The organism is Pseudomonas sp. GW821-FHT09E12 (assembly GCF_059416085.1).
Map to the genome: position 1 here is coordinate 170,422 of NZ_JBWKOM010000012.1, position 54,800 is coordinate 225,221.

Consider the following 54,800-nt stretch of genomic DNA (forward strand, 5'->3'; position numbering starts at 1 on the left):
ACCAACAGCAGACCCAGCTGTCCAACGGCATCGCCATGCTGGTCGGGCTGTTCGAGCCGGCGATGCTGGTGTTCATGGGCGCCAGCGTGCTGGTGATCGTCCTGGCGATCCTGATGCCCATTCTCAACCTCAACCAACTCATCACCTGAAGAGCACACAACATGCGCAATCCTTCCCGCCAACGCGGCTTCACCCTGATCGAGATCATGGTGGTCGTGGTGATTCTCGGTGTCCTGGCCGCCCTGGTGGTCCCGCAGATCATGAGCCGCCCGGACCAGGCCAAGGTCACCGCCGCCCGCAGCGACATCAAGGCCGTGGCCACCGCCCTGGAAATCTACAAGCTCGACAACCACCACTACCCGTCGACCCAGCAGGGCCTGGAAGCCCTGGTGAAGAAACCGGCGGGCATGCCGGCGGCCCTCAACTGGAACCCCGACGGCTACCTCAAGCGCCTGCCCAAGGACCCCTGGGGCAACCCTTACCAGTTCCTCGCCCCGGGTCGCGAAGGCTCGGCCTACGACCTGTATTCCTTCGGTGCCGACGGCCGCAACGGCGGCGACGGGACCAATGCCGACATCGGCAACTGGGAGCCTTGAAGTGCGCAAGCCAATGGCGGGTTTCACCCTGCTGGAGCTGCTGGTGGTCATGGTGATCATCGGCTTGCTGGCCGGCATGGTCGGGCTGGTCCAGAGCGGCTCGGGCGGGCAGAAGGCCCGGCGCGAGGCCGAGCGCCTGCAGAACCTCATTGGCTTGCTGCGCGAAGACGCGGTCTTGAACAACCTCAATCACGGCCTGCGCCTGGCGCCCGACCACTACACAGTGCTGAGCCTCGACCGCAGCGGACAGTGGCAGGCCGACAAACGCTTCAAGGAGCACCGGCTGCCCGGCGAGCTGCGCCTGAACCTGCAGGAGCCACCAGGCCCAAATAAAGGCCTGGGCCAGGGCAAGGAGCCGCAACTCTGGGTGCTGGCCAACGACCAGATCTCGCCCTTCAGCCTGCAGCTGGAGTACCGCCAGCAACCGCTGCTGTCGCTGTCCAGCGACGGTGTCGAGGAGGTGCGTCTTGCCCCGATGCAATAAACAGGCGGGCTTCACCCTGCTGGAAGTGATGGTCGCCCTGGCCATCTTCGCCGTGCTGTCGCTGTCGCTCTACAGCGCCACCGAACACCTGATCGGCAACAACGGCGGCCTCAGCGAACGGACCCTGGCGCAATGGCTGGCGGACAACCGCCTGAACGAACTGCGCGCCGGCATGCGCCAGCCCCAGAGCCAGCGCCAGGAACCGGTCCGCTTCGCCGGGCGCGACTGGCTGCTGACCAGCGAAACCGCCGCGGCGCCCGACCCGCGTCTGCTGAAGATCGTGCTCGAAGTCTCCACCGACGCCCCCATGCCCCGGCAGCGCGCGCGCCTGGCCGGTTACCTGGAGGCCCGCCCATGAAACGCCGGCAACAGGGTTTCACCCTGCTCGAAGTGCTGATCGCCATGGCCCTGTTCAGCCTGCTCGGCCTGGCCTGCTATCAGTTGCTCGAACGCATGATGCACACCGACCAGCGGATTCATCAGCACGAACTGCAACTGCGGCGCCTGCAACGCGCGGTGGGTATCTTCGAACGTGACCTGACCCAGGCCATCGCCTATCCGGTCAATGGCAGTTCGGCGCGCCAGGCCCTGATCGGCGAACCGGGGCGGATCCAGCTGGTGCGGGGCGGCTGGAGCAATCCCTTGCAGCAGGCACGCAACGACCTACTGCTGGTCACCTATCGCTGGAGCGACAGCCAATGGCTGCGCGAGTACCGCAGCCCGGTGGACGGTCCCGACCTGTCCGGCACTGCCGCGCAACAACTGCTGCTCGATGGCGTCCGCCTCGAACGCCTGCGCTACATCGACGACCAGGGTCAGGCCCATTCCAACTGGCCCGTCGGCCAGGCGCCATTGAGCCTGCCCCAGGCGATTGAACTGGAACTCGACGCTCCGGGTTATCCCGGCCTGCGGCGGGTGATCCTGCTGCCGGGCTTCAAGGGGCTGGACCATGGTTAAGGCCTGTAGACAACGGGGCATCGCGCTGATCAGTGTGCTGTTGATCACCTCCCTGGCGACCCTGATCGTCAGTGACATGCTGGCCCGCCAGCGCCTGAGCCTGATCGGCAGTTCCAACCAGCTGTTGCAGCAACAACTGTGGCAACTGGCGCTCAGTGGCGAAGCCTGGGCCCGCGGCCAACTGCGCGATGACTGGCGCGACGAGCCGGAGCCCAAGCGCGTGCACCTGGGCCAGCGCTGGGCCCACAGCACGCCGACCTTCGACATCGACGGCGGGCGTATCCGCATCCAGCTGCAAGACCTCGGCGCGCGCTTCAACCTCGGCACCTTGCGCACGCCCAACGACCGCATCAGTCGTGTGCGCTACCAGCGTTTGCTCAAGGAACTCGATCTGCCGCCCCACGACCCCAGGCGCCTGCCGCCGGTCCGTGGTTTCGACGGCAAGCCGCTGGCCTGGAACGACAGCAGCGAATTGATGCGCCTGGAAGGCGTCGACACAGCGGTCATGGAACGCCTGCGGCCCTGGGTCAGGACCACGCCGGGAGCCCTGAACCTCAACACCGCCCCGGCCGAACAACTGGCCAGCCTGGGCCAGCTCGACCTGGCCCAGGCCACCGCCCTGGTGCAGGCGCGTCCCGCCGATGGCTACAAGACGGTGCAGGAGTTTCTCGACGCCCCCGTGCTGAAACAGCACGAGATCAACAGCCAGGGGCTCGATGTCAGCAGCCGCTATTTCCAGGCGGTGCTGAATGTCGAACTGGGCGACCGCCAATTGCGCCTGATCAGCCGCCTGCGCATCGAGCAGGACGGTCAGGTCAGCGTACTGCAGCGCACCCTCGCCGCCCCTTCCCGTTTTCCGGAGTAAACCCCATGCAAGCCTGGCTTTACCTCACCACCGTGACCCTGGACGACGACTCGCCCGTCACCTGGTGGCAAACCGACGGCGAGCCGGTGCACGGCACGCTGCAACAGGCGGCGGTGCTGGCCGGCCAGCGCCTGACCCTGCTGCTGCCGGCGGAAATCGCCAGCCATCACCGCTTCGACGTACCACCGCGCAGCGGCCGCTGGTTGCAGCAAGCCATCCATTCGGTGCTGGAAGAACGGCTGCTGGACGACCCCGAGCAATTGCACCTGGCCCGTGGGCCGTTGCAGGCGCGGCGGCACTGTCGCCTGTTCGCCCTGCAACGGCAGTGGCTGGAGCAACTGCTGGAACGCCTGGCCAGTCATGGCCTGACGGCCGAGCGCATTCATGTCGATGCCGACTGCCTGCCGGACAGCCAGGCCCTGGCCCTGCGTTGCCACGACCGCTGGCTGATCGGCGGGGCCTGCCAGCAACGCCTGGCGCTCGACGACCGGGCCCTCGAAGAGCTGGCCCCGCTGCTACCCGACAACCTGCAACGCAGCGAGGAAGCGCCCTGGCCGCTGTTGGCCCGGGGTAGCGCGCAGGCCATCGATCTGCGCCAGGGCGCCTTCGCCCCGCGCAGCCCGTCGCGCACACCATGGCGGGCGCTGCTGGCAATCCTGGTCATCGCCTGCGGCGCTCAAGTGGCCCAGGACGTGGGTCATCGCTGGTTGCTGCAACACAAGGCCGCCGAGGTGACCGAGGCCAGCCTGGAACTCTGGCGCCAGCGCTTCCCCGACGAGCCCCGGGTGATCGACCTTGCCCGCCAGGTCCAGGCCCGTGCCCAGCAGGCCGGCCAGCCCCAGCAAAGCCTGGCGCGCCGGCTCGACAGCCTGGCCAGCCAATGGACCGGCAGCGATGGCGGCGATACGCGGGTTCGCCGGCTGGACTACCAACAGGCGCAAGGCTGGACCCTGCAAGTCAACGCGCCGGATTTCTCCACCCTCGAACATCTGCGCGAAGCCCTCGCGCAGCAGGGCGCGAATGTGCAGGCCGACTCGGCCGTGCTCGCTCCCGACGGGGTCAGCGCCCGCCTGAAAATCACGGACTAACCCATGACCACCCTTTTCAATCGTTACTCGAACCGCTGGCAGCAGCTACCGCCTCGCGACCGCCTGGCCCTGAAGCTGCTCAGCCTGTTTCTGGCCGTGACGCTGTTCTGGACCCTGCTCTGGAGTCCTCAGCGCCAGGCCCTGCGCCAGGCTGAACAGCAGTTCCAGGAGGCCCTGCAGTTGCAAACCGATCTGCTCAAACTGCCCTCGTCCACCCAGGCCCGCGGCCCGCAGGCCAACGGTCGGACCCTGGCCGGCCTGATCACCGCCAGCACGGCCGCGGCCAACCTGAGCATCGAACGCATGGACAGCGAAGAATCCGGACGCCTCAATCTCAACCTCGGCGGCGCGCTGCAAGACCTGCTGACCTGGCTGGACGACGTGGAAAACCAGGGCGTCAACCTGGTGTCGCTGCAGTTGGAGGTCGACCCTCAGGCCCTGGTCCAGGCGCGCCTGACCCTGGAGGCGAACTGATCGCGCCCGCCGCTTAGCGAACGGGCTCCTCATCGGCAGGCACAGTGCCCTGCAGGCGCGGGGCCCAATCCTCGACCGCCGCCTGCTCGACCCGACGCTCCAGGGTGCGTCGCCAGGAGGGCACCAGCGGCAGCTCCAGGCACAGACGAATCTCCTCCACTGCCACCTCGCGGGAAAACAGCACCGCGCTCAAGCGCGACAGCGGCCACTGCTCGAACGGGCGCTCGACCTGCTGCAACACGTCCCCGGCGCTCAGGCTGCCCGCCTCCAGCACCCGGTAATACCAGCCGGTGCGCCCACTCTGCTGGACCCGCAGCGACATGTCTTTCACGGCAAAGCGGTCATTGAGTTTCCAGCACGGCATGCGTCCCTGGGACACCTCCAGCAACACGCTGCCGACCCGGACCCGGTCGCCCAGGCAGACGTTCTGCTCGGTCCAGCCGTGGCTGCTGAAGTTCTCGCCAAAGGCGCCCGGCTGCTCCAGCAACGCGTGTGGCCCCAGCTCGGCGGCCCAGGCGGCGTAATGCTCGCGGGGATAGTGATGAATGGCTTTCTCGGTGCCGCCATGCACCCGCAAGTCACCCTGCTCGTCGTCCAGCAGGCCCAGGGGACCGACCTGCAGGCTGCCGGTGCGCGGGGTCTTGGCGATCGCGCTCATCGACCCCGGGCGGCTGTAGGCCACCGCACGGCCGGTCAACAAGGCATCGAGGGTTATACGCTCAGGGGTCATGACCTTACTCCATGGTTTCAGCGGCGAACGGATGTTCCCGGCAGATCAACTCACTGTCGGCAGCTGCCAGCGGCTCTTCGGCCAGGCCCAAGCTCGGCACGTCCCGAGCCCTTTTGTTCACGGCCTGCACTCAGGCTTTTCGGGTCCGCGGCAGGAAGATCGCCAGCAGGCCGAACAGCGGCAGGAACGAGCACAGGAAGTACACGTACTCGATGCCGTGGATGTCCGCCAGATGGCCCAGCAATGCCGCGCCGATCCCGCCGAACCCGAACATCAGGCCGAAGAACACCCCGGCGATCATGCCGACGTTGCCCGGCACCAACTCCTGGGCGTAAACCACGATGGCAGAGAACGCCGACGCCAGGATGAAGCCGATCACCACGCTGAGCACGCTGGTCCAGAACAGGTCGACATGGGGCAGCAGCAAGGTGAACGGCGCCACGCCGAGGATCGAGAACCAGATCACCGCCTTGCGCCCGATCTTGTCGCCGATCGGCCCGCCGAAGAAGGTCCCGGCCGCCACCGCGCCGAGGAACAGGAACAGGTGCAGTTGCGAGCTGGCCACCGACAGGTCGAACTTCTCGATCAGGTAGAAGGTGAAGTAGCTGGTCAGGCTGGCCATGTAGAAATACTTGGAGAACACCAGCAGCCCCAGCACCACCAGGGCGCTGAGCACCCGCCCCCTGGACAGGCCGTGGGTCGCCGCCTGGCCCTGCTTGAGCTTGAACAGCTTGAGGTGGTTGGCGTACCAGCGGCTGATGGCGTAGAGCAGCGCCACGGCGAACACCGCCAACAGGCCGAACCAGGCCACATTGCCCTGGCCGAAGGGAATGATGATGGCCGCCGCCAGCAGCGGGCCGAAGGCCGTGCCGGCATTGCCGCCGACCTGGAAGGTCGATTGCGCCAGGCCATAACGCCCGCCGGAGGCCAGCCGCGCCACCCGCGAGGCTTCCGGGTGGAAGGTCGAGGAGCCGACGCCGATCAGCCCCGCCGCCAGCAGGATCAAGGCAAAGCTGCCGACCTGGGACATCATCAGAATGCCGATCAGGGTGCAGACCATGCCCACCGGCAACAGGTACGGCTTGGGGTGGCGGTCGGTGTAATAACCGACCCACGGCTGCAACAGCGAGGCCGTGAGCTGGAAGGTCAGGGTAATCAGGCCGACCTGAGTGAAGGTCAGGCCGTAGCTGGCCTTGAGCATCGGGTAGATCGCCGGCAGCACCGCCTGGATCAAGTCGTTGATCAAATGCGCCAGCGCCACCGCGCCAATGATACGCAGCACCAGGGGGCTGCTGTGTGAAGGCGCGGAAGTCGCCACGGAGGCGGACTGAACATTGCTGATAGCCATGAGAGTTTCCGTACAGCAGATGGATGCGCAGTTGCAGGGGTGGCCAATGTGCCATTTTTCGGTGCGCCGCGGCTATCCCCTTAGCTTGCTAACGACTTGAATATTTTGCTTGATGCGCAGCACGACAAAACATCGAAGCCTGCGTTCAGCGGCACGGCCGACGCAAACCGGCCAATACGATGTAGCGACTAAAACGCGGGCCAAGGTTCACGGCGCGTTGCGCGTGCAATCGCAGGATGCGCTGACGGCTACAGGAGGGAATTGGATAAACGGTTGATAGCGTAGATAATTTTTTTATAAAAAGCGCTTGACGCATTACCGTTCTACGCGAATAATGCGCGCCACTTGGCTACATAGCTCAGTTGGTTAGAGCATAGCATTCATAATGCTGGGGTCCGGGGTTCAAGTCCCTGTGTAGCCACCAAGTACCTCAACAAAGCCCGCCTTGTGCGGGCTTTGTTGTTTCTGGCTATCTCTCCACCTTCCCTCCATGTATCTCCTATCCTCGCCAAATAATTGAACTGAGGGGACGCAAGCCCAAAACGCCGCACCCCCTGCCCCATGAGCGCACCAGCCATTCTCTACGACTACCTGGACCAGACTGCCGCCTTCAATGCCGACAGCCGGATCAACGCCACTGTCGCCGCCGCTCGCTTCGGCACAGTCCCCAGCGAATGGCTTCACCTCGATGCCACCGATGCCCCTACCAGATCTTGCAGGTGCCAAGCCGGTACAAGTCCTCTATAAAACTGCACTCCCTTCATCCCTAAGGAAAACTTCAGTAATGCACATGGAAGAGCACACACTGAACGAAATGAGCGACGAGCTGAAACTCATGCTCGGCCGCTTTCGGCACGAACAATTCGTCGAGAAACTCGGATGGCGGCTGCCGGCCCATCCGAGCCAGGCAGGTTGCGAATGGGATCAATACGACACCGAGCACGCCCGCTACCTCCTGGCGTTCAATGAAGACCGCGCCATCGTTGGCTGCGCCCGCCTGATTCCCACCACGTTCCCCAACCTGCTTGAAGGAGTGTTCGGCCATACCTGCGCCGGGGCGCCGCCCAAGCATCCAGCCATCTGGGAAATGACTCGCTTCACCACCCGCGAACCGCAACTGGCGATGCCGTTGTTCTGGAGAAGCCTCAAGACGGCCAGCCTGGCGGGCGCAGATGCCATCGTCGGGATCGTCAACAGCACCATGGAGCGCTATTACAAAATCAACGGCGTCCACTACGAACGACTGGGCCCGGTCACGGTGCATCAGAATGAAAAAATCCTCGCCATCAAACTCTCGGCCCACCGCGAGCATCACCGCAGCGCAGTCGCACCGTCAGCCTTCATGTCCGACACATTATTGAGAGAGACCGCTTGATACAGGCCGAGTCGTCCTTCTTGAAGACCCTCAGATATAGCCCATCGCGACGGCGTAAGAGACTGCCTGCACGCGGTTACTGGCGCCGATTTTGCGCTGGATGTTGCGGTGGTGGTAATTCACCGTATCGGTGCACACCCCCATGATCACACCGATTTCCTCCGAGGTCTTGCCGTCGGCCGTCCAGCGCAGCACATCACATTCCCGCCCACTGAACTCCACATCCGTATTGAAGACACGCACGTCGCTCTCCAGCTCGGAAATCTTGTCGTGGACCGCTGCTGCAAACGCTTTGATCACCAGCTTCAACGCTTCGAACTCCTGAAGACTGATGGGATTATCTTTGCGCGCCAGGCTTAACATTCCAACCCTCCCCTGGGTGTTGAACGAGGGTTGTGCCAGGCCGTAGCGTAAATTCGAGTCGTTGGCTTCGGACCACAGATCCGGGCACCCCCGGAACAACTCATTGCTCCACAAAATGGGGGACGACGAGACTTTGCTGTGCTTCACAGTGGGATCGATCACCGCGTAGTTAGCCGCCTGATATCGCTGCACCCAGTCCTCGGGATAATTGCCATACATATAAGTCCTGGGCCGCATGAACGGAGTCACGCTGCACATGCCGTAGGCAAAAAAATCAAACCGTAGTTCGCGCAAGGCCCTCAACGCGACAGCTGTAAACTCCTGCATGTCCATGGTTCGCGCAAAGATACTATAAAAGTACGTATCCCATCCCAACTGCTGCCCTAATTCCATTCTGAGCACCACCAAAGTTGAAAACAGGCCGTTAGCCTAGACCAACCTGACCCTCTGTCAACAAGCAAAACCACACAGTCATAGGCTGCTTCGCACTAGCACTAGATTTATTGCATCTAATACAACTAACCAAATAGAACATTGCATCCTGACGATGCTAGTAAGCCATTACCGCCTCTCAGCCGACGAATGAACCTGCCTCTTCATAATAATGCAACAGTTCATCCGGCGGACTGCAGCCTGCCCGTTCACGTCCTACATCACTACAAGATCTGGTAGTTCCACCCCCAAGAAATGCAGGTGTATAAACAACACCCGTTCGGCACGGCCACGAAGGAACAATAGTTAAAAACTGTAAACATTCACTCGCGCCAATTAACTAAATATTTACTTTCAAAAACACAACCCCAACTAAGGAGGATGCTGCCCATGCCTGCTTCGCTTTCCCCTAGCGGCTTTAATGATCACCTTGAACTTCGCCAAAAAAATCGCGCCACGATCGAACAGTACATGCGCACTAACGGCAAAGATCGCCTGCGTCGTCATGAACTGTTCACTCAGGACGGCAGTGGCGGTTCCTGGAACACCGAAACCGGTGAACCCCTTGTGTTTAAAGGCCACACGAAGCTGGCTGCCCTCGGCGTATGGCTGGAGAAGTGCTTTCCGGACTGGCAATGGCATAACGTCCGGGTGTTTGAAACCGATAACCCCAACCACTTCTGGGTGGAAAGCGACGGTCGCGGCAAGACCCTGGTTCCCGGTTACCCCGAAGGTTATTGCGAAAATCATTACATCCATTCTTTCGAACTGGATAACGGCAAGATCACGCAGAACCGTGAATTCATGAACCCCTTCCAACAACTTCGCGCCTTGGGCATCCCCGTTCCAAAAATCAAGCGTGAAGGTATCCCCGCTTCATAACCCCCCCTTATTCATTGGAGACTGAGCATGCCCAATAGCGCAGCGCAACAACTAACCGCTAGCGACATCACTGAACTTCGCCGCAAGAACCGCGCCACGGTCGAGCAATATATGCGCACCAAAGGCCAAGACCGCCTGCGCCGCCATGAACTATTTACCGAAGATGGTTCAGGCGGCTTATGGACCACCGATACCGGCGCGCCGATTGTAATCAGTGGCAAGGCCAAGTTGGCCGAACATGCTGTTTGGTCACTCAAGTGCTTCCCGGACTGGGAGTGGTACAACGTCAAAGTATTTGAAACCGATGACCCTAACCATATCTGGGTCGAGTGTGATGGCCACGGCAAGATCCTCTTTCCCGGTTATCCGGAAGGCTATTACGAGAACCACTTCCTGCACTCCTTCGAGCTGGAAGACGGCAAAGTAAAACGCAATCGCGAATTCATGAACGTCTTTCAACAACTGCGCGCCCTGGGTATTCCAGTGCCGCAAATCAAACGTGAAGGCATTCCAACTTAATCCTCGTGAGAGTGATCGCATCATGGAAGACTTACTGAAACGGGTTCTAAGTTGTGAAGCGTTCCAGCAGCCTCAATGGAGCGAACCATCACAATTGCATGACGCGCAGGCCTACCTCAGGGACAGCGCCTCATTGATTCGAGTGGAAGACATCCTGGTGCTGCGCGCCACCCTGGCGCGTGTAGCGGCCGGCGAAGCGATGGTCATCCAGTCCGGTGACTGCGCCGAGGACATGGATGAAAGCACTCCCGATCATGTGGCCCGCAAAGCAGCGGTGCTGGACATCCTGGCCGGAGCGTTCCGGCTCGTGACCCAGCAACCGGTGGTACGGGTGGGACGGATTGCCGGGCAGTTTGCCAAGCCCCGTTCCAATAACAACGAACGCATTGGCGATCTCGAGTTGCCGGTGTATCGCGGCGACATGGTCAACGGCCGCGAGGCCGTCTGCGGCCATCGCCAGCACGATGCGCAACGCCTGGTTCGAGGCTATGGCGCCGCACGGGACATCATGCAGCACCTGGGCTGGAAAGCGTCGGCAGGCCAGGAGCAACTCATAGGTTCACCGGCCTGGACCAGCCACGAAATGCTGGTACTCGACTACGAACTGCCACAACTGCGCCAGGACGAACAGGGCCGGGTATTTCTCGGTTCTACCCACTGGCCATGGATCGGCGAGCGTACCCGTCAGTTAACGGGCGCTCACGTGGCGCTGCTCAGCGAAGTGCTCAACCCAGTGGCGTGCAAGGTCGGCCCGGACATTACCCGGGACCAGCTGCTGAGCCTGTGTGAGCGCCTGGACGCCAAGCGCGAACCCGGCCGGCTGACCCTGATTGCCCGCATGGGCGCCCAGAAGGTCGCCGAGCGCCTGCCTCCACTGGTCGAAGCGGTGTGCCAGGCCGGCCACAAGATCATCTGGCTGAGCGACCCGATGCACGGCAACACCATCGTCGCGCCCTGCGGCAACAAGACCCGCATGGTGCAGGCCATCACCGAGGAAATCGCCGCCTTCAAGCATGCCGTGACCTCTGCCGGTGGCGTGGCCGCCGGCCTGCACCTGGAAACCACCCCTGACGATGTCAGCGAGTGCGCTTCCGATGCCGCCGGCCTGCATCAGGTCGCCAGCCGCTACAAAAGCCTGTGCGACCCGCGCCTGAACCCCTGGCAAGCCATTACTGCGGTGATGGCCTGGAAAAACCAGCCCTCCTCAACCCTTGCCTCCTTTTGACTGGAGTTTGTCGTCATGACCGGCATTCCATCGATCGTCCCTTACGCCTTGCCTACTAACCGCGACCTGCCCGTCAACCTCGCACAATGGAGCATCGACCCCGAGCGTGCCGTGCTGTTGGTGCATGACATGCAGCGCTACTTCCTGCGCCCCTTGCCCGATGCCCTGCGTGACGAAGTCGTGAGCAATGCCGCGCGCATTCGCCAGTGGGCTGCCGACAACGGCGTTCCGGTGGCCTACACCGCCCAGCCCGGCAGCATGAGCGAGGAGCAACGCGGGCTGCTCAAGGACTTCTGGGGCCCGGGCATGAAGGCCAGCCCCGCCGACCGCGAGGTGGTCGGCGCCCTGGCGCCCAAGCCCGGCGACTGGCTGCTGACCAAGTGGCGCTACAGTGCGTTCTTCAACTCCGACCTGCTGGAACGCATGCGCGCCAACGAGCGCGATCAGTTGATCCTGTGCGGGGTGTACGCCCATGTCGGGGTACTGATTTCCACCGTGGATGCCTACTCCAACGATATCCAGCCGTTCCTCGTTGCCGACGCGATCGCCGACTTCAGCAAGGAGCACCACTGGATGGCCATCGAATACGCCGCCAGCCGTTGCGCCATGGTCATCACCACCGACGAGGTAGTGCTATGAGCCAGACCGCAGCCCACCTCATGGAACGCATCCTGCAACCGGCTCCCGAGCCGTTTGCCCTGTTGTACCGCCCGGAATCCAGCGGCCCCGGCCTGCTGGACGTGCTGATCGGCGAAATGTCCGAACCGCAGGTCCTGGCCGATATCGACTTGCCTGCCACCTCGATCGGCGCGCCTCGCCTGGATGTACTGGCGCTGATCCCCTACCGGCAGATCGCCGAGCGCGGTTTCGAGGCGGTGGACGATCAGTCGCCGCTGCTGGCGATGAACATCACCGAGCAGCAATCCATCAGCATCGAACGCTTGCTGGGGTTGCTGCCCAACGTGCCGATCCAGTTGAACAGCGAACGCTTCGACCTCAGCGACGCGAGCTACGCCGAGATCGTCAGCCAGGTGATCGCCAACGAAATCGGCTCCGGGGAAGGCGCCAACTTCGTCATCAAGCGCACCTTCCTGGCCGAGATCAGCGAGTACGGCCCGGCCAGTGCGCTGTCGTTCTTTCGCCATCTGCTGGAACGGGAGAAAGGTGCCTACTGGACGTTCATCATCCACACCGGCAGCCGTACCTTCGTGGGTGCGTCCCCCGAGCGCCACATCAGCATCAAGGATGGGCTCGCGGTGATGAACCCCATCAGCGGCACTTACCGCTATCCGCCCGCCGGCCCCAACCTGACGGAAGTCATGGACTTCCTGGCGGATCGCAAGGAGGCCGACGAGCTCTACATGGTGGTGGATGAAGAGCTGAAAATGATGGCGCGCATCTGTGACGACGGCGGCCACGTCCTCGGTCCTTACCTCAAGGAAATGGCGCACCTGGCCCACACCGAGTACTTCATCGAAGGCAAGACCCATCGCGATGTACGGGAAATCCTGCGCGAAACCCTGTTTGCCCCGACCGTCACCGGCAGCCCGCTGGAAAGCGCCTGCCGGGTCATCCAGCGCTATGAGCCGCAAGGCCGCGCGTACTACAGCGGCATGGCTGCGCTGATCGGCAGCGATGGCAAGGGCGGGCGTTCCCTGGACTCGGCGATCCTGATTCGCACCGCCGACATCGATAACAGCGGCGAGGTGCGGATCAGCGTGGGCTCGACCATCGTGCGCCATTCCGACCCGATGACCGAGGCTGCCGAAAGCCGGGCCAAGGCCACCGGCCTGATCAGCGCACTGAAAAACCAGGCGCCCTCGCGCTTCGGCAATCATCTGCAAGTGCGCGCCGCATTGGCCAGCCGCAATGCCTACGTCTCGGACTTCTGGCTGATGGACAGCCAGCAGCGGGAGCAGCTCCAGGCCGACTTCAGTGGGCGCCAGGTGCTGATCGTCGACGCCGAAGACACCTTCACCTCGATGATCGCCAAGCAACTGCGGGCCCTGGGCCTGGTGGTGACGGTGTGCAGCTTCAGCGACGAATACAGCTTTGACGGCTACGACCTGGTCATCATGGGCCCCGGCCCCGGTAACCCGAGCGAAGTCCAACAGCCGAAAATCAACCACCTGCACGTGGCCATCCGCTCCTTGCTCAGCCAGCAGCGGCCGTTCCTTGCGGTGTGCCTGAGCCATCAGGTGCTGAGCTTGTGCCTGGGCCTGGAACTGCAGCGCAAAGCCATTCCCAACCAGGGTGTGCAAAAACAGATCGACCTGTTTGGCAACGCCGAACGGGTGGGTTTCTACAACACCTTCGCCGCCCAGAGTTCGAGTGACCGCCTGGACATCGACGGCATCGGCACCGTCGAAATCAGCCGCGACAGCGAGACCGGCGAGGTGCATGCCCTGCGTGGGCCGTCGTTCGCCTCCATGCAGTTTCATGCCGAGTCGCTGCTGACCCAGGAAGGCCCGCGCATCATCGCCGACCTGCTGCGGCACGCCCTCATCCACACACCTGTCGAGAGCAACGCTTCGGCCGCCGGGAGATAATCATGCACCATTACGTCATCATCGACGCCTTTGCCAGCGCCCCGCTGGAAGGCAATCCGGTCGCGGTGTTCTTTGACGCCGATGACTTGTCGGCCGAGCAAATGCAACGCATCGCCCGGGAGATGAATCTGTCGGAAACCACCTTCGTGCTCAAGCCACGCAACTGTGGCGATGCGCTGATCCGGATCTTCACCCCGGTCAACGAACTGCCCTTCGCCGGGCACCCGTTGCTGGGCACGGCCATTGCCCTGGGTGCGCACACCGACAATCACCGGCTGTTCCTGGAAACCCAGATGGGCACCATCGCCTTTGACCTGGAGCGCCAGAACGGCAACGTCGTCGCCGCCAGCATGGACCAGCCGATACCAACCTGGACGGCCCTGGGGCGCGACGCCGAATTGCTCAAGGCCCTGGGCATCAGCGACTCGACCTTTCCCATCGAGATCTATCATAACGGCCCGCGTCATGTGTTCGTCGGCCTGCCGAGCATCGCCGCGTTGTCCGCCCTGCACCCCGACCACCGTGCCCTGTCCAGCTTCCACGACATGGCCATCAATTGTTTTGCCGGCGCGGGACGGCGTTGGCGCAGCCGGATGTTCTCACCGGCCTATGGGGTGGTCGAGGATGCGGCCACAGGCTCCGCTGCCGGGCCCTTGGCGATTCATCTGGCACGTCATGGCCAGATCGAGTTCGGCCAGCAGATCGAGATTCTTCAGGGCGTGGAAATCGGCCGCCCTTCACTGATGTTCGCCAGGACCGAGGGCCGCGCCGATCAACTGACGCGGGTCGAAGTATCAGGCAATGGCGTCACCTTCGGACGGGGGACCATCGTTCTATGAACAGTTCAGTACTAGGCCAGCCGCTGCTGGGTAAAGGCATGTCGGAATCCCTGACCGGCACACTGGATGCGCCGTTTCCCGAGTACCAGACGCTGCCTGCCAATCCCATGAGCGTTCTGCACAACTGGCTCGAACGCGCACGCCGCGTGGGCATCCGCGAACCCCGTGCGCTGGCGCTGGCCACGGCTGACAGCCAGGGCCGGCCTTCGACGCGCATCGTGGTGATCAGTGAGATCAATGACACCGGGGTGCTGTTCAGCACCCATGCCGGAAGCCAGAAAGGCCGCGAACTGACAGAGAACCCCTGGGCCTCGGGTGTGCTGTATTGGCGCGAAACCAGCCAGCAGATCATCCTCAATGGCCAGGCCGTGCGCTTGCCGGATGCCAAGGCTGACGAGGCGTGGCTGAAGCGCCCTTATGCCACGCATCCGATGTCATCGGTGTCTCGCCAGAGTGAAGAACTCAAGGATGTTCAAGCCATGCGCAGCGCCGCCAGGGAACTGGCCGACGTGCAAGGTCCGCTGCCGCGTCCCGAGGGTTACTGCGTGTTTGAGTTGCGGCTTGAGTCGTTGGAGTTCTGGGGTAACGGCCAGGAGCGCCTGCATGAGCGCCTGCGCTATGACCGCAGCGATACGGGCTGGAAGGTGCGGCGTTTGCAACCCTGAATAACGTAGGTATTTGCACGAGACCCGCCTCGTTGACGAGTCAGCCAAGGTGGCATGACTCGCTCAATACAGAGCTGGCGCGGTTCAATGATTAATGACAGGAGTTACTAAATGTGTGGTCTCACAGGATGGGTAGACTATACGCGCAGGCTCGAAGGGGAAGACCCTGCGATTCGCGCCATGACCAATACGCTCGCACTGCGCGGGCCTGATGCGCAAGGCATATGGAAACATCGACATGCTCTGCTGGGGCATCGGCGGCTGGCGGTCATCGACCTGAGCGGCGGTACCCAGCCGATGGTCTATCGCTTTGCGGACGGCCAGGAGGTCTCGCTGGTCTACACAGGGGAGGTCTACAACCACGATGCGTTGCGCGACCAGCTACGACAGGCGGGGCATGAATTTCAGACCCGCAGCGATACCGAGGTCGTGCTGCATGCCTACCTGGAATGGGGCGAGCGTTGCTGCGATCACCTGACAGGCATGTTCGCCTTCGCCCTGTTCGACGGACGCGACGGCCACCTGCTGTTGGTACGCGATCGCCTGGGGATCAAGCCGCTGTTCTATGCCCGGCATCGCGAAGGGCTGCTCTTCGGCTCGGAGATCAAGGCCATCCTGGCTCACCCGGAGTTCACCACGGGGCTGGAGGTGACGGGGTTGGTCGACGTGCTCACGCTGTCGAAGGGAACCGCCCAGACGCCTTTCAGGAACCTGATGGAGCTGCTTCCCGGCCACTTCCTGTCCTGGCGCCCCAATGGGCAGATGAAGATCCAGTGCTACTGGAAGGTACGCCGCCAGGAGCACCAGGACGACCTGCAGACGACTGTGCAACAGACCCGCGAGTTGGTCACCCACGCGCTGGGTTCGCAGTTGTATGCCGACGTTCCCGTGTGCTCGCTGCTGTCCGGCGGGCTCGACTCCACCACCCTCACGGCCATCGCGCAACGTATCGTCAAGGCGAAGACCGGCGGGGATATCAATTCCTTTTCGGTGGACTTCACTGGCCAGTCCGCGCAGTTCAAGAGCGACGACCTGCGTCCCGACCAGGACCAGCCCTTTGCCCTGTTGGCCGCGGAGTTCATCGGTAGCCGGCACCAGACCGTCCTCATCGACAATGAGGAACTGATCTCCGACCTGGCGCGCGAGGAGGTGTTCCGCGCCAAGGACGTACCGTTCACCTTCGGTGACATGGATACCTCGTTGAACCTGTTGTTCAGGGAAATTCGCAAGCACTCCACGGTGGCCATCTCCGGGGAGGGTGCCGATGAGGTCTTCGGTGGCTATGGCTGGTTCCGTGATCCTCAGGTCATCGCCTCCGCGTCCTTTCCATGGGCGTCGCGAGTGAAGTTGCCGGCCGCGTTTATCAATGCCGACTTCAACCGCCAATGCGATCTCGCCCAGTACCAACAGGCGAGCTACGACGATGCGCTGCGCCAGGTCGAACACCTGGCGCAAGACAGCCCGCACGAGCGCCGGATGCGCGAGCTTTGCCACATGCACCTGAAACGCTGGATGGTGATGCTGCTGGATCGCAAGGACCGCCTGAGCATGTGCAACAGCCTCGAGGTACGTGTGCCGTTCACCGATCACCAATTGGTCGAGTACATCTATAACGTGCCTTGGTCGATCAAGAGCAAGGATGGCGAGGAGAAGTGGCTGCTCAAGCAGGCCTGTGCCGACTTCGTACCGGAGGCGGTGCTCAAACGCCGCAAGAGCCCTTATCCGACCTCAGCCGACCTGGGCTACGAACGCTTCCTGCGCCAGAGTGCCCGGCAGCTTCTGCAGGACACGGGGAACCCGGTGTTCGGCATCGTATCCCACGCCTATATGTCCGAGGAACTGCGCCAGCCCGAGGGCCACTTCAATACGCAAATTAGCCGGCACAGCCTGGAAACAGCGCTGGCGCTGGATGCCTGGCTACGTTTGCACGGGATCTCGGTCTGATACGAGCCTGAGGCAGCCACAGGCAGGCCCGCCGGCCTGTGGCTGCCATTGCCGGCATGATGTTTCTACCTTGATTCAAGGCGCCCCGCGCCCCGCGCCTTCAATGCCAAAGCCCAAGCCCCCAGAAATCCCAGCAGCGCCACCGGCCACCTCCAGGCCAGTGTCCGGCATCGGGCCTTGCCCGCAAGCACCGGCAATCCCGACACCGTAGCGCCCAGCGAAAGGGTCAGCATGGGCCCGCTCACTGTTGTACATTCCTCCCCACGGACGACACATCATTTACCCAGTGAACGGAGTTCAACGCGTGTTCTCGACCCTCAATCCGCGTCACCGCCGGCTTGCCAGTTTCTCGCTGCTCGCCGTCGCCTTAAGCCTCGCCGCCTGCAACGCTAGCGCCCCTTCCCACACCGCCCTGCCCCCCGCCCCGGAAATCGCTTCGGGTTATCGCACCGACCTGCAAGTGCAGCACGCCGACCGGCATATGGCGGCCGCGGCCAACCCGTTGGCGGCCGAAGCCGGGCGCGAAATGTTGCGCAAGGGTGGTTCGGCCATCGATGCGGCGATTGCCATGCAAGCGGTATTGACCCTGGTGGAGCCGCAGTCGTCGGGTATCGGCGGCGGGGCCTTGATCGTGCTCTGGGACGGCAAGGCGGTGCGCACGTACGACGGTCGCGAAACCGCGCCGGCCGGAGCCACCGAGAAACTGTTCCTGCAAGCTGACGGCAAGCCCATGCCGTTCCCGCAGGCACAGATCGGCGGACGTTCGGTGGGTACGCCCGGCGTGCTGCGCGCCCTGGAACTGGCCCATGAAAAACACGGCCGCCTGCCGTGGGCGCAGCTGTTCGAACCGGCGATTCGCCTGGCGGACCAGGGCTTCCCGATCTCTCCGCGCCTGCACAGCATGATCGTCGCCGATCCGTACCTGGCGAAATCGCCGGACATGGCCGCCTACTTCCTGCAGGCTGATGGCACGCCAAAAGCCGTCGGCACCCTGCTGAAAAACCCGCAGTTGGCCGCCGTGCTCGAACGCATCGCCAAGGAAGGCCCGAACGCCTTGTACCAAGGGCCGGTCGCCCGGGAAATCGTCGCCAAGGTGCAGGGCCACGCCAACCCGGGCAGCCTGTCGCTCAACGACCTGCAAGGCTACCGCGCCAAGGAGCGCGAACCGCTGTGCACCGACTACAAGCGCTGGCAGGTCTGCGGCATGCCGCCGCCTTCGTCGGGCGGTATCGCCCTGGCGCAGATCCTCGGCACCCTGCAGGCGCTGGAAGCCCGCGACCCGCGTTATGCGCTGCCACCGTTGAAGCCGGCCAAGACCCATCTGCCGGCCGGCCTCGAACCGGCGCCTGAAGCGGTGCACCTGATCGCCGAAGCCGAACGCCTGGCCTACGCCGACCGCGCTTTGTACGTGGCGGATTCGGACTTCGCCCCGGTGCCGATCGCCGGCCTGGTCGCCCCGCGATACCTGGCGCAGCGTGCCGCCTTGATCGGCGAGCGCAGCATGGCCAAGGCCGAGCCCGGCAAGCCCCAGGGCATCCAGGTGGCCTACGCCCCGGATCGCTCGCCGATGCGCATCTCCACCTCGCAAGTGGTGGCGGTGGATGACCAGGGCGGCGCGGTGTCCATGACCACCACCGTGGAGGCGGCCTTCGGCTCGCACCTGATGGTCCAGGGCTTCATGCTCAACAACCAGATGACCGACTTCTCCTTCATCCCCGAAGAGAACGGCCAGCCGGTGGCCAACCGCGTGCAGCCGGGCAAGCGCCCACGCTCGTCCATGGCGCCGACCCTGGTCTTCGACCGCGACAGCGGTGAACTGCTGGCCACCGTCGGCTCGCCGGGCGGCTCGCAGATCATCGAGTACGTGGCCAAGTCGGTGATTGGCATGCTCGACTGGAACCTCGACCCGCAAGCCGCCATCAGCCTGCCCAACTTCGGCAGCCGCAACGGCCCGACCGAACTGGAACAAGGCCAGTTCACCCCTGGGTTGAAAGCGGCGCTGAAAGCCAAGGGGCATGAGGTGACCGACATCGACATGACCAGCGGCACCCAGGCGATCGTGCGGGTACGCGATGCCCAGGGTAAAACCTCATGGGCCGGTGGCGCCGATCCACGGCGTGAAGGGGCAGCGTTGGGGGATTGAGGCCAACGCAGGAGAACCCAAGGGGCTTGCCGCGAGGTGGGCCCTTTTTATTTTTCACGCCGCGCAAGCGCGGGCATGGGTGATGAATGCTGTATGCCGATTTTTCCTGCGTTCTGTGTCTGACGCCGTCTTTCGATCGCTCCTAGCATCAGGTTTTTTGGCCGAGGTGCAGGCGATGAACCCGATTCCCGGCGGTATCGATTTTTCCGGCTTAACGGTGCGCCGACTGGTGGCCGACGACCTCGAACTGGTCTGCCGGCACCGCGAGGCGATGTTCCTCGAAGCGGGAGGTGAACCCGCGGCCCTGCAAGTGATGAGCGACCACTTCCGCCCCTGGCTGCGCGAGCGCTTGCCCGATGGCCGCTACTACGGTTTTGCCCTGCTGGACGGCCAGCAACCGGTGGCGGCCATTGGCTTGATGAGCATCGACTGGCCGCCCCACCCGGCCCATCCGACCCAGGACCAGCGCGGTTATGTGCTCAACCTGTACGTCGAACCCGCGTACCGGCGCCGAGGGCTGGCCTCGGCGCTGATGAAGCTGGCGGAAGCCGAATTCATCCAGCGCGGGCTGAGCTTCGCTGTGCTGCATGCGACCGAGGTGGGCAAGCCGGTGTATGCCGGATTGGGCTGGGCGGCCACCGCGGAAATGGCCAAGGTGCTGAACACAGGCCTGTAGCCGCTGCCGAGCCCGCGAGGCTGCGAACGACCCCGCCGGGGGCGCAGGGATCTTGCGACCGCTGGAGGACCTTCGGTCCTATCGCAGCCTTCGGCAGCGGCTACAGAATCCTTTAGGGCATTCAAGAAATGCGCACATCCCACAGTCACAGAATGTCGCAGTAACAGCGTTGCGACTCCATCTCTTCCCCCCTATGGTTCGACCATCGCTGCAAAACCAGCGAACAGGCTTGGCGGCCTGATAGAATCGAGGCGCACAAGCGCCCCCACCTTTGCAGGCGCTTTTTTTGCGCCCGCATACCTGCGTTATGACGGGTTGCGTGGGAGAACCTTCGGGTTCGCCGGTTGCCTTGATTCCCGGTCCGCCAATCCCGCGTAACCCGTCACCCTGATCTGTTTGGCGGCAGACGGTGATGATTCTTCGAATCAAGGAGGTTCACCATGAAACACACCCTCAATCCGTCCCCTTCCTCCCTGCACACCCTCGGCGAAATAACCTTTGCCAATTGTGGCGAAGGCCAACGTCCGCTGCTGCGGGTCAACGCCGACGTGCCCCTGGCCGATGCCTTGGAACACGCCTCGTTGCTGCTACATCTGGCAAAACAGTTGACCCTGGACGCGGCCATGGAACCGCAGGCGGACCGCTATGCTTGGGCGGCACATTACCTGGGTGAGATGGGTAAAGCGGTGATGGATGATGTGCACACCGCGATGACAGCAGGCGCTGATCGACACTGAGCCACACCTGCGGGACGGGTAGCCTCAATGGCTGTCCGTCCATCGCCTTCCTCTCTCACTCCCTTGCTTAAGTCCCAGGGCGGGACTAGGATTTCGAGCCATGAGGATTATCGCCGTCAGTCATTTGAAGACGTTCTGGGAACAGCACCCGGATGTCGAACAACCGCTTCTGGCCTGGATCGATGAAGCGCGCAATGCCAACTGGTCCAGCCCGGCGCAGATCAAGGACCAGTTTTGCAGCGCCAGCATTCTTAAAAGCCGTCGCGTGGTGTTCAACATCAAAGGCAATGACTACCGCTTGGTAGTGGCCGTGGCTTACCGCTTTGGCGCCCTCTACATCAAGTTCGTTGGCACTCACCAGCAGTACGATGCCATCGACGCCGACCGCGTTGAAATGGAGTAACGAACATGCAGATTCGCCCCATCCACACCGACCAGGATTACCGCGCGGCGCTCAAGCAAGTGTCGGTGCTGTTCGATAACGAGCCCGAACCCGGCACCGCAGAAGGCGACTACTTCGACGTGATGATCACCCTGATCGAAGCCTATGAAGCCAAGCACTTCCCGGTCGACCTGCCCAACCCGATCGACGCCATCAAGTTCCGCATGGAGCAATCGGGCCTGTCGGCCGCCGACCTGGCTCCCGCCATCGGCCGAACCAACCGGGTCTACGAAGTACTCAACGGCAAACGCGCCCTGACCCTGCCAATGATCTGGAAACTGCACCAACTGTTCGGCATCCCCGCCGAGAGCCTGATCAAGCCGGTGAAACCGGTCTGAGCCGCTCCATCCGCTGCATACATCCACCATCACCGCCCTATGCCCTATGCCCTCGTTGTCCACGAGGGCATTTTCATGTGAACTCCATCGCTGTGGGCCCCGAACCCATGACAGGTCCGAACATCCCCCCGTGATAACCAGAAAAAAGAGAAGACGGCCTTGAGCTTGCCCTTGGGTAAACCCCTAAAGTGCCGCTCGACCCTCACCACAAAAAAGGACGTTTGCATGCTCACCATCGGTCAAATGGCCCGCTGCCATGACCTCACCACCAAGACCTTGCGCCACTACGACAGCATCGGTCTGTTCACCCCGGCGCTGACCGGGCAGGACAACGGTTATCGCTATTACAAGCCGGAGCAGATCGGCATCCTCGGGCGCATTGTCTGGTTGCGGCAGCTGGGCATGGGGCTGGAGGAGATTCGTGGGCTGGCGGACAGCGGCGCGCTGCACAGTGTGTTGAGTCTGCGCCAGGCGTTGCAGGCCCATGCCGGTGAGCTGGAAACCCAGATCGCCCGCAGCCAGAACGTGCTCGGCCAGTTGCAGCGTTATCTGGCGCAGCCCGAGCGCAGCCTGCCGGCGCCGCAGACGCCGGTGCGGGTGACGCTGGCGGCGCAGCGCATCATCGGCATGGCCTGGCAGCAGGATGACCAGGGCTCGATTGCCGAGCTGTGGCAGCGCTTCGAGCCACGGGAGCAGGAGATCCAGCGCCTGGCCGAACCGGTCGGCACTTATGGTATTTGCCAGCCCTTGGGCGACGGCCAATGGCGCTACGTCGCCGGGCTGCCGGTCAGCGCCGAGGCGCCCTTGGTGGACGGCATGGTGGAACTGGAAATCCCCGCCCGCCAGTACGCCCGGGTCGAGCATCGGGGCACGGTGCAGACCCTGCCGGAGACCTTCCGCGCCGCCTACAGCGAATGGCTGCCGGCCGCCGGGATGCGGGCCGATGAAGGGGTGGAGTTCGAGTACACCGGGGAGCGCTTTTTCGGGCCGATGCACCCGGACAGCGTGGTCGAACTCTATATCCCGCTGAAAAACTGATGCCGCGATCGGACGAGCTGCCGACCAGTTGACAGGCCTCTGTCAGCAAAAGGACTCATGATCCCGCTATGCTCTGTAGCAGTCCAAGGCAACAGAGCGAAGGTCCGATGAGTTTCCAGGCGCCAGTGTTGAAGCAGATACCGGGCATCCGTCACGAGTTTTCGCGTATCGGGGCAACAAAGCCCGCCAACCTGTTCTTCTGCTCCCAGGCCCACACCGGCGAGGTGGTGGAGGCCAGCACCACCCTGCCAAGCGGCATCATCCGCGGCGACGCGGTGTTCACCCGCACCGGTCGCCCCATTGCGGTGATCACCGCCGACTGCCTGCCGCTGCTGATCAGCAGTGAAGACGCCTCGTGGGTCGCCGCGGTCCATGCCGGCTGGAAAGGCTTGCACGGCGGCATCATCGACAATGTGCTGCAGCACTTCGCCGCCAAGGGCATCGCCGCCCATCAGTTGCGCGTGGCGTTCGGCCCGTCGATCAAGCCTTGCTGCTACGAAGTCAGCCCGGACTTCATTAACACCCTGTCGGCCACCCAAGGCCACCTGTGGTCGCCGGAGCAGACACCCTGGAGCCAGGAGCGCCCCGCGCCACGGCTGCACCCGGAGATTGCCCCGCCAGCGCCGACCCGGCCGGACTCGCTGTGGTTCGACCTGAGCCTCTATGCCCTGAACTTGTTGCGCGCGGCGGGCATCGATGAGGAACAGATCGAGCACTGCGAGCACTGTACCTACTGTTCCAGCGCGACCCTGGCCAGCTATCGCCGCCGGGGCCACCGGGGCGAGGAGAAGTCCTTCCAGTATTCCTGGATCGGGCGGGCCTGAAACCGCATCTTCAGATTTATCGCGATAGGTCCTTGGCACCGCACCGGGTTAATCTTGCACGCCCTGTAGACCCACAAAGGAATGATCGTGTCTGACAAGCTCTATGCCCCGCCTCAAGCCCAGCTGGCCACTGCCAGCGACGTGCAGCGCCCTTTCTACGTAGTGTCCAAGACCAAGTTCATGACCCTGTTCATGCTGACCTTCGGCCTCTACCTGCTGTACTGGGCCTACAAGAACTGGCAGCAGTTCAAGCAGGCCAGCGGACAACCCATGTGGCCCATTGCCCGGGCGATATTCATGCTGTTCTACACTCACGCGCTGTACCGGGCAGCCGATGTCCAGATCAAGAAAAGCGGTCGCCGTTATGACTGGCTACCGTGGAATCTGGCCACCCAGTTCGTGGTGATGTTACTTATCAGCAAAGGCCTCGACGGCATGGTCAAAAGGAATACCGGTTATCCCCTAACAGACATAGCCAGTCTGGCCCTGTTGCCGATCCAGGCGCTGGTGACCTTCAAGGGCCAGCGCGGCCTCAACGAAGCCGCTGGCGACCCACTGGGTGCAAGCAACGACCGGCTCACCCCGCTCAACTATGTGGTTATGGTGCCAGGCGTACTAGTCTGGGCCCTGATGCTGTATGGGCTGTTACTGCTCGTGAAGTAAACCTGGCGCCTCAAACGCTCACATACACCCACGCCTCGATCCCGGACTGCAGCACCACACTCACGCGCTTGTAGTCCGCCACCTCGTAGCTGTCCGCCGCGGCCAGCTCCTGGGCAGTAATGCGAAATACCGTGCCCGGGATCGGCGCGCTGGCCGCGCTGCCCGGGCGCAGGATCGGGTGATGGGTCTTGCCGCTGGTGGCCAGCACCTGGGGGTCGGTGATCTGCACCCAGGCCTGTTCATACCCCGGCAGCGCGTCCGTGCTGCCCTCCAGCTCGCGACCGAAGTTGGCCAGTTGCACGGCCTTGTCCTGCAAGGTGCCGTAGGAAAACAGGTACTGCGACGCTTCAGTGGCAACGCTCATTGTTCACTCCAAAATTCAGCGGCTGATTTTCGATGCCTGGCGCGCCGCATGGCGCTCCAGCGCCAACTCGATCAGGCGGCTGACCAGTTCGCTATAGGTCATGCCCGCGGCCTGCCACAGCTTCGGATACATGCTGATGCGGGTGAAACCGGGCAGCGAATTGATCTCGTTGATCAGCACTTCGCCGCCCTGGGTCAGGAACACATCGACCCGCGCCAGCCCCGAACAGCCCAGCACCTGGAACGCCTCGACCGCCAGGGTGCGAATGCGCTCGCTGACCTCTTCGTTGAGGTCCGCCGGCACCACCACCTGGGCCGCCTGGTCGTCGATGTATTTGCTGTCGTAGGAATAAAAACCGCTGCCGACCACGATTTCCCCACAACCACTGGCGATCGGCTGATCGTTGCCCAGCACCGCGCATTCGATCTCGCGACCACTGACCGCCGACTCCACCAAGACCTTTTCATCGAAGCCCAGTGCCAGCTCGATCGCCGCGTGGTATTCCGCCGCGCTGGTGACCTTGCTCACGCCCACGGACGAGCCCTGGTTCGCCGGCTTGACGAACATCGGCAGGCCCAGTTTGCTTTGCGCCAGGGCAAAGTCGGTGCGCGCCGCGGTGGCCCGGTTCAGGGTGATAAAAGGCGTCACCGCCAGGCCGGCATCGCGCAGCAGGCGCTTGCTGATGTCCTTGTCCATGCACACCGCCGAACCCAGCACATCGGAACCCACGAACGGCAGGTCGGCCATGCGCAGCAGGCCCTGCAGGCAGCCGTCTTCGCCGAGGGTGCCGTGGACGATGGGGAAAATCACATCGACATGGCCCAGCAGTTCCTGGCTGGAGGTTTCCAGCAGTTGCTGGCTGGCCTTGCCCGGCACCACCGCCAGTTCGCGGTTGGACCGGTTGAGGGCGATCAGCGCCGGGTTTTCCTGGTTGATCAGGAAGTTCGAGGTGTCGTTAAGGTGCCAGTGACCGTTCTTGTCGATGCCGATCAGCACCGGTTCGAAACGTTCGCGATCCAGCGCGTCGACGATGTTGCGCGCCGATTGCAGCGACACTTCGTGTTCGGCCGAACGGCCACCAAAAATAATCCCGACCCGCAGCTTGCTCATGGTTTGTTCCTGTTAAAAAAGTGGTTCAGCGCTTGTATCGGACCGCTCAAGCCGGCTGATGTCGCAGGTGAATCAGCGCCACCCGCTCATTTTGTTTGTTCCGGCGCTCTTCGATGGCGAACGGTACGAAACCGAGCTTGGGATACAGCAGCAGGCCCGCCACGTTGTCATTGAAGCAGGACAGGGTCACCTGCGCGGCCTGGTGCTTGTCCCGGGCGATGCGCAGCATCTCGCCGATCAGTTGCCCGGCGACGCCAGCGCCGCGGGCCTCGGGATCGACGATGACATTGCCGATGGTGCAGGTGCCGTGGGTGCCCCATTGATAGAAGTTGGCGAAACCCAGCACCTGGCCGTCCCGCTCGATCACTGTCGAATCAGAGCGCTGGGCAATGGAGTCGCGCAGTTGCTCGTGGGTCAGCGGCCAGGTGGCCGCCGGAAAAAAGAAAAACAACTCGCCGGGATCCCGGGCAAAACCGCAGATCCGTGGAATATCCCGATCCTGCACGGGGCGAAAAGCAAAGCTCATGTCCTGTCTCCTGACCCTGAAAATCCATGGAATGCGCCCAGCCCCGGCTTCAGCGATTGGCCACCAGATGGGCGCCGAACAGCAGGTAGCAACTGCCGGCAAAGCGGTCCAGCCATCTGCGTGAACGACTATAGACGGCAGCCATGAGGGGGGACGCTGACGCTACTCCACCTCGGGCTCATGGATCAACAGGTCGCCCGGCTGACACTCCAGGTATTGGCAGATCGCGTCCAGGGTCGCGAGCCGCAGGCCCTTGACCTTGCGTCGGGCCCGTATCCCGCCCGGCAGAACGACAATGGACATAGCACTCCCGTCCTACCCCCGGGGCTATGCTGAAAGTAATGGAGGCCATTGGAGAACGCTCATGAACGGTTTCCTGGTGATTTTCTTCACCCAGCAAAACCGCCGCTACCACGGCAAAATGCTGGGGGACTGGCTCGTCGACCTGGCCAATGAACTGGGCCTGCGCGGCGCGACCATGAGCACCGCCATCGAAGGCTTCGGCCACACCGGCCGGCTGCACTCCGCCCACTTTTTCGAACTGGCCGACCAGCCCATCGAGGTCCGCTTGGCACTCACCGAAGAGGAGTCGGCCCGGCTGTTCGAACGCCTGGAGGACGAGGACATTGCGCTGTTCTACATCAAGACGCCGATCGAGTTCGGCACCCTCGGCAAAGAGGCCAAGGAAGCCGACGCGGGCAGATGACGCGCTGAAGACAGGTGCGCCTTCCTGGGTTACCGTACTGGCCTGACGTTGTGTCGAGGACAGTTTCATGGGCAAGCCCGCCCCCCGCAAAGACTGGGTCCACCGCGCGCCTCCCGCCCGGGGGCTGGAGCGTATCGAGGCGTTTTTCGCCGGGCATGGCTACGACCTGCATCGTCACGACACCTACGCCATCGGCCGCACGCTGTCCGGCGTGCAGAGCTTCCAGTACCGCGGCGGCTGGCGCCATAACCTGCCGGGCGGGACCATGGTGCTGCATCCGGATGAAGTCCACGACGGCGAAGCCGGCACCCAGGACGGTTTCCATTACCGCATGTTGTATATCGAGCCGGCGCTGATCCAGCAGATCCTCGGCGGCCAGCCGCTGCCCTTCATCAAGAACGGCCTGTCCACCGACCCACGCTTGTTCGCCGCCACCGACACCTTGCTGCGCAGCATGGACGGCCCGCTGGATCCGCTGGAACAGGAAGACGCGCTGTTCGATCTGGCCCATGCGCTGAATGCCGTGTCAGGCGTTTCCCGGCCGGCGCAGCGCTTCGACTATCAGGCCACGGAGCGGGCGCGGGAATACATGCACAGCGCCCTGGACCAGAGCATCACCCTCGACGAACTGGCCACCCACAGCGGTCGCGACCGCTGGAGCCTGTCGCGGGACTTCCGCCTGCTGTTCGGCACCAGCCCTTACCGCTATCTGACCATGCGCCGCCTGGACCTGGTCCGGGCACTGTTGCTGCAAGGCCAGTCGCTGGTCAGCGCGGCGCTGCTGGCCGGCTTTACCGACCAGAGCCACATGACCCGGCAATTCAGCAAGACCTACGGCCTGCCGCCGGCGCGCTGGCTGAAAATGCACGGCCGCTGAACGCCGCCCGGCACGCACAATCGTACAAGAACCGCAGCACCGCGCTGATTACCGTAGAGGCCCGATCCCCTCTTTACGGAGCCGCAGCATGAACCCAGCCAGCACCACGCCCATCACTTACCAGAGCCTGAATTTCGCCTACAAACTCAGCCTGTTCGACGACCACTGGCAAGCCCGCGTCATCGCCGAAATGAACGACTACCAGTTCAAACTGGTGAAGCTGCAAGGGGACTTCATCTGGCACGACCACCCGCACACCGACGAGACCTTTATCGTCCTCGAAGGCCAACTGCGCATCGACTTCGCCGACGGCCAGGTGACCATCAACCAGGGCGAGATGTTTGTCGTGCCCAAGGGCATGAAGCACAAGCCGTACGCCGAACAGGAGGTCAAGTTGCTGCTGATCGAACCCAAGGGCGTGCGCAACACCGGTGAAGAAGGCGGCGAACGCACGGCCGCCAATGATGTGTGGATCTGAGTTCGCAACAGACTCACGTTGCCCTGTAGCCGCTGCCGAACCCGCGAGGCTGCGTTCGAGGACGCAGTCCTCGCCATACCTGCGCATGTGGTTTACCTGGATGAATGCGGCGCCTGGTTTTGCGACCGCTTCGCGGTCGATGGCAGCCTCGCGGGCTCGGCAGCGGCTACAGGGTTGGGGTTCAAAGGGGGGGACTCACCCCTCGGCGCACTGCGCCAGCAGCCAGTCGCGAAACAGCAGCGCGCTGGCCGACAAGCGCCGCTGGCGCACATGCACCAGGTAATCGGCCTGGCCGGTGTGGAAGGCCAGGTCGCTGACGCGCTGCAACTCGCCCTTGTCGATCAGCTCGCGAGCCATGAAGTCCCAGCCCAGCCCGACCCCCATGCCCTGGATCACCGCGTTGAACAGCAAGGTCAACTGGTTGAACACCAGGGCATTGGCCGGCGGGTTGTAGTCCAGGCCGAAGTGGCGGAACCAGTCGCTCCAGTCAATGCAGTTCCACTCCGAGGCATCGAGCTGGATCAGCGTCAGCCCGGGCAATTGCGCCAGACCAATACCGGGCTCGAAGCGCAGCTGCCGGCTGGCGATCGGGTAGACGATCTCGGCGAACAGCGGCGCTGCACTCAACGACGACCACTGCCCCGCGCCATAGAGAATGCCGAAGTCATGCTCGGCCACGCTGGACTCGTCCATGCCGTTGTTGGCATGGATGCTCACGGTGATGTTCGGGTGTTCCTTGTTGAACGCCAGCAAGCGCGGAAACAACCAGTACTGGGCCACCGCATGGGTGCATTGCACTGTGACGGTGTTGCCGTCGCGCCCGGCGCGCAGGCGGGTGACGCTGCGCAACAGCGACTCCAGCTGGGTGCTGACCTCGGCGAACAGGCTGGCGCCGCTGGTGGTCAGCTTCACCCCTCGGGCCTGACGCTCGAACAGCTCGGTTTTCAGCGACAGCTCCAGGGCGCGGATCTGTTTGCTCACCGCGCTCTGGGTCAGGCACAACTCAGTGGCGGCGCGGGTAAAGCTGGCGTTGCGTGCCACTGCCTCGAAGGTCACCAGGGTTTCCAGTGGCGGCAGGTTTCTCGCAAAACGGCTCATAAGACATTCCACAGTGGAATAGGTGGGTGCCTATATATCCTTTGTCCGGCCAGCCGGCAATCGTTAGCCTGCGGGTTCTTATTGATGAATTCCGGAGTCGTCGGTGAAACGCGGAATAGCTTGTGCCGTCATGGCAGGTGCGGTGTGGGGTCTGGTGGTGCTGATCCCCAGCCTGCTGCCGGAGTTCAGCCCGTTGCTGATCAGTTGTGCGCGCTTCGTGCTCTATGGTGCATTCTCCCTGCTCCTGGCTCTGCCCAAGGCCCGCAGCCTGTGGCGACGCCTGAGCTGGGCCGACGGCCTGCTCCTGCTCAAGCTGGCGCTGACCGGCAACCTGATCTATTTCATGCTCCTGGCCAGCGCCATCCAGCAGGCCGGCGTGGCCACCACTGCGCTGATCATCGGTGTGCTGCCGGTGACCATCACCCTGGCCGGGCGTGGCGATCAGGACGCCCTGCCGCTGGCCCGCCTGCGCTGGCCGCTGCTGCTGATCGGCGTCGGTATCGCCTGTATCAACCTGCACACATTGCTGCTCGACGGCGCTGGCGGGCAGGTCCCGAGTCAGCGGCTACTGGGCATCGTCTGCGCCTTTGGCGCGCTGGTGTGCTGGACCTGGTTCGCCACCGACAATGCCCGCTACCTGAAGACCAGCCGCTTCGACAGCGGCGAATGGTCGAGCCTGTGGGGCATCGTCACCGGCGTCTTGGGCGCGCTGATCTGGCTCGGGGCCGACGCCTTGCAGTTGCCAGCGATGCAGATCGAAGTCAGCGAACAACGCTGGCAACAGTTCTGGCTCGCCAGCCTGGCCTGCGCGGTACTCGGTTCGTGGTTCGGCAACCGCATGTGGAATGCCTCGTCACGCCGCCTGCCACTGACCCTGAGCGGTCAATTGATCGTGTTCGAGACGGTGTTTTCCCTGCTCTACGGCTTCCTCTACCTGCAACGCCTGCCCGGTCTGCTGGAAAGCGTCGCCAGCGGCTTGCTGCTGCTCGGGGTGATCTGGGCGGTGCGCCGCCATCTGCCGCAAAGCGTCCACTGAGTTCAACCGCGCTCGGGTGCCGCCGTCAAGCCTTGGGCCGGCGGCACCCGCAAACGCAGGGCCAACAGCGCCCCCAGCAGGGCGAGCAAGGCGCTGGCGCCTACCGCCTGCTCGATGCCGACCGCCTGTGAGCCGCCCAGCCCGGCATTGGCCAGGGACACCAGCAGCGCCAGCCCCAGCGCGCCGCCGATCTGCTGGCTGGTGGAAGCAATGCCCGCCGCCACGCCCTGCTCGCCCGGCGCGATGCCCTGCCCGGCCGAAACCCACATGGCGGTCCAGGTCATGCCCTGGCCGATGCTCAGCACCACGATGCCCGGCATCAGTCTCCAGAACCCTGCCCCGTCGGGCAGCGCCACATACACCCCGCCAATGCCCAGTGCACCCAGGAGCAAGCCGCTGACCAGGGTCGCCCGCAGCCCGAAGCGCAGCAACGAACGTTCGGCCAGCCAGATGCCCACGGTGCACAGCAGCGTCGCCGGCAAAAACGCCACGCCGCTTTGCAGCACGCTGTAGCCATAGACCTGCTGGAAATACAGGGCGAGGAAGTAGTACTGCACGCCGAAGCTGCTCATGAACAAGGCCGTAAGGAACATCGCCAGGCGCAGCTCGCGATGGGCCAGCAGGCGCAGCGGCATCAGCGGGTCGTGGCCACGCTGCTCGATCCACACGAACACCCCGAGCAGCAACAGCGCCAGCGCCCCGCAGCCCAGGGTCGCCGGTGCGCTCCAGCCCCATTCCGGGCCCTGGACGATGGCGAACACCAACAGCGTGCCGCCCACCGTCACGGTCAAGGCGCCGCTGAGGTCGAAACGCCGGCCACGCTCGCGCTGGCCATCGGCCGGAATCCAGCGCCGGGCCAGCAAGGCACAAGCGCCAGCCAGCGGAACGTTGACCAGAAACACCGCCTCCCAGCCCCACCATTGGGTCAGCACGCCACCGAGCAACGCGCCCAGGGCCAGGCCCGCCGCCGAGGCCGCGCTCCACACTGCGAACGCCCGGTTGCGCGCCGGCCCTTCGGGGTAATGGCTGTTGATCAGCGCCAGCGTCGCCGGGAACAGCATGGCCCCGCCGACACCCTGCACCGCCCGCGCCAGCACCAGCAGCAGTGCGCTGCCGCCCAGGCCGCCAGCCAGCGAAGCCAGGGCGTACAGACTTTGCCCGACGATATAGAAACGCCGCTTGCCCAGCAGGTCGGCCGCCCGACCGCCCAGCAGCAGGAAGCCACCGAAGGCCACGCTGTAGGCACTGACCACCCATTGCAGCTGTTGCGCGGAAAACCCCAGATGGCTGCCGATCTCCGGCAAGGCGACGAAGACGATGGTCGCGTCCAGGGCGATGATCAGCTGCGCACTGGCCAGCAGGAGCAGCATCCAGCCTGACGGCCTGGCTGAAGAGGTGGCGGGCATCACGTCGAGTCCTTGTGTGGAAAATAAAGGGGGATGAATCAAGGACCCTCAGTTTCTTTGATGCCGATTAGATGATAAATACCGTCATTGCTCTTTCAGTGATGACTTTAATCATGGATCTGAACGCCGTTCGTTTGCTGGTCCGGGTCGCCGAGACCCGCAGCTTTACCCGCGCCGCCGGCGATCTGCGGCTGACCCAGTCCGGCCTGTCACGGGCCATTTCGCGCCTGGAGCAGCAACTGGGCGTACGCCTGCTGCAACGCAACACCCGCAGCGTCAGCCTGACCCCGGACGGCCAGCTGCTGGTGGAGCGCGCCACGCCGCTGCTGGCCGAACTGGCGCAGACCGAAAGCCTGCTGCTGGACCGCCGCGACTCGCCCACCGGGCTGCTGAAAATCAGCACGCCGTCGCTGTTCGGACGCAAGGTGGTGATGCCGTTGATCGGTCGCCTGACCGAGCAATACCCGGACCTGAGCATCGAGGCGGTGATGACCGATCGCCTGGTGGACATCGTCGACGAAGGCTTCGACGCCATCCTGCGCACCGGCGAGATCCAGGACCAGCGCCTGATCGCCCGGCCGCTGGCGCCGCTGCGTTGGGTCACGGTGGCATCCCCGGCCTACCTGGCGCACCATGGCACGCCGCAGACGGTGGAAGAGCTGCAACAGCACAACTGCCTGACCGTGCGCAATTTGCGCAGCGGGCGCCTGGTGGACTGGCAGTTCATGCGCGACGGCAAGGTGCGCGATGTCAGCGTGCCCAGCCGGCTGATCTTCGATATCGGCGACGCGCTGGTGGACGGTGTGCTGGGGGGCTTCGGCATCGCCCAGTTGATGAACTTCGCCGTCGAGGACGCCCTCGCCGACGGCCGCCTGGTGCCGATCCTGCAGACCTTCTCCGGACGCAGCCGGGCGCTGTCGCTGGTCTACCCGCCGTCGCGCCAGTACTCGCCGAAACTCAAGGTCTTCGCCGACGCCCTGAACACCGTCAGCTGGTGACCGTAGCCGCTGCCGAGCCCGCGAGGCTGCGATCGGCAGCGCAGCGGCCGTAAAACGGGCAAAACCGTATGCGCAGGATTGGCGAGGACTGCGTCCTCGTGCGCAGCCTCGCGGGCTCGGCAGCGGCTACAGGAGAGTTCAGCGGTATATTGCCGCTCACACCGCCAGGGTCTTGCCGTCCAGCGAGTCGCCAATCGTCAGGAAATGCCCGCCCGCCACATGGTGCAGGGTGCGCAAGGCATCGTGCCCGGTGAAATGCCAGCGGCCGTCGCTGAACACTCGCTCATCGGCCTGGGCGGCGATGACCTCGCCGAGGAACAGGTCGTAGCGTTCATGGTTGTGCGGCTCCGGCAGCAACCGGCATTCGAGCCAGGCCACGCAGCCATCGAGCAGCGGCGCGTCGATCAGCTCGCCGGCGAAGGTCGGCAGGCCATAGCGCTCGAACTTGTCGCGGCCCTGGTCGCGGTTCAGCTCCTGGCCGGAAGTGGAACCCACGGTCTGCGCGATATCGACCTGGGCGGCGCACGGCACGTTGAGCACGAAAGTGCCGGAGGCTTCCAGCAGTTGCCGGGTCCAGGTGGATTTGTCGAGCACCACGGCGACTTTCGGCGGCTCGAAATCCAGCGGCATGGCCCAGGCCGCGGCCATGATGTTGCGCTGGCCGCCATGGGTGGCGCTGACCAGCACGGTCGGCCCGTGGTTGAGCAGACGGTAGGCCTTGGCCAGCGGAACCGGACGACGATGGGATGGGCTCATGGGTAAGGCTCCAGGAGAAAAACGTCGATTGTAGCGACATCCCGGTTCGGCACAGCAGTCGGGATTGGGCCATTTCCCTGGACAATCCATCCAGATTGACCGGGCTTATTCCTGACTCGCGGCTGCTTAGACTGGGCCTTCACCTCACAGGCTGAAGGAGTTTTTCCATGGCAGACCATTCTTTGAAAAACAAAGTGGCGTTGATCGCCGGTGGCGCGAAGAACCTGGGCGGCCTGATCGCCCGGGATCTGGCCGCCCATGGCGCGAAGGCCATCGCCGTGCATTACAACAGCGCCACCAGCAAGGCCGACGCCGACCGGACCGTGGCCGCGATCAAGAACCTGGGCGTCGATGCCCAAGCCTGGCAGGCCGACCTGACCACCGCCGCGGCCGTGGAGCAACTCTTCAGCGACGCCAAGGCGCGTTTCGGCAAGATCGACATCGCCATCAACACCGTGGGCAAGGTCCTGAAAAAACCCATAGTCGAGATCAGCGAAGCCGAGTACGACGACATGTTCGCGGTCAACTCCAAGAGCGCGTTCTTCTTTATCAAGGAAGCCGGCAAGCACCTGGAGGACCACGGCAAGCTGGTGTCGCTGGTGACCTCGCTGCTCGGCGCCTACACGCCCTTCTATGCCGCCTACAGCGGGGCCAAGGCTCCGGTGGAACACTTTACCCGCGCCGCCTCCAAGGAGTTCGGTGCCCGCGGTATCTCGGTGACCTCCGTGGGCCCTGGGCCGATGGACACGCCATTTTTCTACCCGGCCGAGGGCGCGGACGCCGTGGCTTACCACAAGACCGCCGCGGCGCTGTCCGGCTTCAGCAAGACCGGCCTGACCGACATCGAGGACGTGGTGCCCTTCATCCGTCATCTGGTCACCGACGGCTGGTGGATCACCGGCCAGACCCTGCTGATCAACGGCGGCCACGCCACCAAGTGAGGCCCGGCCTTCTGATCGACGGTTGTCATCGACCCGAGTAATCCGCCAAGGGGCGAGGTAGATTGGCGTTTGCGAAAGGCTTGCGTAGGAGCGAGGCTTGTCCGCGATCAGGGGCTGTCTGACACAACGCTATCGCGGGCAAGCCTCGCTCCTACAGAAAATACGCACCACACGCCTCGGAACAACGCCCCATTCATGGATAAGCTCGAGCAGTACCGTGTATTCATCCAGGTGGCTGACATGGGCAGTTTCATCAAGGCCGCGCACGCCCTTGAACTGCCCCGGGCTACCGTCTCGGCAGCGGTACAGCAACTGGAAACCGCCCTCGCCACGCGCCTGTTGCACCGCACCACGCGCCAGGTTCAGCTGACCGCCGACGGCGCGGTCCTGCTGGAGCGCGCGCGTCTGTTGCTGAGCGATGCGGTGGAACTCGAGCAGCTGTTTCACACCCGTCAACTGGACGTCTGTGGCCGGCTCAATGTCGACGTGCCCAGCCGGATTGCCCGGCGCTTCATCGCCCCCGCCCTGCCCGAGCTTTTCGCCCGCTACCCCAGCCTGAAGCTGGCGCTGGGCTCCACCGACCGTTCCATCGATCTGGTGCAGGAAGGCGTGGATTGCGCGATCCGCGTCGGCACCCTGCGCGACAGCAGCCTGATTGTCCGGCGCCTGGGCCACCTGGCCCTGATCAATTGCGCCAGCCCCGCCTACCTGGCCCGGCACGGCCAGCCACAAACGCCGGGCGACCTGGCCGACGGTCACTGGATGGTCGGCTACGGCTCCCCCAGCACGGGCCGCGAACAGCCCTGGGAATACCTGGCCGAAGGTCACGAGCTGGAACTGAATTTGCCCAGCCGGGTGATCGTCAACAACGCCGAAAACTACATCGCCTGCTGCAGAGCCGGGCTGGGCCTGATCCAGATCCCGCGCTTCGACGTGCAGTACCTGCTCGACCGGGGCGAACTGGTGGAAGTCCTGCCCGGTTTTCGCCCCGCGTCCATGGCGATTTCCGCGCTCTATCCCAATCGCAATCATCGCTCGCGCCGGCTGAACGCCTTTATCGAATGGTTCGAAACCCTGATCGCGCCCCATCTCGAAAACGACCGGCAGGACTGACAGCGGCCCCACCCAGGCTGCTGGCTGCAGCCAGCCAGCCCATCAGCCGGACAACTGATGGGCGAACTGGCCGACGGCGCTTACCACCTTCTGCGCGCCGTCCTGGATCTCGACGATCACCGTGCCGGCTTCGGCGGCCAGGCCCAGGCCCTGCTCGGCCTGGGTCTTGCCGTCGGCCATCAGCACCACCGCGTCGCGGGCCATGTCCTGGTTGCGCCGGACCACGCCGACGATCTCGTCGGTGGCCTTGCTGGTGCGCGAGGCCAGTTGCCGGACCTCGTCCGCCACCACCGCGAAGCCGCGCCCCTGATCACCCGCGCGGGCCGCTTCGATGGCCGCGTTGAGCGCCAACAGGTTGGTCTGTTCAGCAATGTCGCTGATGGTCTTGACGATGCTGCCGATCACCCGCGACTGCTCGTTCAGCGCCTCGATGCTGTCGCTGGCCTGCTGCATGTGGGTCGCCAGGTCGCGCATCACCTGCACCGCTTCGGTCACCACCGAAGAGCCGCGCTGGGCGCTGCTGTCGGTCTGCTGCGAGATGGTGTAGGCGATCTCCGCGGCGTCGGCGACGGTCTGCTCCTGCTTGACCTGCTCGGTGATCACCGTGGCGAATTTCACCACCTTGTAGAGTTTGCCGTTGGCATCGACCACCGGGTTGTACGAGGCATCGAGCCAGACCACGCGGCCGAGACTGTCGATGCGCTTGAAGCGGTCGGCGACGTACTCGCCGGCATTCAGCCGCTCCCAGAACACCTTGTAGGCCGGACTGTTGTACTCCTGCGGCTCGCAGAACAGGCTGTGGTTCTGGCCCAGGATCTGCTCGAGGCTGTAGCCCATGCAGCTCAGGAACCGCTCGTTGGCGGTCAGTACCCGGCCCTTGAGGTCGAACTCGATCACCGCGGTCGAACGCAGCAGGGCCGCGATCAGGTTGTCGTGCTCGCAGGCGGTTTCCACGGTTTCGGTCAGGTCATTGGCGATCAGGGAAAAGGACCTGAGTTGCCGCTCGGAGTTGAAGATCGGCTGCAGGATCACCCTCAGCCAGGCGTCATGACCATCGCCACGACGCAGGCGCAGGGTGTCGTCGAAAGGCTCGCTGCAGGCCAGCGCCGTCATGAAACGCGAGTGCGCCTCTTCGGGCCGGGCATCGTCCGGCAGCAGATTGTCGATGGGCCAGCCCAGCAGTGCCTCGGGGGAATAATGCATGCCCTGGGTGAAATTGCGGTTCGCCACCAGGATCCGGCGCTGCGGATCGAGATCGACACTGAGCTGGGTGCGCTCGAAACCTTCCTTGACCTGCTCGAGCGCACGAAACTCCTCACCCAACGCGAGGAGCTTCTGATTCAAACGTTTATTGAACATGGATACACCGATAGCCTGTGATTGGAGACTGCAGCAGCCTCACCATCGGCGTTGGAAACGCGTTCTTGACGCGCTCAAGGCTCTTTAGGATTTATCTTCCATAGAGACAGGAAACTTCCTAACCACCCGCGCAGGGCGCGCTGGCGTTGGAGCAGGTCGTGGCCGTCGAGCTGGCGGCCACTCGATACCCGACGTCATGGCCTGGAAAAGGCCTGACGCCGGGTCCGGGACAGGACTCAGTTGGACAATTGGCTGGCGAACTGGCCGACGGCGTTCACCACCTTCTGCGCACCGTCCTGGATCTCGACGATCACCGTGCCGGCTTCGGCGGCCAGGGCCAGGCCCTGCTCGGCCTGGGCCTTGCCATCGGTCATCAGCGCCACGGCCTCGCGCGCCATGTCCTGGTTCTGCCGTACCACGCCGACGATTTCGTCGGTGGCCTTGCTGGTGCGCGAAGCCAGTTGCCGGACTTCGTCGGCCACCACGGCAAAGCCGCGTCCCTGTTCACCGGCCCGCGCCGCTTCGATGGCCGCGTTGAGCGCCAACAGGTTGGTCTGTTCGGCAATGCCGCTGATGGTCTTGACGATGGTGCCGATCACCAGCGACTGCTCGTTCAGCGCCTCGATGCCTTCACCGGCCTGCTGCATGTGCTTGGCCAGGTCGCGCATCACGTTCACCGCCTCGGTCACCACGGTGGTGCCGCGCTGGGCGCTGTTGTCGGTTTGCAAGGAGGTGCTGTAGGCAATGTTCGCCGCCTCGGCGACTGCCTGCTCCTGGTTCACCTGGTCGGTGATCACGGTGGCGAACTTCACCACCTTGTACAGCCGGTTGTTGGCATCGACCACCGGGTTGTAGGAAGCCTCAAGCCAGACCACGCGGCCGTAGCTGTCGATGCGCTTGAACCGCCCGGCGACGAACTCGCCGGCGTTCAGGCGCTTCCAGAATGCCTGGTACTCCGCGCTGTTGTATTCCTCAGGCTCGCAGAAGGTACGGTGATGCTTGCCCTGGATTTGCGCCAGGCTGTAGCCCATGCCGTGGAGGAAACGCTCGTTGGCCGTCAGCACGTTGCCATTGAGGTCGAACTCGATCACCGCCGTGGAGCGGACCAGCGCGCCGATCAGGTTCTCGTGCTCGCGAGAGGCTTCGATGGTGCGGGTCAGGTCGCTGGAGTAGATCGAGAACTGTTTGATCCGCCCCTGGGAATCGCGAACCGGCTGGGAGATCGAGCGCAACCAGGCTTCCTGGCCGTTGCCGCGCAGCAGGCGTACCGCGCCGGCAAAATGCTCGCCACGGGTCAGCGTCGCCTTGAAACGGTGGTGGAACTCATCGGTCTTGACGTGGGCCGGCACAATGTCCTCGATGTGACGACCGACCAGTTCGCTGCCCCTGTAGAGCATTTCCTGGTTGAAGTTGTCGTTGACCGACAAAATGCGCCCATCGGGATCGAGAACCAGCACCAGCATTTCGCTGTCGAGACTGTCCTTCACTTGCTGGAGGCTCGAGAGTTCTTCGCGTAGAGCCAACAGCTCTTGCTTCAAGCTTTTGTTGAACATGGGATGCACCGATGGGCTGTAATAGTGGGCAGCATTGTCTCTAGCCATCGGCGCTTGAGTATTTTTCTGAAGAGCCCATAAGACATATCCGACCAAAAAACTTTGAAACGCCTCGGGCCCCGGCCCTGCGGGGCTACAACCCATGCTCCGGAGCCCGGAAGAGGGGCTATAGTCGTGCTCTGGAAAATCAACGGCAATCGACGGAGTGCAATCTATGGAGGCTTCACGCAAGGCCCTGTTCGACCAGGTGGCGACGCGTCTGGGACACGCTTTCGACGGTGAAATGCGCATCGGCGGCAACTATGTGCCCGCGGTGCAGAACGGCGACGAGGTGTACGTCAGCGGGCAGATCCCACGCATCGACAACACCGTGAAGGTGGTCGGGCGGGTCGGTGGCGATGTTTCGCTGGAAGACGGCCGGTATGCCGCACGTATTTGCACCATGCGCGCCCTGGCGATCCTCGCCCAGTTGCTGGGCGATCTGCAGCGGGTGAAAAAAGTCCTGCGGCTCAACGTCTATGTGCAAAGCGCCGCCGACTTCACCCAGCAGAGCGAAGTCGCCGACGCGGCCTCCGAAGTGCTCTATTCGATCTTTGCCGAGGCCGGGGTGCACACCCGCACGTCCCTCGGGGTCTATCAGCTGCCGAAGAATGCCGCGGTGGAAATCGACATGATCGTAGCCCTCGAACCGCTTCCCGCGCCCCATGAGGACGTTGAGGATTAGGGCCCCTAGCTGCCATTGGTGCGGCACTGGCCCATCACCTGATACTCAACGGTCTTGAGCTGTCCGGCCGAATCCTCATAGGTCATGCGTGACGGCACCGGGTTGCAGGCCTTGGCCGGCGGCGTCACGTTGACCACCTTCTGGATGTCCAGGGGCATGCCGTAGCGATAGTTTTCCACCACCGGCGCCTCCTTGCCCTGCTTCGCCGCGTAGGCCGCCATGGCCTTCTCATTTGCCTGCATGGCGCGGTCGAAGGTGCGGTCGCCGCCGCCCTCGGCCATGGCCAGAGACGAAATGGAAAGTACCAGCGCGGCGATACTCAATTTAAATAACTTCATGACTGTTTCCTCGTTTTGGTTAGTTGCAACGAGGATAACCAGCGGACCCTGTCGGGAAGATCACGGATACATTACTTATATGTAATAAACCCAAGACCGCTTCTTGCCCTTGAGAAAACTCCATATAAAACAAGGCCCCCAACTAAAACCAAATACAACTTACAATTTTTATCCTTGCAGAATTGTAATAACCGGGTCACCTCCGCGTTATCTGTTGTTTGCAACTATCGACGCTGACTCCAGCCGTTAACCAGACGGTTCGCGAGTACAACTAACAAGAACGCCCCAGGCGACATAACAGCTGATAGCTGCCCATATCCAGGAGCAAACAACATGCGCATTCAAACCCGCTGGTCCCTGTCCGTGTTTTCCGCGGTACTGGGGCTGAGCCCGCTGGCCGTGAACGCGGCAGACGACCAGCCCGAAGGTTTTATCGAAGGCAGCAGCCTCAACGTGCTGGCCCGCAACTACTACTTCAATCGCGACGATCGCAAGGGCCAGTCCAGCCCCACCGGCAACGGCTATTCGGAGGCCTGGGCCCAGGGGCTGATCGGTAAGTTCGAATCCGGCTTTACCCAGGGCACCGTCGGTTTCGGCCTCGATGCCTTTGCCATGTATGGCCTCAAGCTCGACTCTGGCGCCGGCCGCAGTGGTGGTCGCGGGTCGTTCGGCATGCTGCCGGTGGACAGCGACAACCACCCGGCCGACAACTACAGCAAGGTCGGCGGCGCGGCGAAAATGCGCCTGCTCGACACCGTGATCAAGGTCGGCGACGTCTTCCCGAAAACCCCGGTGGTACATTACGGCGACTCGCGCCTGCTGCCGGAAAGCTTTCGCGGCGCCACCTTCGAGAACACCAGCATCGACGGCCTGAGCCTCCAGGGCGGGCGCCTGCACAGCATGAGCCAGCCCGACAGCAGTAGCCTGCGCGACGGTTTCGCCACCTTCTATGCCGGCGAGGTCGACTCGCCGTGGGTCGCCTACTTCGGCGGCGACTACAGCCTGAACAAGCACCTCAGCTTCAGCCTCTACAGCAGCCGCCTGAAGGACGCCTGGGACCAGTACTACTTCGGCACCGCGGCGACCTGGCCGATCTCCGACGAGCTCTCGCTGTTCGCCGGGTTCAACTATTACAAGGCGGTGGACGAGGGCAAGAAACTGCTCGGCGAGTTCGACAACGACATCTGGAGCGCCAAGATCGGCGCCACCTATGGCGCCCACACCCTGTCCCTGTCGCACCAGCGCAACAATGGCGACGACGACTTCGACTACCTGCGCCAGTCGGACTCGATCTTCCTCGACAACTCGATCCAGTACAGCGACTTCAACTCGCCGAAGGAACGTTCGTGGATGGTCCGCTACGACCTCGACATGCAGCCCCTGGGCATCCCCGGCCTGTCGTTCATGACCCGCTACGGCAAAGGCAGCGACGCCGACTACAGCAATGCCAACTCGGTGTACATGCGCCGCGGTGCGGACGGCAATCCGCTGACCGACCAGCGCCGCTGGGAACGCGATATCGAAGCCAAGTACGTGGTGCAGGGCGGCACGCTCAAGGACCTGTCGCTGCGCATCCGCCAGGCCACCGTGCGCTCCAGCAGCTTCGAATCCGACCTGGAGGAATTCCGCCTGATCGTCGAATACCCGCTGGCCATTCTCTGAGCCCTTGCGCCGGGCGGGTGAGAGGCCCGCCCGACGTTAAAACTTCTTCACAGACGCCTGTCTTTCAGAACTGTAATATCGCCCTCACCTTCTCGTCAGGTTGGCCTTCGTATACTTGCCCGCATGCCCGAGCCGACAGCGCTTCGCTGGCGGCCAGCCACTTGCGGGAGATCATGTCTTGAAGCCTGCCCACCTGACTCCGCCTGGCCAGCCCAGCGCGCTTCCCAGCGATAACAGCAGCGAACGCGCCAGGCATGCCCTGGAACAATTCTGGCTCGGCCAGCAACAGCACAACGGCGACAACAACCACAACGGCGCAACCGGCGCCGCCTCTCACAGAACCGCAGGGCCCCAGGCATGCACAGCCTCCCGCTGACGCCGGCCCACCCCGAGCACATTCATCTCTGAAGCGTTTTTTCGAATGCTCCTTTGGAAAGAGATGAATTTTTAGCGTCCCGCATGGGGCGCTTTTTTTTGCCCGCCACTTCCCTCCCCGTAGCCGCTGCCGAGCCCGCGAGGCTGCGATCGACCGCAAAGCGGGCGCAGCTCTTGGAGTCGCAGGAGGTCCTGCGGACCTTTCGCAGCCTGCGGCAGCGGCTACACATCGGCCTGTAGCCGCTGCCGAGCCCGCGAGGCTGCGATCGACCGCGAAGCGGGCGCAGCTCTTGAAATCGCAGAAGGTCCTGCGGACCTATCGCAGCCTTCGGCAGCGGCTACATCAAAACCAGATGGCGTCCCAGAGGGGATAGTCGCCAGGACGTTGAACGAGCCCTGCTCGCACCGGATTGAGAATGATGTAGCGGGCGATGGCCTTCAGGTCTTCTTCCTTGCGCAGGACACGATCGTGATAGCCCTTTTGCCAGAGACGGCCCTGACAGCCAAAGTGTTGATTGATCTGTAGGCTGCTTCTGGATTTGAAACGGCACATCACCTTTCCCAAAGATCTGTCTCGCAGTTCAAATAGCCAGTGAAGATGGTCAGGCATGACAACCCAAGCCAGTGAACGTACGTGATCGGCTTCGTCGACTTGCTTGAGCTGATCAACCACCAGGCGGCCAACACGAAAGTCGCGAAACAAGGGGCGCCGTTGCTGGGTCACGACGGTAATCGAATAGATACGGCCGGCTTCCGATACCCGTCCTTTGAGTAGGCGGTAGCCATTGGAGTGGACAAGCATTCCTTTGCTCTCCATACAGGTCATTTACCTCAACCTAGCTGCTCATGCTTTCGCATGCGGGAGCACTCTTTCAGCAGATGTTTCCAGATCCCTGTAGCCGCTGCCGAGCTCGCGAGGCTGCGATCGACTGCGAAGCAGGCGCCGCTTCTGAAATCGCAAGAGGTCCTGCGGACCTATCGCAGCCTGCGGCAGCGGCTACACATCGGCCTGTAGCTGCTGCCGAGCCCGCGAGGCTGCAATCGACCGCAAAGCGGGCGCAGCTCTTGGAGTCGCAGGAGGTCCTGCGACCAGCGTGGCCCGGACCTTTCGCAGCCTGCGGCAGCGGCTACAGGCGGGTGCTCTCGGGATAAACAAAACCCCGCCTGCGCATGACGCAGGCGGGGTTGGTTGACGCCGGTCGCGGGTCAGTCGTTTAGCAGGTCCTGCAGTTCCTGCTCTTCTTCCTTGCGGTGCGCCCAGTGGTACAGCGCCGGCAGCACCAGCAGGGTCAGGGCGGTGGAGGAGATGATGCCGCCGATGACCACGGTGGCCAGCGGCCGTTGCACTTCAGCACCGGTGCCGGTGGCCAGGGCCATGGGGATGAACCCCAGCGACGCCACCAGCGCGGTCATCAGCACCGGGCGCAGGCGGGTCAGTGCGCCTTCGTTGACCGCCGCGGCGAGCATCCGTCCTTCTTCGCGCAGGTTGCGGATAAAGGCGATCATCACCAGGCCGTTGAGCACCGCCACCCCCGACAGCGCGATGAAGCCCACCCCCGCCGAGATCGACAGCGGGATGTCGCGCAGCCACAGGGCCATGATCCCACCGGTCAGGGCGAAGGGAATCCCGGTGAACACCAGCAACCCATCCTTGAGGTTGTTGAACATCATGAACAGCAGGCCGAACACCAGCAGCAGCGCCACCGGCACTACGATCTCCAGGCGCTTGGAGGCTTCCTGCAACTGTTCGAACTGGCCGCCCCAGGTGATCCAGTAGCCGGTCGGGATCTGCACCTGATCGCCAATGGCCCGGGTCGCCTCTTCGACGAAGGAACCCATGTCGCGCCCACGCACGTTGGCGCTGACGATCACCAGGCGCTTGCCGTTCTCGCGGCTGACCTGCGCCGGGCCGAGCACCAGGTCGACGCTGGCGACTTCCGAGAGGGCGATGAAACCCAGTTGCCCGTTGACGCTGCCCGCGGCCGCCGCCACCGGAATCAGCAGGCGCGACAGCCCGTCGATGTCGGTGCGCAGGCTGTCGGACATGCGCACCAGCATGTCGAAGCGCCGGTCGCCCTCATACAAAATGCCCGCCTTGCGCCCACCCACGGCAATCGCCACGGCGTCCTGCACATCGCCGACGTTGAGGCCGAAACGCGCGGCCTTGTCGCGGTCGACATTCACCGTCAGCACCGGCAGGCCGGTGGTCTGCTGCACCTTCACTTCGGCGGCGCCGTCGATCTTCTGCAAGGTCTGCGAAATCTCTTCGGCGGTCTTGTTCAGCACCTCCATGTCATCGCCGAAGACCTTCACCGCGACATCGCTGCGCACCCCGGAAATCAGTTCGTTGAAGCGCAGCTGGATCGGTTGCGACAGTTCGTAGACGTTGCCCGGCAGGCTGTTGCTGACCCGTTCGATGTCGGCAATGATCGCCTCGCGCGACTTGCCCGGGTCCGGCCATTGCGCCTTGGGTTTGAGCATCAGGTAGGCATCGGAAATGTTCGGCGGCATCACGTCCGAAGCGATCTCGGCGGTGCCGGTACGGGCGAACACCCGCTCGATTTCCGGGATCTGCGCCAGCAGGGTTTTCTCCAGGGTCTTCTGCATTTCCACCGACTGAGTGAGGCTGGCGTCGGGCACGCGCATCGCCTGCTGGGCGAAGTCGCCTTCGCTGAGGCTGGGGATGAATTCACTGCCCATGCGACTGGCCACCAGGCCCGAGACCAGCACGCTGAGAACGGCCAGGGCAAAGGCCAGGGAACGGTGGCTCATCACCCAGCGCAGCACCGGCTCGTAGCCCCGGCGGGCGCCGCGCATGACGAAGTTTTCTTCCTCCTTGACCTTGCCGGTGACGAACAGCGCGATCGCCGCCGGGACGAACGTCACCGAGAGGATCATCGCCCCCAGAAGGGCTATCACCACGGTGAAGGCCATCGGGTGGAACATCTTCCCGGCCACCCCGGACAGGGCAAAGATCGGCAGGTACACCACCATGATGATCAGTTGCCCGTAGATCAGCGCCCGTCGCGCTTCCTTGGCCGCGGCGAAGACTTCGTGCAGGCGTTCGGAGCGAGTGAGCATGCGCCCGTGATGCTGCTGGGCATGGGCCAGGCGGCGGATGGCGTTCTCGACGATGACCACCGCGCCGTCGACGATGATGCCGAAGTCCAGCGCGCCGAGGCTCATCAGGTTGGCGCTGACCTTGTTGGTGAACATGCCAGTGAAAGTGAACAACATGGCCAGCGGGATCACCATGGCGGTGATCAGCGCGGCGCGGATATTGCCCAGGAACAGGAACAGAATGGCGATGACCAGCAGCGCGCCTTCGATGAGGTTTTTCTTCACCGTGGCCACGGCCTTGTCCACCAGGTTGGTGCGGTCGTACACAGTGACTGCGGTCACGCCCTTGGGCAGCGAGCGATTGATCTCGGCGAGTTTTTCCGCCACCACCCGGGACACCGTGCGGCTGTTTTCCCCCACCAGCATGAACACCGTGCCGAGCACCACTTCGCGGCCGTTCTCGGTGGCCGCGCCGGTGCGCAGCTCACGACCGATGTCCACGGTGGCCACGTTGCTGACGCGGATCGGCGTGCCGTCCACGGTGTTGATCACGATGTTGGCGATGTCCTCGATGGACTTCACCTGCCCCGGCGCGCGGATCAGCAACTGCTGGCCGTTGCGCTCGATATAGCCGGCACCGACGTTGGCGTTGTTGCGCTCCAGGGCGGTCATCAGGTCGCTCAGGGTCAGGTTGTAGGCCGCCAGGCGCCTGGGGTCCGGGGCGATCTGATAGAGCTTGGCGAAACCGCCGATGGTGTTGATCTCGGCCACCCCCGGCACGTTGCGCAGTTGCGGGGCGATGACCCAGTCCTGGATCACCCGCAGGTCGGTCGGCGTATAGGCCGTGCCGTCGTCCTTGAGCGCGCCGGGCTCGGCTTCCACCGTCCAGAAGAAGATCTCGCCGAGGCCGGTGGAGATCGGCCCCATGCTCGCCTCCACGCCTTCGGGCAGCTGTTCGCGGGCCACCTGCAGGCGCTCGTTGACCAGTTGCCGGGCGAAGTACAGGTCGGTGCCTTCCTTGAAGATCACCGTCACCTGGGACAGGCCCGAGCGCGAAGTCGAGCGGGTCTGCTCCAGGCCCGGCAGGCCGGCCATGGCCACTTCCACGGGGTAAGTGATGCGCTGCTCGGTTTCCAGCGGCGAGTAGCCGGGCATGCTGGCGTTGACCTGGACCTGGACGTTGGTGATGTCCGGCACCGCGTCGATCGGCAGTTTCTGGTAGCTGCCGATACCCACGGCGGCCATCAGCAGCACCGCCAGCAGCACGATGATGCGCTGCTCGATGGCGAATTGAATGATGCGTTCAAACATGGGAAGTCACTCTCCAGGGAAACACTCGCGAATGAGGCGGATCAATGGCCGTGCTCGGCCGAGCCCTTGCCCAGTTCGGACTTGAGGATGAAGCTCCCGGTGGTCGCCACCTGGGCCCCGGCGCGCAAGCCTTCGCGGATCTCGACGAAGCCGCCTTCGCTGCCGCCCAGCACCACGGGGGTGGCCTGGAAACCGTCGGCGACGCGCACGAACACCGCAGGCTTGTCTTCCACGCTCTGGACCGCGCTCTGCGGCACGGTTACCCCGGCCTGGTAGGTGTCGGTCGCCACCTGCACCGAGACGAACAGCCCCGGCCGCCAGACATCGTCCGGGTTGGGTACGGTGACCCGCACCGTGGCGGTCCGGGTCTGCTCGCCCAGCAGGCTGCCGACATAGGCCACCGTGCCCTGCACCTGGGTGCCCAGCTCGGTGGACTGCACCCGGACCGGCTTGCCCACCCGGACCTTGTTCAAGTCCTTGGGAAACACGCCGAAGGTGACCCAGACCCGGGACAGGTCGGACAGGGTGAAGGCGGCGCTGGTCTCGCCCACCACCTCGCCGACGCTCAGGTGTTTTTCCACCACCACGCCGTCGAACGGCGCACGCATCTCATAGCGGTTGCCGCCCGCCAGCACCGAGCTGCCACTCAGGGCGTTCATCTTTTGCCGGGCATTGTTCAGGGCGATTTCGGCTTCCTGCAGGGTCTGGCGCGCCAGCAGGTAATCCTGCTCGGCGGAGATCTGGTCGACCCACAACTGGCGCTCGCGCTGGAAGGTGGTGCGCGCCAGCTCGACCCGGCGCTCGGCGGCGGCCAGTTCGCTGCGCTGGTCGGAGATCTGCTGGCTGGCGATCACCGCCAGCAGCTCGCCCTTCTTCACCGTCTGGCCGAGATTGACCGCCACCGACTCCACCACCCCGGCCGCGCGCGGCACGATGTGCGAGGTGCGGTCCTCGTCGAAGCGGATCTCCCCCGGCAGCGTCAGCAAGCTGCTGAGATCCCGCGGTGCGGCCTCGGCCAGCTGGATGTCGGCGGCCTTGATCTGCTCGGCGCTGAGTTCGACCTTGCCCTCTTCCTCGGCATGCCCCTCAGCTTCCGCTTGCCCCTCTTCGCCTTCCTGATGCGCCTCGCCGTCCTTGTGCGTGTCCGCCTTGACCGCAGGTTTCGCCTGCGCGGCCACCGGCGCCGCCTGGAACAGCTCCTGCCACATCAACCCGGCCACGCCGAGCGCGATCGCCACGGCCAACGCCAAGGCTGTGCTTCGTTTCTTGTCCATGCATGCTCCTGAAAAAATCGACTCGACGCGCCAACCGGCAACAGCGACGCGTCATGAGGTCTGTGGAAAAAAGAAATCGCCGAGCGCCCGATGCAGATCATGCAGGCACCAATGGGACGCGCCCTCCTCGACCCGGCTCGGCAGCGGGACGCTGCAATCGGTGACCAGCAGCGCGCCCAGGCACAACAGGACGAACAATGCGGTTCTCACAGCGTGCGATCGGGGCCGGCGAGATCGCCGTAGATGCGCTCGATGCGCACCCAGGCGTCGGTGGACTGGGCCACGGCGGCGATGTACTGGGTGCGGGCGCTGATCAGCGTGCGCTGGGCGTCGAGCACCTCGATGAAGTTGAACTTGCCCATCTCGAAGCCACGGGTCGCAGTGTCCACGGCGTTTTGCGCGGCCGGCAGGATCACCTGGTTGAACGACTGCACTTCGTTGCTGGCGGTGCTCCACTGATCCAGGGCCTGACGGGTTTCAGTGCGCAGGCGCAGCTCCGCGGCGTTGCGTAGATCCCGGGCCTGATCGGCGCGCCGCGCCGCCGACAGCACGTTGCCCTGGTTGCGGTTGAACAGCGGAATCGGCATCGACACCCCGACCAGATTGACCCGCTCGCGCACGCTGGCGTCGTACTGGCTGCCCACGCTGATATCGAGGTCGGGAATACGCTGGGCCTTTTCCAGCCCCAGGGACGCTTCGCGCTGCACCACCTGCATTTCGGCCAGGCGCAGTTCGGTGGTCTGTTGCAGGCGCGCCAGCAATTGCGCCGAAGGCGGCAGCGACGGCAGCCCGCTGGCCGGCTCCGCGACGGCGCTGAAGTCGGTGGTGGCGGCCCCGGTAACAGTCGCCAGCTGGCGATAGGCATTGGCCCGATCCATCTCGGCGCGGCTCAGTTCCAGGCGCACTTCCGAGAGCTGGACCTGGGCGCGGGTGGCCTCCACGGGCGAGGCCTTGCCAGCGCTGACCCGGCCCTTGGCCACCGTCAGCCCGCGCTCGGCCAGGGCCAGGGAGCGGCCGGCCAGCTCGCTGCGCTCCTGGGCACGCAAGGCGCCGTAAAAGGCCGCGATCACATCGGCGCGCAGCTGGTTGCGCTGGCGTTCCAGCTCCAGCGCCGCAGCGTCCTGGGCACGGCTGGCGACATCGATGCGCGCGCCGCGCTTGCCGCCCAGTTCCAGGGTCTGGCTGAGCTTGACGGTGGTGGTGCGCGAGCTGCGGCGGGTGTCTTCGGCGTCCCAGGACAACACCGGATTGGGGATCAACCCGGCCTGCTGGCGGCCACCCTGAGCGATGTCGATTTCCCAGCGCGCCGCCGCCAGTTCGGGGTTGTTGGCAAAGGCACTGGCCAGGGCGTTGTCGAGGCTCAGCACCCGGCTCTCGGCCGCCGCGGCGTCCTGCTGCGCGGCACTGGCCAACAACAGGACGCCGGACAATGCCCCGACTATCCAGGCAAGTTTTTTAATGGAGGTTGGCATAACGCGTTCTGGCCCCTTACCGGTACAGAGTGACGGCGGAGGCTCTGCGGTGCGAGGAAGTTGAACCGGCACGACGCATCCACACTCCACCCATAAAACAACTAACAGGTGAGTATTTAGTGCCGGCCAAATGTAGCCTTCGGTACTTATCGACAGGGTGGCGCAAAGATTACAAATCCGTTAGCAAACGCTCTGCCACGGGCTTATGCATTAACATCCCGGCCATCGACCCGAGAGCAAGCTCAATAAATCCACAACTTGAAATATAGAGAAACAACTTCTCCCCGCACGACACTTCGAAGCTTTTAAATTCAGAGCCTTTAAATTAATAACCTTGAAATCCGCAACTTTGAAAGTTGAATCATCCAGCCCGTTACTTCCAACGAAGTTATTGGACTGCCCCACTGCATTAAACACCGAGGCTAATTCAGCATGCGCATTCTGGTGATCGAGGATGAACCGAAAACCGCCGACTACTTGCATCAGGGATTGAGCGAAAGCGGCTACGTCGTCGATTGCGCCAATAACGGCGCCGACGGCCTGCACCTGACCCGCCAGCACGCCTACGACCTGGTGATTCTCGACGTCAATCTGCCGGAGCTGGACGGTTGGGGGGTGCTGCAGCGCATTCGCCAGAACAGCAATACGCGGATCATGATGCTCACCGCTCAGGGGCGGCTGGTGGACCGGATCAAGGGCCTGGACCTGGGCGCCGACGATTACCTGGTCAAGCCGTTCGAATTCCCCGAGCTGCTGGCGCGGGTGCGCAGCCTGCTGCGGCGCAGCGAGCAGTCGCCGACCCCCGACGTGCTGCGGGTGGCCGACCTGGAGCTGGACCAGGGCCGCCACCGGGCGTTTCGCGGCAAACAGCGCATCGACCTGACCACCAAGGAGTTCGCCCTGCTGCACCTGCTGATGCGCCAGAGCGGCGTGGTGCTGTCGCGGACCCAGATCATCTCGTTCGTGTGGGACATGAACTTCGATTGCGACACCAATGTGGTGGAAGTCTCGATCCGCCGCCTGCGGGCCAAGATCGACGACCCGTTCGAAAGCAAACTGATCCACACCCTGCGCGGCGTCGGCTACGTGCTCGAAGAGCGCGACTGAAACCCTGTAGCCGCTGCCGAAGGCTGCGATAGATCCGAAGGACCTCCAGCGCGCCCAAGAGCGGCGCCCGCTTCGCGGTCGATCGCAGCCTCGCGGGCTCGGCAGCGGCTACAGGGGGCAACCCGATAGTTCAGTGCCGCGATCGGTGTAGCCGCTGCCGCAGGCTGCGATAGGTCCGAAGGACCTCCAGCGCGCCCAAGAGCGGCGCCCGCTGCGCGGTCGATCGCAGCCTCGCGGGCTCGGCAGCGGCTACAGGTGATTAATGTACGTGCTCTTCGTGCCCCTGTTCGTGAAAGCCGGCCTGTTCGACCTGGACCGTCACATGGGAGATATCGAAGCGCTCGTGCATCAGTTCGGTGACCTCGGCGAGGATCTGCTGCTCGCTGCGCCGCCCCAGGTCGGCCACCAGATGCGTGCTCATCACGTTCTTGCCGCTGGTCAGGGCCCACAGGTGCAAGTCGTGCACCTCGGTCACCCCGTCGATGGCGCGGATGCCCTGCTCGACCTGATCGATATCGATGCCGTCCGGCACGCCTTGCAGCAACACGTTCATGCTCTCCCTGAGCAATGTCCAGGTGCGCGGCAGCACCCAGAAACCGATGGCCGCCGCCACCAGCGAATCGACCCAGCCCCAGCCGGTGTACATGATCACCAAGGCCGCGACGATCACGCCGATGGAGCCGAGCATGTCGCTCCACACCTCCAGGTAGGCGCCCTTGACGTTGAGGCTTTCGGCGCTCGCCGAGGCCAGCAGGCGCATGGAAATCAGGTTGACGACCAGCCCCAGCACCGCAATCACCAGCATGCCCGTGGACTGGATTTCCGCTGGCGCGGACAGGCGCTGCCAGGCCTCGAACAGGATGTAGAAGGCGACCACGAACAACAGGAGGGCGTTGAACGCCGCGGCGAGAATCTCGAAGCGCGCATAACCGAAGGTGCGCTTGCGATCGGCCGCGCGCTTGCCGACCTGGATCGCCACCAGGGAGATCGCCAGCGCCAGCGCATCGGTCATCATATGGGCGGCATCGGACAGCAGCGCCAGGCTGCCGGTGACAAAGGCGCCGATCACCTCGGCGATCATGAAACTGCCCGTCAGCCCCAGGGCCATCCATAACTTGCGTTCGTGTCCGGCCCGAACCTGTCCGTGACTGTGCCCTGCGCCCATGAAAGCCCCCACCTGTGGAAATCGTCGTGGCTGATGATAGCCGGCCCGGGCAGCTGGCCCCGACAAAATGACGCAATGGTCATGCTGCTGCCATCTGGCGGTTATGGGTGACGGCTTTCAGCGCCCCAGGCGCGCCATCACCGCGAGCATATCCGGGCGCCGGGCGGCCCATTCCTCGCGGGTGATGCCGAGCAGCACCACGTCGATGCGCTGGCCGTCCTTCTCGACGTTCTGCCGGCGCACGCCCTCGAGGGTGAAACCGAACTTCTGGTGCAGGCGGATCACCGCCTGGTTCAGCGCCAGCACCTCGCAGTTGAGCTTCGCAAGGCCGGCCGCGCCGAAGGCATGGTCGAGCAGCCAGAATTCCAGCTGGCTGCCCAGGCCCTTGCCCTGCAAGCCGCTGTCCAGGTAGAAGGCCCAGTCGGCGCTCTTGTGCAGGGCATTGATCGCGTTCAGCGACACCACGCCACAGGCGATTCCCTCTTGCAGCACCACGAACACCGACTGCCGCGGATTGCCCGCCAGCGAGTCGAGCCAGGCACGGTGCTCGGCCTCGGAAATCTCGTGGGAGGTGTACATGTACTTGCGCACGTCCGGCTGGTTGCGCAGCTCGCGCACGCGCGCCTGCACCTGTGCACAAGTCTCGAGTATCGGCACGACCTGCATGCGGGGCTCCTGGTCTGAAACGGATGCCGCACAGCCTAGGGGCAACGGTGCCCGGCGGCAATTCAAAAGATCCCGCTACCCGACGCGGGCTTGCGCCGGCGCAGCACATGCAGGCCCAGGCACACCAGGCTGGTGCCGAACGCTACGATCAATATGCCCTGCGGCGTCTCGCGCTCGCGGCGGCTGTCCAGGCACTCCATGGCGTTGGCGCATTGCGCGATGCACAGCTCCTGGCCATCGAGGGTGCAGCTCAGCACCGCATCGCGCAGGTGGGTGAAGCTCAGGGTGCGCCCCAGGATCTGGTCATGGCCGACGTTCAGATAGCTGATGCCACGAACCACCTTGAGCCGGGTGTATTCGCCACTCTCCGCGTCCTCTATCAGCATCCCGCCACGGTCGGCATACAGCACCTTGCCGCTGAGGGATTCGACGCTGGCACCGTCCAGCCCATAGTCGACAAGGTTGAAGATCCACAGATGAAGCAGGGTCATGAACAAGCCAATGGCAAAGGACAACCACGCCGCCTGCAGCAGCGGGGGCAGCGTGGAGAAATCACGCAGGGAACGCAGGACGGACCGGATCAAGGCAGCTCCCGAAAACTGGCGCGTGGACCGCGCGTTTTTTTTCGAGAGATTAGCGGGTAAATGGGCCTTGGCTAAGCACAACATTCAACGGTATTGGCCGGGCTAAACAGCAGGCTGGCGGCGAAGGCTCTAGCCCGCGCGCGCCGGCGCCTGCAGGTATTTCCGGAGGTGAAAATTTTTACCCTGTGGGAGCGCTCGCTTGCTCGCGAAAGAGTCTCAGGACCCGGCACAGACCCCAGGCGCCCCACTGCCTGCCAGCCTCGGCATGCGCGTACCGAAGTACCCCGCGCTGACCACCCCGACCGCGCCCATCACCGCGCAATAGATCACGCAGATCCACGGGCTCCAGGGCATCAGGCCGATCAGCAGCAAAGGCGTGGTGCTCGCCCACAGCGCGTAGGCGATGTTGTAGGTAAAGGAAATGCCGGAGACGCGAATCCGCGCCGGGAACAAGCCGACCATCACCGACGGCACCGCGCCCACCACGCCACAGCCAAGGCCGGCGATGGCGTAGGCCAGGCCGACCCAGGCGCCGCCGCTGATCAGGCAGCCATAAAGCAGGCCGATGCCCAGCGGCAGCAGCAGGCTGTAGAGCATCACCGTGCGCCAGGCGCCGATGCGATCGACGATCAGCCCGGCCAGCACGCAACCGATATTCAGGAACACGATGCCCAGGCTGCTCAGGGCGAAGGTGTGGCTGGCGCTCATGCCGAAGGTTTTCTGCATCATGGTCGGGGTGATGACCACGAACACCACCACCGCCGAGGTCAGCACGCAGGTGAGAATCGCCGCCGGCAACAGGGCCAGGCGATGCTCGCGCAGCACGGTGCGCAACGGCAGTTCGACGGCGCTGTCGCGCTGTTCCTGCATGGCCATGAACACTGGGGTTTCGCTGAGCCAGCGGCGCAGCCAGACGCCGATCACGCCGAACACTCCACCGAGCAGGAACGGATAACGCCAGGCGTGATCGAGGATTTCCGCCGGGGTGAAGAGTTGCGCCAGCAGGGTCGCGGTCAGCGCGCCGATCAGGTAGCCGAAGGTCAGCCCGGCCTGCAGAAAGCCCAGGGCGTAACCGCGATGGCCGGCCGGTGCGTGCTCGGCGACAAACACCCAGGCGCTCGGCACTTCACCGCCCACCGCCGCACCTTGCAGCACCCGCAGCGCCAGCAGCAACAGCGGCGCGAAATAACCGATCTGCGCGTAGGTCGGCATGATGCCGATCAGCAGGCACGGCAGGGCCATCATCAGGATGCTCAGGCTGAACACCTTCTTGCGCCCCAGGCGGTCGGCGAAGTGCGCCATGAGAATGCCGCCCAGCGGCCGCGCCAGGTAGCCGGTGACGAAGATCCCGAAGCTCTGCAACAGCCGCAGCCACTCGGGCATTTCCGGCGGGAAGAACAGCTGGCTCAGGGTCAGGGCGAAAAACACGAAGATGATGAAATCGTAGATTTCCAGGGCGCCGCCCAGTGCCGCCAGGCCCAGGGTCTTGTAGTCGGACCGGGAAAACGGCGCCGGCCGCGCGTCAGGGGAAAAGGACATAAAGCCACTCGGTGTTGGGCACAATTCAAGGCGCCCATGGTCTACGCAAACGCCGCGAGGGACAACCGCAACACCCTTCTGGGTCGGTTTTTAGGCTTTTCCTGTGCATTGAATCGGCGCTGCGGACGCCAATAATCGGCGACTTTCCCACCCGCAACAGGAAAGCCGCCATGAGCATCCATACCCGCAGCAAACGCCTGACCGTGCCGCAACTGGTGGCCATGAAAGGCCAGCAGAAGATCGTCTCCCTGACCGCCTACACCAGCCACATGGCGCGGCTGATGGACCCGTTCGTCGATTTCGTGCTGATCGGCGACTCCACGGCCATGGTCGGCTACGGCCGCACCTCGACCCTGGACATGAGCCTGGAAGAGATCATCGGCCACACCCGCGCCGTGGTCGCCAGCACCCGGCTGGCCTGCGTGATCGCCGACATGCCGTTCGGCAGTTATCAGGAATCGCCGCAACAGGCCTACCGCAATTGCGCCGAGGTGCTGGCGCGCACCGGCTGTGACGCGCTCAAGCTCGAAGGCGGGCTGGCCCTGGCGCCGACCGTGGAGTTCCTGGTGCAGCGCGGGATTCCGGTTATGGCCCATATCGGCCTGATGCCCCAATACGTGAATGTCATGGGCGGCTTCAAGGCTCAGGGCCTGAACGACGCCACAGCCCAGGCCATCGAGGCCGATGCCCGCGCCCATCTCGAAGCCGGGGCGTTCAGCCTGCTGCTGGAAGGGGTGGCGGAAAACCTCGCGCGGCGTATCAGCGACTTCTCGGCGATGCCGACCATCGGCATCGGCGCCTCCCCCGCCTGCGACGGCCAGGTGCTGGTGACCGAGGACCTGCTGGGCCTGGGCGGGCCCCAGGTGCCGCGCTTCGTCAAACAGTACGCCGATGTCGGGGCGCTGATCAGCCAGGCCTGCGAGCGGTTCGCCGCCGAGGTGCGCGATGGCCGCTTCCCCGAGGCGCGGCACTGCTACGGCGTCTGATCGATGGCCCGGGCCAGGCG

57 protein-coding genes, 1 tRNA gene and 4 pseudogenes (2 of these 62 only partly in view) are annotated in these 54,800 nt (G+C 63.7%); 37 read left to right on the forward strand and 25 right to left on the reverse strand.

Features of this window, described 5'->3' with window-relative positions:
• The 8 genes in view from gspF to gspM are tightly spaced (at most 12 nt apart) and all read left to right on the forward strand, a layout consistent with a single transcriptional unit that may run on beyond the window.
• Positions 1–149: the end of a type II secretion system inner membrane protein GspF gene (gene gspF, locus AC07PQ_RS28835; RefSeq protein WP_007923626.1), read on the forward strand. 1,066 nt of this gene lie to the left of the window's left edge; the window shows 149 of its 1,215 coding nt (coding positions 1,067–1,215); the start codon falls outside the window, past its left edge; it ends in the stop codon at positions 147–149.
• A 12-nt stretch (positions 150–161) separates the two neighbouring features.
• A complete protein-coding gene (gene gspG, locus AC07PQ_RS28840; protein ID WP_009045575.1) occupies positions 162–596 on the forward strand; it encodes a type II secretion system major pseudopilin GspG in 435 nt (144 codons plus the stop codon).
• A 1-nt stretch (position 597) separates the two neighbouring features.
• Complete coding sequence (gspH, locus tag AC07PQ_RS28845; RefSeq protein WP_493186643.1) at positions 598–1,080, forward strand: type II secretion system minor pseudopilin GspH; 483 nt, start codon at positions 598–600, stop codon at positions 1,078–1,080.
• On the forward strand, positions 1,064–1,438 hold the full coding sequence (gspI, locus tag AC07PQ_RS28850; RefSeq protein WP_007923211.1) for a type II secretion system minor pseudopilin GspI: 375 nt from the start codon (positions 1,064–1,066) through the stop codon (positions 1,436–1,438). Before gspH ends, gspI begins: the two co-directional genes overlap by 17 nt.
• Positions 1,435–2,037: a type II secretion system minor pseudopilin GspJ gene (gene gspJ / locus AC07PQ_RS28855; protein WP_101339090.1), complete on the forward strand. Its 603-nt coding sequence runs from the start codon at positions 1,435–1,437 to the stop codon at positions 2,035–2,037. The genes gspI and gspJ overlap by 4 nt, the downstream gene beginning before the upstream one ends.
• Entirely contained in the window at positions 2,030–2,902 is an 873-nt protein-coding gene (locus tag AC07PQ_RS28860) for a type II secretion system protein GspK (protein WP_493186644.1), read from the forward strand. The genes gspJ and AC07PQ_RS28860 overlap by 8 nt, the downstream gene beginning before the upstream one ends.
• A 5-nt stretch (positions 2,903–2,907) precedes the next feature.
• Complete coding sequence (gene gspL, locus AC07PQ_RS28865) at positions 2,908–3,990, forward strand: type II secretion system protein GspL (protein ID WP_493186645.1); 1,083 nt, start codon at positions 2,908–2,910, stop codon at positions 3,988–3,990.
• A 3-nt stretch (positions 3,991–3,993) separates the two neighbouring features.
• The gene (gene gspM, locus AC07PQ_RS28870; RefSeq protein ID WP_007923207.1) at positions 3,994–4,464 is read left to right on the forward strand and encodes a type II secretion system protein GspM; all 471 of its coding nucleotides are present in this window, start codon (positions 3,994–3,996) and stop codon (positions 4,462–4,464) included.
• A gap of 13 nt (positions 4,465–4,477) precedes the next feature.
• Here gspM and AC07PQ_RS28875 read toward each other — a convergent pair whose 3' ends face one another.
• A complete protein-coding gene (locus AC07PQ_RS28875) occupies positions 4,478–5,194 on the reverse strand; it encodes an MOSC domain-containing protein (protein WP_493186646.1) in 717 nt (238 codons plus the stop codon).
• 130 nt (positions 5,195–5,324) lie between these two features.
• Positions 5,325–6,542 (reverse strand): MFS transporter, encoded by a 1,218-nt coding sequence (locus AC07PQ_RS28880; protein WP_087092050.1) that lies wholly within the window; start codon positions 6,540–6,542, stop codon positions 5,325–5,327.
• A 347-nt stretch (positions 6,543–6,889) separates the two neighbouring features.
• Between AC07PQ_RS28880 and AC07PQ_RS28885 the strand changes: the two genes are divergently transcribed.
• Positions 6,890–6,966 (forward strand) — tRNA-Met (locus AC07PQ_RS28885).
• 360 nt (positions 6,967–7,326) lie between these two features.
• Positions 7,327–7,917 (forward strand): acyl-homoserine-lactone synthase, encoded by a 591-nt coding sequence (locus AC07PQ_RS28890; protein ID WP_007923204.1) that lies wholly within the window; start codon positions 7,327–7,329, stop codon positions 7,915–7,917.
• A gap of 30 nt (positions 7,918–7,947) precedes the next feature.
• Here the strand turns inward: AC07PQ_RS28890 and AC07PQ_RS28895 are convergent, their stop codons facing one another.
• Complete coding sequence (locus tag AC07PQ_RS28895) at positions 7,948–8,673, reverse strand: autoinducer binding domain-containing protein (protein WP_037034074.1); 726 nt, start codon at positions 8,671–8,673, stop codon at positions 7,948–7,950.
• 429 nt (positions 8,674–9,102) lie between these two features.
• Here AC07PQ_RS28895 and AC07PQ_RS28900 point away from each other — a divergent pair, with 429 nt between their 5' ends.
• The 16 genes from AC07PQ_RS28900 (at position 9,103) to AC07PQ_RS28975 (ending at position 24,196) form a co-directional block, all read left to right on the forward strand.
• A complete protein-coding gene (locus AC07PQ_RS28900) occupies positions 9,103–9,594 on the forward strand; it encodes a PhzA/PhzB family protein (protein ID WP_493186647.1) in 492 nt (163 codons plus the stop codon).
• A 27-nt stretch (positions 9,595–9,621) separates the two neighbouring features.
• Positions 9,622–10,113 carry a PhzA/PhzB family protein gene (locus tag AC07PQ_RS28905; RefSeq protein ID WP_007923191.1) on the forward strand — a complete coding sequence of 164 codons (492 nt, stop codon included), beginning with the start codon at positions 9,622–9,624 and terminating at the stop codon, positions 10,111–10,113.
• 22 nt (positions 10,114–10,135) lie between these two features.
• On the forward strand, positions 10,136–11,338 hold the full coding sequence (locus tag AC07PQ_RS28910) for a 3-deoxy-7-phosphoheptulonate synthase (protein ID WP_007923189.1): 1,203 nt from the start codon (positions 10,136–10,138) through the stop codon (positions 11,336–11,338).
• A gap of 15 nt (positions 11,339–11,353) precedes the next feature.
• Positions 11,354–11,977, forward strand: coding sequence for an isochorismatase family protein (locus AC07PQ_RS28915; RefSeq protein WP_007923187.1), 624 nt, complete (start codon positions 11,354–11,356; stop codon positions 11,975–11,977).
• A 20-nt stretch (positions 11,978–11,997) separates the two neighbouring features.
• Positions 11,998–13,887: an anthranilate synthase family protein gene (locus AC07PQ_RS28920; RefSeq protein ID WP_422121757.1), complete on the forward strand. Its 1,890-nt coding sequence runs from the start codon at positions 11,998–12,000 to the stop codon at positions 13,885–13,887.
• A 2-nt stretch (positions 13,888–13,889) separates the two neighbouring features.
• The gene (locus AC07PQ_RS28925; RefSeq protein WP_007923184.1) at positions 13,890–14,726 is read left to right on the forward strand and encodes a PhzF family phenazine biosynthesis protein; all 837 of its coding nucleotides are present in this window, start codon (positions 13,890–13,892) and stop codon (positions 14,724–14,726) included.
• Positions 14,723–15,391, forward strand: coding sequence for a phenazine biosynthesis FMN-dependent oxidase PhzG (gene phzG / locus AC07PQ_RS28930; protein WP_007923183.1), 669 nt, complete (start codon positions 14,723–14,725; stop codon positions 15,389–15,391). The genes AC07PQ_RS28925 and phzG overlap by 4 nt, the downstream gene beginning before the upstream one ends.
• A 111-nt stretch (positions 15,392–15,502) precedes the next feature.
• Entirely contained in the window at positions 15,503–17,335 is a 1,833-nt protein-coding gene (gene asnB, locus AC07PQ_RS28935; protein WP_493186648.1) for an asparagine synthase (glutamine-hydrolyzing), read from the forward strand.
• Positions 17,336–17,639: 304 nt separating this feature from the next.
• A complete protein-coding gene (gene ggt / locus AC07PQ_RS28940) occupies positions 17,640–19,478 on the forward strand; it encodes a gamma-glutamyltransferase (RefSeq protein ID WP_007926260.1) in 1,839 nt (612 codons plus the stop codon).
• 175 nt (positions 19,479–19,653) lie between these two features.
• Positions 19,654–20,154 (forward strand): GNAT family N-acetyltransferase, encoded by a 501-nt coding sequence (locus tag AC07PQ_RS28945; protein WP_493186649.1) that lies wholly within the window; start codon positions 19,654–19,656, stop codon positions 20,152–20,154.
• A 440-nt stretch (positions 20,155–20,594) separates the two neighbouring features.
• Positions 20,595–20,891 carry a DUF3077 domain-containing protein gene (locus tag AC07PQ_RS28950; protein WP_007926256.1) on the forward strand — a complete coding sequence of 99 codons (297 nt, stop codon included), beginning with the start codon at positions 20,595–20,597 and terminating at the stop codon, positions 20,889–20,891.
• A 100-nt stretch (positions 20,892–20,991) separates the two neighbouring features.
• Positions 20,992–21,294, forward strand: coding sequence for a type II toxin-antitoxin system HigB family toxin (locus AC07PQ_RS28955; protein WP_007926255.1), 303 nt, complete (start codon positions 20,992–20,994; stop codon positions 21,292–21,294).
• 5 nt (positions 21,295–21,299) lie between these two features.
• Entirely contained in the window at positions 21,300–21,671 is a 372-nt protein-coding gene (locus tag AC07PQ_RS28960) for a helix-turn-helix domain-containing protein (protein ID WP_007926254.1), read from the forward strand.
• A 225-nt stretch (positions 21,672–21,896) separates the two neighbouring features.
• A complete protein-coding gene (locus tag AC07PQ_RS28965) occupies positions 21,897–22,709 on the forward strand; it encodes a MerR family transcriptional regulator (protein WP_493186650.1) in 813 nt (270 codons plus the stop codon).
• A gap of 107 nt (positions 22,710–22,816) precedes the next feature.
• Positions 22,817–23,533 (forward strand): purine nucleoside phosphorylase YfiH/LACC1 family protein, encoded by a 717-nt coding sequence (locus tag AC07PQ_RS28970; protein ID WP_493186651.1) that lies wholly within the window; start codon positions 22,817–22,819, stop codon positions 23,531–23,533.
• An 87-nt stretch (positions 23,534–23,620) separates the two neighbouring features.
• A complete protein-coding gene (locus AC07PQ_RS28975; RefSeq protein WP_087092095.1) occupies positions 23,621–24,196 on the forward strand; it encodes a hypothetical protein in 576 nt (191 codons plus the stop codon).
• Positions 24,197–24,206: 10 nt separating this feature from the next.
• Here the strand turns inward: AC07PQ_RS28975 and AC07PQ_RS28980 are convergent, their stop codons facing one another.
• The 5 genes and pseudogenes from AC07PQ_RS28980 to AC07PQ_RS29000 all read right to left on the reverse strand — a co-directional run.
• Complete coding sequence (locus tag AC07PQ_RS28980) at positions 24,207–24,560, reverse strand: gamma-glutamylcyclotransferase family protein (RefSeq protein WP_493186652.1); 354 nt, start codon at positions 24,558–24,560, stop codon at positions 24,207–24,209.
• 15 nt (positions 24,561–24,575) lie between these two features.
• Positions 24,576–25,670, reverse strand: coding sequence for a D-alanine--D-alanine ligase (ddlA, locus tag AC07PQ_RS28985; protein ID WP_493186653.1), 1,095 nt, complete (start codon positions 25,668–25,670; stop codon positions 24,576–24,578).
• A gap of 46 nt (positions 25,671–25,716) precedes the next feature.
• Entirely contained in the window at positions 25,717–26,196 is a 480-nt protein-coding gene (locus tag AC07PQ_RS28990; RefSeq protein ID WP_493186654.1) for a GNAT family N-acetyltransferase, read from the reverse strand.
• Positions 26,197–26,245: 49 nt separating this feature from the next.
• Positions 26,246–26,353 (reverse strand): annotated as a pseudogene (locus AC07PQ_RS28995) (lysine transporter LysE); the annotation flags it as partial.
• 5 nt (positions 26,354–26,358) lie between these two features.
• Positions 26,359–26,457 (reverse strand): annotated as a pseudogene (locus tag AC07PQ_RS29000) (helix-turn-helix domain-containing protein); the annotation flags it as partial.
• A 103-nt stretch (positions 26,458–26,560) separates the two neighbouring features.
• Between AC07PQ_RS29000 and AC07PQ_RS29005 the strand changes: the two are divergent.
• From AC07PQ_RS29005 to AC07PQ_RS29015, 3 genes are all read left to right on the forward strand, one after another.
• Positions 26,561–26,902, forward strand: coding sequence for a DUF190 domain-containing protein (locus AC07PQ_RS29005; RefSeq protein ID WP_007926241.1), 342 nt, complete (start codon positions 26,561–26,563; stop codon positions 26,900–26,902).
• A gap of 67 nt (positions 26,903–26,969) precedes the next feature.
• The gene (locus AC07PQ_RS29010) at positions 26,970–27,779 is read left to right on the forward strand and encodes an AraC family transcriptional regulator (protein WP_493186655.1); all 810 of its coding nucleotides are present in this window, start codon (positions 26,970–26,972) and stop codon (positions 27,777–27,779) included.
• 88 nt (positions 27,780–27,867) lie between these two features.
• Positions 27,868–28,257, forward strand: a complete 390-nt coding sequence (locus AC07PQ_RS29015; protein WP_007926239.1) for a cupin domain-containing protein — start codon at positions 27,868–27,870, stop codon at positions 28,255–28,257.
• A 195-nt stretch (positions 28,258–28,452) separates the two neighbouring features.
• Here AC07PQ_RS29015 and AC07PQ_RS29020 read toward each other — a convergent pair whose 3' ends face one another.
• A complete protein-coding gene (locus tag AC07PQ_RS29020; RefSeq protein ID WP_007926238.1) occupies positions 28,453–29,355 on the reverse strand; it encodes a LysR substrate-binding domain-containing protein in 903 nt (300 codons plus the stop codon).
• A gap of 103 nt (positions 29,356–29,458) precedes the next feature.
• Here AC07PQ_RS29020 and AC07PQ_RS29025 point away from each other — a divergent pair, with 103 nt between their 5' ends.
• On the forward strand, positions 29,459–30,391 hold the full coding sequence (locus AC07PQ_RS29025; protein ID WP_007926237.1) for a DMT family transporter: 933 nt from the start codon (positions 29,459–29,461) through the stop codon (positions 30,389–30,391).
• Positions 30,392–30,393: 2 nt separating this feature from the next.
• Here the strand turns inward: AC07PQ_RS29025 and AC07PQ_RS29030 are convergent, their stop codons facing one another.
• Complete coding sequence (locus AC07PQ_RS29030) at positions 30,394–31,797, reverse strand: MFS transporter (protein ID WP_493186656.1); 1,404 nt, start codon at positions 31,795–31,797, stop codon at positions 30,394–30,396.
• A gap of 113 nt (positions 31,798–31,910) precedes the next feature.
• On the opposite strand from AC07PQ_RS29030, the gene AC07PQ_RS29035 reads away from it, so the two are divergent.
• Positions 31,911–32,795, forward strand: coding sequence for a LysR family transcriptional regulator (locus tag AC07PQ_RS29035; RefSeq protein WP_493186657.1), 885 nt, complete (start codon positions 31,911–31,913; stop codon positions 32,793–32,795).
• Positions 32,796–32,951: 156 nt separating this feature from the next.
• Here AC07PQ_RS29035 and AC07PQ_RS29040 read toward each other — a convergent pair whose 3' ends face one another.
• A complete protein-coding gene (locus tag AC07PQ_RS29040) occupies positions 32,952–33,551 on the reverse strand; it encodes a flavin reductase family protein (RefSeq protein WP_493186658.1) in 600 nt (199 codons plus the stop codon).
• Positions 33,552–33,718: 167 nt separating this feature from the next.
• On the opposite strand from AC07PQ_RS29040, the gene AC07PQ_RS29045 reads away from it, so the two are divergent.
• Positions 33,719–34,492: an SDR family oxidoreductase gene (locus AC07PQ_RS29045; RefSeq protein ID WP_493186659.1), complete on the forward strand. Its 774-nt coding sequence runs from the start codon at positions 33,719–33,721 to the stop codon at positions 34,490–34,492.
• A gap of 195 nt (positions 34,493–34,687) precedes the next feature.
• Positions 34,688–35,605: a LysR family transcriptional regulator gene (locus AC07PQ_RS29050; RefSeq protein ID WP_493186660.1), complete on the forward strand. Its 918-nt coding sequence runs from the start codon at positions 34,688–34,690 to the stop codon at positions 35,603–35,605.
• Between the two features lie 42 nt (positions 35,606–35,647).
• Here AC07PQ_RS29050 and AC07PQ_RS29055 read toward each other — a convergent pair whose 3' ends face one another.
• From AC07PQ_RS29055 to AC07PQ_RS29070, 4 genes and pseudogenes are all read right to left on the reverse strand, one after another.
• Entirely contained in the window at positions 35,648–36,208 is a 561-nt protein-coding gene (locus tag AC07PQ_RS29055; RefSeq protein WP_256580935.1) for a methyl-accepting chemotaxis protein, read from the reverse strand.
• A pseudogene (locus tag AC07PQ_RS29060) lies at positions 36,191–36,964 on the reverse strand (PAS domain-containing protein); the annotation flags it as partial. The gene AC07PQ_RS29055 and the pseudogene AC07PQ_RS29060, both read right to left, overlap by 18 nt.
• A gap of 236 nt (positions 36,965–37,200) precedes the next feature.
• Positions 37,201–37,632, reverse strand: coding sequence for a methyl-accepting chemotaxis protein (locus AC07PQ_RS29065; RefSeq protein ID WP_232539795.1), 432 nt, complete (start codon positions 37,630–37,632; stop codon positions 37,201–37,203).
• A gap of 108 nt (positions 37,633–37,740) precedes the next feature.
• A pseudogene (locus AC07PQ_RS29070) lies at positions 37,741–38,808 on the reverse strand (PAS domain-containing protein); the annotation flags it as partial.
• On the opposite strand from AC07PQ_RS29070, the gene AC07PQ_RS29075 reads away from it, so the two are divergent.
• Positions 38,732–39,241 (forward strand): RidA family protein, encoded by a 510-nt coding sequence (locus AC07PQ_RS29075; RefSeq protein WP_007928830.1) that lies wholly within the window; start codon positions 38,732–38,734, stop codon positions 39,239–39,241. The pseudogene AC07PQ_RS29070 and the gene AC07PQ_RS29075 sit on opposite strands and share 77 nt — an antisense overlap.
• A 5-nt stretch (positions 39,242–39,246) precedes the next feature.
• Here the strand turns inward: AC07PQ_RS29075 and AC07PQ_RS29080 are convergent, their stop codons facing one another.
• Complete coding sequence (locus AC07PQ_RS29080; RefSeq protein WP_007928829.1) at positions 39,247–39,579, reverse strand: DUF2790 domain-containing protein; 333 nt, start codon at positions 39,577–39,579, stop codon at positions 39,247–39,249.
• Positions 39,580–39,912: 333 nt separating this feature from the next.
• On the opposite strand from AC07PQ_RS29080, the gene AC07PQ_RS29085 reads away from it, so the two are divergent.
• A complete protein-coding gene (locus tag AC07PQ_RS29085) occupies positions 39,913–41,241 on the forward strand; it encodes an OprD family porin (RefSeq protein WP_007928828.1) in 1,329 nt (442 codons plus the stop codon).
• A 718-nt stretch (positions 41,242–41,959) separates the two neighbouring features.
• Here the strand turns inward: AC07PQ_RS29085 and AC07PQ_RS29090 are convergent.
• The 4 genes from AC07PQ_RS29090 to AC07PQ_RS29105 form a co-directional block, all read right to left on the reverse strand.
• The gene (locus AC07PQ_RS29090) at positions 41,960–42,418 is read right to left on the reverse strand and encodes an REP-associated tyrosine transposase (RefSeq protein WP_007931048.1); all 459 of its coding nucleotides are present in this window, start codon (positions 42,416–42,418) and stop codon (positions 41,960–41,962) included.
• A 404-nt stretch (positions 42,419–42,822) separates the two neighbouring features.
• Positions 42,823–45,987: an efflux RND transporter permease subunit gene (locus AC07PQ_RS29095; RefSeq protein ID WP_493186661.1), complete on the reverse strand. Its 3,165-nt coding sequence runs from the start codon at positions 45,985–45,987 to the stop codon at positions 42,823–42,825.
• A 41-nt stretch (positions 45,988–46,028) separates the two neighbouring features.
• Positions 46,029–47,261 (reverse strand): efflux RND transporter periplasmic adaptor subunit, encoded by a 1,233-nt coding sequence (locus AC07PQ_RS29100; RefSeq protein WP_493186662.1) that lies wholly within the window; start codon positions 47,259–47,261, stop codon positions 46,029–46,031.
• 206 nt (positions 47,262–47,467) lie between these two features.
• Positions 47,468–48,733 carry a TolC family protein gene (locus AC07PQ_RS29105; RefSeq protein ID WP_493186663.1) on the reverse strand — a complete coding sequence of 422 codons (1,266 nt, stop codon included), beginning with the start codon at positions 48,731–48,733 and terminating at the stop codon, positions 47,468–47,470.
• A gap of 432 nt (positions 48,734–49,165) precedes the next feature.
• On the opposite strand from AC07PQ_RS29105, the gene AC07PQ_RS29110 reads away from it, so the two are divergent.
• Entirely contained in the window at positions 49,166–49,840 is a 675-nt protein-coding gene (locus AC07PQ_RS29110; protein WP_007930804.1) for a heavy metal response regulator transcription factor, read from the forward strand.
• 259 nt (positions 49,841–50,099) lie between these two features.
• Here AC07PQ_RS29110 and AC07PQ_RS29115 read toward each other — a convergent pair whose 3' ends face one another.
• The 4 genes from AC07PQ_RS29115 to AC07PQ_RS29130 form a co-directional block, all read right to left on the reverse strand.
• Positions 50,100–51,005: a cation diffusion facilitator family transporter gene (locus AC07PQ_RS29115; protein WP_007930163.1), complete on the reverse strand. Its 906-nt coding sequence runs from the start codon at positions 51,003–51,005 to the stop codon at positions 50,100–50,102.
• Positions 51,006–51,122: 117 nt separating this feature from the next.
• Complete coding sequence (gene pseH / locus AC07PQ_RS29120) at positions 51,123–51,671, reverse strand: UDP-4-amino-4,6-dideoxy-N-acetyl-beta-L-altrosamine N-acetyltransferase (RefSeq protein ID WP_007930162.1); 549 nt, start codon at positions 51,669–51,671, stop codon at positions 51,123–51,125.
• Positions 51,672–51,733: 62 nt separating this feature from the next.
• A complete protein-coding gene (locus AC07PQ_RS29125; RefSeq protein WP_493186664.1) occupies positions 51,734–52,255 on the reverse strand; it encodes a hypothetical protein in 522 nt (173 codons plus the stop codon).
• A gap of 216 nt (positions 52,256–52,471) precedes the next feature.
• Complete coding sequence (locus AC07PQ_RS29130) at positions 52,472–53,794, reverse strand: MFS transporter (RefSeq protein ID WP_007930155.1); 1,323 nt, start codon at positions 53,792–53,794, stop codon at positions 52,472–52,474.
• A gap of 170 nt (positions 53,795–53,964) precedes the next feature.
• Here AC07PQ_RS29130 and panB point away from each other — a divergent pair, with 170 nt between their 5' ends.
• Positions 53,965–54,780 (forward strand): 3-methyl-2-oxobutanoate hydroxymethyltransferase, encoded by an 816-nt coding sequence (gene panB, locus AC07PQ_RS29135; RefSeq protein ID WP_493186665.1) that lies wholly within the window; start codon positions 53,965–53,967, stop codon positions 54,778–54,780.
• On the opposite strand, the gene AC07PQ_RS29140 is transcribed toward panB, so the two are convergent.
• On the reverse strand, positions 54,768–54,800 hold the 3' end of the coding sequence (locus tag AC07PQ_RS29140) for an aminotransferase-like domain-containing protein (RefSeq protein ID WP_493186666.1). The gene runs 1,350 nt beyond the window's last position; the window shows 33 of its 1,383 coding nt (coding positions 1,351–1,383); its start codon lies off the right edge, out of view; it ends in the stop codon at positions 54,768–54,770. The genes panB and AC07PQ_RS29140 overlap by 13 nt on opposite strands.

Excerpts from the sequence above, each read along its gene's own strand:
- gspG (WP_009045575.1), top strand. The coding sequence starts at position 162 with ATGCGCAATCCTTCCCGCCAACGCGGCTTCACCCTGATCGAGATCATG.
- gspJ (WP_101339090.1), top strand. The coding sequence starts at position 1,435 with ATGAAACGCCGGCAACAGGGTTTCACCCTGCTCGAAGTGCTGATCGCC.
- AC07PQ_RS28860 (WP_493186644.1), top strand. The coding sequence starts at position 2,030 with ATGGTTAAGGCCTGTAGACAACGGGGCATCGCGCTGATCAGTGTGCTG.
- gspL (WP_493186645.1), top strand. The coding sequence starts at position 2,908 with ATGCAAGCCTGGCTTTACCTCACCACCGTGACCCTGGACGACGACTCG.
- gspM (WP_007923207.1), top strand. The coding sequence starts at position 3,994 with ATGACCACCCTTTTCAATCGTTACTCGAACCGCTGGCAGCAGCTACCG.
- AC07PQ_RS28875 (WP_493186646.1), bottom strand. The coding sequence starts at position 5,194 with ATGACCCCTGAGCGTATAACCCTCGATGCCTTGTTGACCGGCCGTGCG.
- AC07PQ_RS28880 (WP_087092050.1), bottom strand. The coding sequence starts at position 6,542 with ATGGCTATCAGCAATGTTCAGTCCGCCTCCGTGGCGACTTCCGCGCCT.
- AC07PQ_RS28890 (WP_007923204.1), top strand. The coding sequence starts at position 7,327 with ATGCACATGGAAGAGCACACACTGAACGAAATGAGCGACGAGCTGAAA.
- AC07PQ_RS28895 (WP_037034074.1), bottom strand. The coding sequence starts at position 8,673 with ATGGAATTAGGGCAGCAGTTGGGATGGGATACGTACTTTTATAGTATC.
- AC07PQ_RS28900 (WP_493186647.1), top strand. The coding sequence starts at position 9,103 with ATGCCTGCTTCGCTTTCCCCTAGCGGCTTTAATGATCACCTTGAACTT.
- AC07PQ_RS28905 (WP_007923191.1), top strand. The coding sequence starts at position 9,622 with ATGCCCAATAGCGCAGCGCAACAACTAACCGCTAGCGACATCACTGAA.
- AC07PQ_RS28910 (WP_007923189.1), top strand. The coding sequence starts at position 10,136 with ATGGAAGACTTACTGAAACGGGTTCTAAGTTGTGAAGCGTTCCAGCAG.
- AC07PQ_RS28915 (WP_007923187.1), top strand. The coding sequence starts at position 11,354 with ATGACCGGCATTCCATCGATCGTCCCTTACGCCTTGCCTACTAACCGC.
- AC07PQ_RS28920 (WP_422121757.1), top strand. The coding sequence starts at position 11,998 with ATGGAACGCATCCTGCAACCGGCTCCCGAGCCGTTTGCCCTGTTGTAC.
- AC07PQ_RS28925 (WP_007923184.1), top strand. The coding sequence starts at position 13,890 with ATGCACCATTACGTCATCATCGACGCCTTTGCCAGCGCCCCGCTGGAA.
- phzG (WP_007923183.1), top strand. The coding sequence starts at position 14,723 with ATGAACAGTTCAGTACTAGGCCAGCCGCTGCTGGGTAAAGGCATGTCG.
- asnB (WP_493186648.1), top strand. The coding sequence starts at position 15,503 with ATGTGTGGTCTCACAGGATGGGTAGACTATACGCGCAGGCTCGAAGGG.
- AC07PQ_RS28945 (WP_493186649.1), top strand. The coding sequence starts at position 19,654 with ATGAACCCGATTCCCGGCGGTATCGATTTTTCCGGCTTAACGGTGCGC.
- AC07PQ_RS28950 (WP_007926256.1), top strand. The coding sequence starts at position 20,595 with ATGAAACACACCCTCAATCCGTCCCCTTCCTCCCTGCACACCCTCGGC.
- AC07PQ_RS28955 (WP_007926255.1), top strand. The coding sequence starts at position 20,992 with ATGAGGATTATCGCCGTCAGTCATTTGAAGACGTTCTGGGAACAGCAC.
- AC07PQ_RS28960 (WP_007926254.1), top strand. The coding sequence starts at position 21,300 with ATGCAGATTCGCCCCATCCACACCGACCAGGATTACCGCGCGGCGCTC.
- AC07PQ_RS28965 (WP_493186650.1), top strand. The coding sequence starts at position 21,897 with ATGCTCACCATCGGTCAAATGGCCCGCTGCCATGACCTCACCACCAAG.
- AC07PQ_RS28970 (WP_493186651.1), top strand. The coding sequence starts at position 22,817 with ATGAGTTTCCAGGCGCCAGTGTTGAAGCAGATACCGGGCATCCGTCAC.
- AC07PQ_RS28980 (WP_493186652.1), bottom strand. The coding sequence starts at position 24,560 with ATGAGCGTTGCCACTGAAGCGTCGCAGTACCTGTTTTCCTACGGCACC.
- ddlA (WP_493186653.1), bottom strand. The coding sequence starts at position 25,670 with ATGAGCAAGCTGCGGGTCGGGATTATTTTTGGTGGCCGTTCGGCCGAA.
- AC07PQ_RS28990 (WP_493186654.1), bottom strand. The coding sequence starts at position 26,196 with ATGAGCTTTGCTTTTCGCCCCGTGCAGGATCGGGATATTCCACGGATC.
- AC07PQ_RS29005 (WP_007926241.1), top strand. The coding sequence starts at position 26,561 with ATGAACGGTTTCCTGGTGATTTTCTTCACCCAGCAAAACCGCCGCTAC.
- AC07PQ_RS29010 (WP_493186655.1), top strand. The coding sequence starts at position 26,970 with ATGGGCAAGCCCGCCCCCCGCAAAGACTGGGTCCACCGCGCGCCTCCC.
- AC07PQ_RS29015 (WP_007926239.1), top strand. The coding sequence starts at position 27,868 with ATGAACCCAGCCAGCACCACGCCCATCACTTACCAGAGCCTGAATTTC.
- AC07PQ_RS29020 (WP_007926238.1), bottom strand. The coding sequence starts at position 29,355 with ATGAGCCGTTTTGCGAGAAACCTGCCGCCACTGGAAACCCTGGTGACC.
- AC07PQ_RS29030 (WP_493186656.1), bottom strand. The coding sequence starts at position 31,797 with ATGCCCGCCACCTCTTCAGCCAGGCCGTCAGGCTGGATGCTGCTCCTG.
- AC07PQ_RS29035 (WP_493186657.1), top strand. The coding sequence starts at position 31,911 with ATGGATCTGAACGCCGTTCGTTTGCTGGTCCGGGTCGCCGAGACCCGC.
- AC07PQ_RS29040 (WP_493186658.1), bottom strand. The coding sequence starts at position 33,551 with ATGAGCCCATCCCATCGTCGTCCGGTTCCGCTGGCCAAGGCCTACCGT.
- AC07PQ_RS29045 (WP_493186659.1), top strand. The coding sequence starts at position 33,719 with ATGGCAGACCATTCTTTGAAAAACAAAGTGGCGTTGATCGCCGGTGGC.
- AC07PQ_RS29050 (WP_493186660.1), top strand. The coding sequence starts at position 34,688 with ATGGATAAGCTCGAGCAGTACCGTGTATTCATCCAGGTGGCTGACATG.
- AC07PQ_RS29065 (WP_232539795.1), bottom strand. The coding sequence starts at position 37,632 with ATGCGCGACCTGGCCAAGCACATGCAGCAGGCCGGTGAAGGCATCGAG.
- AC07PQ_RS29075 (WP_007928830.1), top strand. The coding sequence starts at position 38,732 with ATGGAGGCTTCACGCAAGGCCCTGTTCGACCAGGTGGCGACGCGTCTG.
- AC07PQ_RS29080 (WP_007928829.1), bottom strand. The coding sequence starts at position 39,579 with ATGAAGTTATTTAAATTGAGTATCGCCGCGCTGGTACTTTCCATTTCG.
- AC07PQ_RS29085 (WP_007928828.1), top strand. The coding sequence starts at position 39,913 with ATGCGCATTCAAACCCGCTGGTCCCTGTCCGTGTTTTCCGCGGTACTG.
- AC07PQ_RS29090 (WP_007931048.1), bottom strand. The coding sequence starts at position 42,418 with ATGCTTGTCCACTCCAATGGCTACCGCCTACTCAAAGGACGGGTATCG.
- AC07PQ_RS29095 (WP_493186661.1), bottom strand. The coding sequence starts at position 45,987 with ATGTTTGAACGCATCATTCAATTCGCCATCGAGCAGCGCATCATCGTG.
- AC07PQ_RS29100 (WP_493186662.1), bottom strand. The coding sequence starts at position 47,261 with ATGGACAAGAAACGAAGCACAGCCTTGGCGTTGGCCGTGGCGATCGCG.
- AC07PQ_RS29105 (WP_493186663.1), bottom strand. The coding sequence starts at position 48,733 with ATGCCAACCTCCATTAAAAAACTTGCCTGGATAGTCGGGGCATTGTCC.
- AC07PQ_RS29110 (WP_007930804.1), top strand. The coding sequence starts at position 49,166 with ATGCGCATTCTGGTGATCGAGGATGAACCGAAAACCGCCGACTACTTG.
- AC07PQ_RS29115 (WP_007930163.1), bottom strand. The coding sequence starts at position 51,005 with ATGGGCGCAGGGCACAGTCACGGACAGGTTCGGGCCGGACACGAACGC.
- pseH (WP_007930162.1), bottom strand. The coding sequence starts at position 51,671 with ATGCAGGTCGTGCCGATACTCGAGACTTGTGCACAGGTGCAGGCGCGC.
- AC07PQ_RS29130 (WP_007930155.1), bottom strand. The coding sequence starts at position 53,794 with ATGTCCTTTTCCCCTGACGCGCGGCCGGCGCCGTTTTCCCGGTCCGAC.
- panB (WP_493186665.1), top strand. The coding sequence starts at position 53,965 with ATGAGCATCCATACCCGCAGCAAACGCCTGACCGTGCCGCAACTGGTG.